The 57,671-nt window shown below is 58.2% G+C and carries 50 protein-coding genes and 1 tRNA gene (1 of these 51 running past the window's edge); 20 read left to right on the top strand and 31 right to left on the bottom strand.

All coding sequences use genetic code 11. From position 1 onward, the window contains the following. A protein-coding gene (locus tag Q666_RS42535; RefSeq protein ID WP_023003938.1) for an efflux RND transporter permease subunit crosses the window boundary here: on the top strand, positions 1–2,593 show its 3' portion. 971 nt of this gene lie to the left of the window's left edge; 2,593 of the gene's 3,564 nt are visible here — the last part of the coding sequence; its start codon lies beyond the left edge, outside the window; it ends in the stop codon at positions 2,591–2,593. A gap of 153 nt (positions 2,594–2,746) precedes the next feature. Continuing rightward, positions 2,747–3,700 (top strand): helix-turn-helix domain-containing GNAT family N-acetyltransferase, encoded by a 954-nt coding sequence (locus tag Q666_RS42530; RefSeq protein ID WP_023003937.1) that lies wholly within the window; start codon positions 2,747–2,749, stop codon positions 3,698–3,700. A 97-nt stretch (positions 3,701–3,797) separates the two neighbouring features. Here Q666_RS42530 and Q666_RS42525 read toward each other — a convergent pair whose 3' ends face one another. From Q666_RS42525 to Q666_RS42510, 4 genes are all read right to left on the bottom strand, one after another. Continuing rightward, on the bottom strand, positions 3,798–4,547 hold the full coding sequence (locus tag Q666_RS42525; protein WP_081713220.1) for an SDR family oxidoreductase: 750 nt from the start codon (positions 4,545–4,547) through the stop codon (positions 3,798–3,800). A gap of 81 nt (positions 4,548–4,628) precedes the next feature. Next, positions 4,629–5,414, bottom strand: coding sequence for a phosphatidylcholine/phosphatidylserine synthase (locus Q666_RS42520; protein WP_081713219.1), 786 nt, complete (start codon positions 5,412–5,414; stop codon positions 4,629–4,631). Positions 5,415–5,508: 94 nt separating this feature from the next. After that, positions 5,509–6,279: a phosphatidylserine decarboxylase gene (locus tag Q666_RS42515; RefSeq protein WP_267479105.1), complete on the bottom strand. Its 771-nt coding sequence runs from the start codon at positions 6,277–6,279 to the stop codon at positions 5,509–5,511. A gap of 80 nt (positions 6,280–6,359) precedes the next feature. Next, a complete protein-coding gene (locus tag Q666_RS42510) occupies positions 6,360–7,292 on the bottom strand; it encodes a LysR family transcriptional regulator (protein ID WP_023003933.1) in 933 nt (310 codons plus the stop codon). Positions 7,293–7,388: 96 nt separating this feature from the next. Here Q666_RS42510 and Q666_RS42505 point away from each other — a divergent pair, with 96 nt between their 5' ends. Continuing rightward, positions 7,389–7,580 carry a hypothetical protein gene (locus tag Q666_RS42505; RefSeq protein ID WP_152533305.1) on the top strand — a complete coding sequence of 64 codons (192 nt, stop codon included), beginning with the start codon at positions 7,389–7,391 and terminating at the stop codon, positions 7,578–7,580. A 172-nt stretch (positions 7,581–7,752) separates the two neighbouring features. Here the strand turns inward: Q666_RS42505 and Q666_RS42500 are convergent, their stop codons facing one another. From Q666_RS42500 to Q666_RS42490, 3 genes are all read right to left on the bottom strand, one after another. Continuing rightward, on the bottom strand, positions 7,753–9,639 hold the full coding sequence (locus tag Q666_RS42500) for an ABC transporter ATP-binding protein/permease (RefSeq protein WP_035907987.1): 1,887 nt from the start codon (positions 9,637–9,639) through the stop codon (positions 7,753–7,755). A gap of 111 nt (positions 9,640–9,750) precedes the next feature. Continuing rightward, positions 9,751–10,149 carry a metalloregulator ArsR/SmtB family transcription factor gene (locus Q666_RS42495; RefSeq protein ID WP_031270715.1) on the bottom strand — a complete coding sequence of 133 codons (399 nt, stop codon included), beginning with the start codon at positions 10,147–10,149 and terminating at the stop codon, positions 9,751–9,753. Between the two features lie 244 nt (positions 10,150–10,393). Beyond that, positions 10,394–11,989, bottom strand: coding sequence for a LysM peptidoglycan-binding domain-containing protein (locus Q666_RS42490; protein WP_023003929.1), 1,596 nt, complete (start codon positions 11,987–11,989; stop codon positions 10,394–10,396). A gap of 261 nt (positions 11,990–12,250) precedes the next feature. On the opposite strand from Q666_RS42490, the gene Q666_RS42485 reads away from it, so the two are divergent. Together Q666_RS42485 and Q666_RS42480 are read left to right on the top strand one after the other, a co-directional pair. Next, positions 12,251–12,868, top strand: a complete 618-nt coding sequence (locus tag Q666_RS42485; protein ID WP_031270713.1) for a TIGR00730 family Rossman fold protein — start codon at positions 12,251–12,253, stop codon at positions 12,866–12,868. A 125-nt stretch (positions 12,869–12,993) separates the two neighbouring features. Beyond that, on the top strand, positions 12,994–14,247 hold the full coding sequence (locus tag Q666_RS42480) for a diguanylate cyclase (RefSeq protein ID WP_023003925.1): 1,254 nt from the start codon (positions 12,994–12,996) through the stop codon (positions 14,245–14,247). Positions 14,248–14,287: 40 nt separating this feature from the next. Here the strand turns inward: Q666_RS42480 and rarD are convergent, their stop codons facing one another. From rarD to cysS, 5 genes are all read right to left on the bottom strand, one after another. Further along, positions 14,288–15,193 (bottom strand): EamA family transporter RarD, encoded by a 906-nt coding sequence (gene rarD / locus Q666_RS42475; RefSeq protein WP_023003924.1) that lies wholly within the window; start codon positions 15,191–15,193, stop codon positions 14,288–14,290. Between the two features lie 40 nt (positions 15,194–15,233). Beyond that, positions 15,234–16,829 carry a citramalate synthase gene (gene cimA, locus Q666_RS42470; RefSeq protein ID WP_023003923.1) on the bottom strand — a complete coding sequence of 532 codons (1,596 nt, stop codon included), beginning with the start codon at positions 16,827–16,829 and terminating at the stop codon, positions 15,234–15,236. Between the two features lie 32 nt (positions 16,830–16,861). Then, on the bottom strand, positions 16,862–17,359 hold the full coding sequence (locus Q666_RS42465) for a GFA family protein (protein WP_031270712.1): 498 nt from the start codon (positions 17,357–17,359) through the stop codon (positions 16,862–16,864). Further along, entirely contained in the window at positions 17,356–17,850 is a 495-nt protein-coding gene (locus tag Q666_RS0133000; protein ID WP_031270710.1) for a GFA family protein, read from the bottom strand. The genes Q666_RS42465 and Q666_RS0133000 overlap by 4 nt, the downstream gene beginning before the upstream one ends. 162 nt (positions 17,851–18,012) lie before the next feature. Then, positions 18,013–19,428 carry a cysteine--tRNA ligase gene (gene cysS, locus Q666_RS42460; RefSeq protein WP_023003919.1) on the bottom strand — a complete coding sequence of 472 codons (1,416 nt, stop codon included), beginning with the start codon at positions 19,426–19,428 and terminating at the stop codon, positions 18,013–18,015. 439 nt (positions 19,429–19,867) lie between these two features. On the opposite strand from cysS, the gene Q666_RS42455 reads away from it, so the two are divergent. The 3 genes from Q666_RS42455 to Q666_RS42445 all read left to right on the top strand — a co-directional run bounded on the left by Q666_RS42455 (position 19,868) and on the right by Q666_RS42445 (position 22,316). Continuing rightward, positions 19,868–21,475: a L,D-transpeptidase family protein gene (locus Q666_RS42455; protein WP_023003918.1), complete on the top strand. Its 1,608-nt coding sequence runs from the start codon at positions 19,868–19,870 to the stop codon at positions 21,473–21,475. 139 nt (positions 21,476–21,614) lie between these two features. Next, positions 21,615–21,803, top strand: coding sequence for a hypothetical protein (locus tag Q666_RS42450; protein WP_023003917.1), 189 nt, complete (start codon positions 21,615–21,617; stop codon positions 21,801–21,803). 171 nt (positions 21,804–21,974) lie between these two features. Then, positions 21,975–22,316, top strand: a complete 342-nt coding sequence (locus tag Q666_RS42445; protein ID WP_023003916.1) for a metalloregulator ArsR/SmtB family transcription factor — start codon at positions 21,975–21,977, stop codon at positions 22,314–22,316. Between the two features lie 9 nt (positions 22,317–22,325). Here Q666_RS42445 and Q666_RS42440 read toward each other — a convergent pair whose 3' ends face one another. Beyond that, on the bottom strand, positions 22,326–23,270 hold the full coding sequence (locus tag Q666_RS42440; protein WP_023003915.1) for a LysR substrate-binding domain-containing protein: 945 nt from the start codon (positions 23,268–23,270) through the stop codon (positions 22,326–22,328). Between the two features lie 152 nt (positions 23,271–23,422). Between Q666_RS42440 and Q666_RS42435 the strand changes: the two genes are divergently transcribed. Together Q666_RS42435 and Q666_RS42430 are read left to right on the top strand one after the other, a co-directional pair. After that, on the top strand, positions 23,423–23,707 hold the full coding sequence (locus Q666_RS42435; protein WP_023003914.1) for a DUF4242 domain-containing protein: 285 nt from the start codon (positions 23,423–23,425) through the stop codon (positions 23,705–23,707). A 2-nt stretch (positions 23,708–23,709) separates the two neighbouring features. Then, positions 23,710–24,354 carry a glutathione S-transferase family protein gene (locus Q666_RS42430; protein WP_031270706.1) on the top strand — a complete coding sequence of 215 codons (645 nt, stop codon included), beginning with the start codon at positions 23,710–23,712 and terminating at the stop codon, positions 24,352–24,354. A gap of 25 nt (positions 24,355–24,379) precedes the next feature. Here Q666_RS42430 and Q666_RS42425 read toward each other — a convergent pair whose 3' ends face one another. Continuing rightward, complete coding sequence (locus Q666_RS42425; RefSeq protein WP_023003912.1) at positions 24,380–24,895, bottom strand: CreA family protein; 516 nt, start codon at positions 24,893–24,895, stop codon at positions 24,380–24,382. A gap of 136 nt (positions 24,896–25,031) precedes the next feature. Then, on the bottom strand, positions 25,032–26,282 hold the full coding sequence (locus Q666_RS42420) for an MBL fold metallo-hydrolase (RefSeq protein ID WP_208994016.1): 1,251 nt from the start codon (positions 26,280–26,282) through the stop codon (positions 25,032–25,034). A 370-nt stretch (positions 26,283–26,652) separates the two neighbouring features. On the opposite strand from Q666_RS42420, the gene Q666_RS42415 reads away from it, so the two are divergent. Next, positions 26,653–27,153, top strand: coding sequence for a MarR family winged helix-turn-helix transcriptional regulator (locus tag Q666_RS42415; RefSeq protein ID WP_023003909.1), 501 nt, complete (start codon positions 26,653–26,655; stop codon positions 27,151–27,153). 136 nt (positions 27,154–27,289) lie between these two features. Beyond that, entirely contained in the window at positions 27,290–28,630 is a 1,341-nt protein-coding gene (locus tag Q666_RS42410) for a DUF2865 domain-containing protein (RefSeq protein WP_031270704.1), read from the top strand. On the opposite strand, the gene gltX is transcribed toward Q666_RS42410, so the two are convergent. The 5 genes from gltX to Q666_RS42385 form a co-directional block, all read right to left on the bottom strand. Next, positions 28,593–29,954, bottom strand: a complete 1,362-nt coding sequence (gltX, locus tag Q666_RS42405) for a glutamate--tRNA ligase (protein WP_023003907.1) — start codon at positions 29,952–29,954, stop codon at positions 28,593–28,595. The genes Q666_RS42410 and gltX overlap by 38 nt on opposite strands. 52 nt (positions 29,955–30,006) lie before the next feature. Further along, positions 30,007–31,224, bottom strand: a complete 1,218-nt coding sequence (locus Q666_RS42400; protein ID WP_023003906.1) for an MFS transporter — start codon at positions 31,222–31,224, stop codon at positions 30,007–30,009. Positions 31,225–31,402: 178 nt separating this feature from the next. Next, positions 31,403–33,070 (bottom strand): NAD+ synthase, encoded by a 1,668-nt coding sequence (locus tag Q666_RS42395; RefSeq protein ID WP_023003905.1) that lies wholly within the window; start codon positions 33,068–33,070, stop codon positions 31,403–31,405. Between the two features lie 144 nt (positions 33,071–33,214). Further along, the gene (locus tag Q666_RS42390; protein WP_023003904.1) at positions 33,215–33,748 is read right to left on the bottom strand and encodes a response regulator; all 534 of its coding nucleotides are present in this window, start codon (positions 33,746–33,748) and stop codon (positions 33,215–33,217) included. A gap of 165 nt (positions 33,749–33,913) precedes the next feature. After that, entirely contained in the window at positions 33,914–35,296 is a 1,383-nt protein-coding gene (locus tag Q666_RS42385; RefSeq protein WP_023003903.1) for a class II 3-deoxy-7-phosphoheptulonate synthase, read from the bottom strand. A gap of 278 nt (positions 35,297–35,574) precedes the next feature. On the opposite strand from Q666_RS42385, the gene Q666_RS42380 reads away from it, so the two are divergent. Beyond that, positions 35,575–36,306: a VIT1/CCC1 transporter family protein gene (locus Q666_RS42380; protein WP_031270701.1), complete on the top strand. Its 732-nt coding sequence runs from the start codon at positions 35,575–35,577 to the stop codon at positions 36,304–36,306. A gap of 14 nt (positions 36,307–36,320) precedes the next feature. Here the strand turns inward: Q666_RS42380 and Q666_RS42375 are convergent, their stop codons facing one another. Next, positions 36,321–36,917 carry a hypothetical protein gene (locus tag Q666_RS42375; protein WP_023003901.1) on the bottom strand — a complete coding sequence of 199 codons (597 nt, stop codon included), beginning with the start codon at positions 36,915–36,917 and terminating at the stop codon, positions 36,321–36,323. Positions 36,918–36,970: 53 nt separating this feature from the next. Here Q666_RS42375 and Q666_RS42370 point away from each other — a divergent pair, with 53 nt between their 5' ends. The 3 genes from Q666_RS42370 to Q666_RS42360 all read left to right on the top strand — a co-directional run bounded on the left by Q666_RS42370 (position 36,971) and on the right by Q666_RS42360 (position 41,542). Then, complete coding sequence (locus Q666_RS42370) at positions 36,971–38,164, top strand: aminotransferase class V-fold PLP-dependent enzyme (protein ID WP_023003900.1); 1,194 nt, start codon at positions 36,971–36,973, stop codon at positions 38,162–38,164. Positions 38,165–38,256: 92 nt separating this feature from the next. Beyond that, complete coding sequence (locus Q666_RS42365) at positions 38,257–39,798, top strand: diguanylate cyclase (RefSeq protein WP_023003899.1); 1,542 nt, start codon at positions 38,257–38,259, stop codon at positions 39,796–39,798. A 196-nt stretch (positions 39,799–39,994) separates the two neighbouring features. After that, positions 39,995–41,542 (top strand): diguanylate cyclase, encoded by a 1,548-nt coding sequence (locus Q666_RS42360; protein WP_208994015.1) that lies wholly within the window; start codon positions 39,995–39,997, stop codon positions 41,540–41,542. 58 nt (positions 41,543–41,600) lie between these two features. Here the strand turns inward: Q666_RS42360 and gor are convergent, their stop codons facing one another. From gor to rpiA, 3 genes are all read right to left on the bottom strand, one after another. Then, complete coding sequence (gene gor, locus Q666_RS42355) at positions 41,601–42,977, bottom strand: glutathione-disulfide reductase (RefSeq protein WP_031270698.1); 1,377 nt, start codon at positions 42,975–42,977, stop codon at positions 41,601–41,603. Between the two features lie 257 nt (positions 42,978–43,234). Then, entirely contained in the window at positions 43,235–43,750 is a 516-nt protein-coding gene (locus Q666_RS42350; RefSeq protein ID WP_031270696.1) for a DUF2059 domain-containing protein, read from the bottom strand. 55 nt (positions 43,751–43,805) lie between these two features. Continuing rightward, entirely contained in the window at positions 43,806–44,498 is a 693-nt protein-coding gene (gene rpiA / locus Q666_RS42345) for a ribose-5-phosphate isomerase RpiA (RefSeq protein WP_023003895.1), read from the bottom strand. A 353-nt stretch (positions 44,499–44,851) separates the two neighbouring features. Between rpiA and Q666_RS42340 the strand changes: the two genes are divergently transcribed. Next, positions 44,852–46,495: a methyl-accepting chemotaxis protein gene (locus Q666_RS42340; protein WP_208994014.1), complete on the top strand. Its 1,644-nt coding sequence runs from the start codon at positions 44,852–44,854 to the stop codon at positions 46,493–46,495. A 184-nt stretch (positions 46,496–46,679) separates the two neighbouring features. Continuing rightward, complete coding sequence (locus Q666_RS42335) at positions 46,680–47,342, top strand: HAD hydrolase-like protein (protein WP_031270693.1); 663 nt, start codon at positions 46,680–46,682, stop codon at positions 47,340–47,342. An 18-nt stretch (positions 47,343–47,360) separates the two neighbouring features. Here the strand turns inward: Q666_RS42335 and Q666_RS42330 are convergent, their stop codons facing one another. Further along, a complete protein-coding gene (locus Q666_RS42330; protein WP_023003892.1) occupies positions 47,361–49,316 on the bottom strand; it encodes a DUF4139 domain-containing protein in 1,956 nt (651 codons plus the stop codon). Positions 49,317–49,702: 386 nt separating this feature from the next. On the opposite strand from Q666_RS42330, the gene Q666_RS42325 reads away from it, so the two are divergent. Further along, positions 49,703–49,777, top strand: a tRNA-Val gene (locus Q666_RS42325). A 145-nt stretch (positions 49,778–49,922) separates the two neighbouring features. On the opposite strand, the gene Q666_RS65880 is transcribed toward Q666_RS42325, so the two are convergent. Beyond that, positions 49,923–50,492 (bottom strand): hypothetical protein, encoded by a 570-nt coding sequence (locus Q666_RS65880; RefSeq protein ID WP_152533304.1) that lies wholly within the window; start codon positions 50,490–50,492, stop codon positions 49,923–49,925. 89 nt (positions 50,493–50,581) lie between these two features. Here Q666_RS65880 and Q666_RS42315 point away from each other — a divergent pair, with 89 nt between their 5' ends. Then, the gene (locus Q666_RS42315; RefSeq protein WP_023003890.1) at positions 50,582–52,438 is read left to right on the top strand and encodes a tetratricopeptide repeat protein; all 1,857 of its coding nucleotides are present in this window, start codon (positions 50,582–50,584) and stop codon (positions 52,436–52,438) included. 72 nt (positions 52,439–52,510) lie between these two features. Here the strand turns inward: Q666_RS42315 and Q666_RS42310 are convergent, their stop codons facing one another. The 5 genes from Q666_RS42310 to Q666_RS42295 form a co-directional block, all read right to left on the bottom strand. Then, the gene (locus tag Q666_RS42310) at positions 52,511–53,413 is read right to left on the bottom strand and encodes a class I SAM-dependent methyltransferase (RefSeq protein WP_023003889.1); all 903 of its coding nucleotides are present in this window, start codon (positions 53,411–53,413) and stop codon (positions 52,511–52,513) included. 116 nt (positions 53,414–53,529) lie between these two features. Next, entirely contained in the window at positions 53,530–54,711 is a 1,182-nt protein-coding gene (locus Q666_RS42305) for an acylneuraminate cytidylyltransferase (RefSeq protein WP_023003888.1), read from the bottom strand. Between the two features lie 31 nt (positions 54,712–54,742). Next, positions 54,743–55,492 carry a class I SAM-dependent methyltransferase gene (locus tag Q666_RS64750; RefSeq protein WP_023003887.1) on the bottom strand — a complete coding sequence of 250 codons (750 nt, stop codon included), beginning with the start codon at positions 55,490–55,492 and terminating at the stop codon, positions 54,743–54,745. A gap of 64 nt (positions 55,493–55,556) precedes the next feature. Beyond that, entirely contained in the window at positions 55,557–56,420 is an 864-nt protein-coding gene (locus tag Q666_RS42300; protein WP_023003886.1) for an N-acetylneuraminate synthase family protein, read from the bottom strand. A 244-nt stretch (positions 56,421–56,664) separates the two neighbouring features. Further along, positions 56,665–57,477 carry a ferredoxin--NADP reductase gene (locus Q666_RS42295; RefSeq protein WP_023003885.1) on the bottom strand — a complete coding sequence of 271 codons (813 nt, stop codon included), beginning with the start codon at positions 57,475–57,477 and terminating at the stop codon, positions 56,665–56,667. Positions 57,478–57,671: the final 194 nt, after the last annotated feature.

Raw genomic sequence — 57,671 nt, 5'->3', positions numbered from 1 at the left:
CATCTTCGAAGTGCTCGGCTCGCTGCAATCGTCGATCCTGACGGCGATCTTCCTGGTGATGATCCTGGTCCTGGCGGCGCTTGGCATGCGCTCCGCACTGCTCGTGGGTCTGGCGATCCCGACCTCCTTCATGGTCGGCTTCCTGATCCTTGGCGGCGTCGGCTACACGGTCAACAACATGGTCATGTTCGGCCTCGTTCTGACCGTTGGCCTGCTGGTCGACGGTGCCATCGTGATGACCGAATATGCCGACCGCAAGATCCAGGAAGGCATGGAAGACCGCGAGGCCTATATCCGCGCTGCGAAGCTGATGTTCTGGCCGATCGTCTCCTCGACGGCCACCACGCTGGTAGCGTTCCTGCCCATGCTGCTGTGGCCGGGTGTTGCCGGCGAGTTCATGAGCTACCTGCCGATCATGGTGATCATCGTCCTGACCGCCTCGCTGTTCACCGCCATGGTGTTCCTGCCGGTGACAGGGGGCATCCTGGCCCAGGTCTCGCATTTCCTGAACAGGTATGCCGCTGGACTTCTGGCACTGACATTTGGCGTTCTGGCCGCCGTCATAGTCGGATTCGGCCCGTTCGTACCGATGGCTCTCGAAGGCGTCGTGCCAGCGGTGGCTGCAACCGGCGTCGCCATCCTGTGCGGCCTGGTGGCCCTCGTCCTTGTCGGCTTTGTTTCCTACAAGCTGCTGCGTCCGTTTGTGCGCTGGTCTCAGGCACGAGCTGCCAAGAGAGCCGAAAAGGAACGTGCGGAAGCTGCCGCCCTTTCCGGCTCCGAAGCTTTCGATGTCAAGAAAGTAAGCGGGTTCACCGGCATCTATGTTCGCATCCTGAAGATGTTTGCAGGCAACCCGATCGGCAACATCGCCGCCATCGTGCTGCTGATCGGCAGTTGCTTTGCGATCGTCGGCGCGTTCATGGCGAACCCGACCGGTGTTCAGTTTTTCATCGATGAAGAACCGGAACAGGCGGTGGTTCTTGTTTCCGGCCGTGGCAACATGTCTGCCTCGGAAGCGCGCGATCTCGTTGTGCAGGTTGAAGACAGGATCATGTCCATTCCGGGCGTCGACAATGTCATCACCAACGCGTTCACACCCGGCGGTTCGTCCGGCGGCCCCTCCGTCGGCGACGTCCAGGACAAGCCTGCCGACGTGATGGGCGAGATCAATATCGAGCTTGCAGACTTCTGCTGCCGCCGGGTGGCGAAGGAGATCTTCGCCGACATCCGTAACGCGACCAGTGACATCCCCGGCATCAAGGTGGAGACCCGCAAGATCGAAGGCGGACCGCCAACGGGCAAGGACGTTCAGCTGGAGATCAAGTCCACCGACTACAACGACATGGTTGCTGCTGTCGCCCGCATTCGCGAGCACATCAACGGCATGGACACACTGATGAACCAGGAGGACGACCGTCCCCTGCCCGGCATCGAATGGCAGATCTCCATCGATCGGGAACAGGCCGGCCGCTACCAGGCAAGCATCGCTTCCGTTGGCAACATGGTCCAGCTGGTCACCAACGGTGTTCTGATCGGTACCTATCGTCCCGGAGACAGCGAGGACGAGGTGGACATTCGCGTGCGCCTGCCGGAGAACGAGCGGACCATCGACCGGTTCGACCAGCTGCGGCTGCAGACCTCGCTTGGACTGGTGCCGCTGGCAAACTTCGTCAGCCGCGAACCGGCCCAGAAGGTGTCGGAAATCGTGCGTCGTGACGGGCTCTATTCCATGTTCGTGAAGGCGGCGGTCAATCCGGAAAGCGGTTCCACGCCGACAGAACAGGTTGCAGCTCTTCAGAAGTGGCTGGATACGCAGGAATGGCCTGCCAACGTGTTTCTGAAATTCCGCGGCGCGGATGAGGACCAGCAGGAGTCTGGCGAGTTCCTGATGAAGGCGATGGTAGCATCGCTGTTCCTGATGTTCCTGATCCTGCTGACCCAGTTCAACTCGTTCTACCAGACGATCCTGACGCTCTCGACGGTGGTTCTGTCAGTGTTCGGGGTGCTGCTCGGAATGCTCGTCACCAATCAGCCGTTCTCGATCATCATGACCGGGACCGGGGTGGTGGCGCTTGCCGGGATTGTGGTCAACAATGCCATCGTTCTGATCGATACCTACAACAGGTTCCTTCATGACGGCCTTCCCCCGCTGGACGCGATCCTGAAAACATCCGCTCAGCGTATCCGGCCGATCCTGCTGACCACCATCACGACCATCGCCGGCCTGGTGCCCATGGCCACCATGATCAACTTCGATTTCTTCAATCAGGTGATCACCTATGGCGGCATCACGGCGGTCTGGTGGGTGCAGCTGGCAACGGCGGTCATATCTGGCCTTGCTTTCTCCACCTTGCTGACGCTGCTGATGATCCCGGTCATGATTGCGCTGCCGAGTGTATGGTCAAGCACCTTCTGGAAGGTGGTGTCCACCGTACGGCGCAAGCCAGGCACTGCCACCGAAGAGGTAACTCCGGAACCTGTGGCTCTTGGCGATCAGCCCGAACAGCGCCCGGCTGCAAAGGTGGTATCCATGCCGAAGCCGTCGCAACCGAAAATCCCCCCGCAGGAGGAACTGCCGCACGCGGCAGAGTGATCCTAAGCACCTCCAAGCAGAAAGGCCGCCGGTTTCCGGCGACCTTTTTGTTTGCAACATGCAGCGTGTCTTCACCCGAATTCCAACCACTGCCCCTTGAATTGCGGCCCATCAATCAATATAGTTGCAATATACAACTACATAGGCTTTTGCATGTCCCAGCATTCCCCCTCCCTCGTCAACGATATCCGTGCAGCGTCCCGCCAACTGGTTCGGGAATTCGGCTTTCTGGACAAGACCATCGCCGGTACGGATCTGTCCGGTTCAGGTGTCCATGCAATGATGGAAATCGGTTTGAACCCCGGCATTACGGCCAAGGAAATCTCGACGAGACTGAAGCTCGAGAAATCGACCATCAGCCGTTTGCTGAAGTCACTCGAGGCCCGCGGGGAAATCACGCAAACCCGGTCTGACAGCGATGGCCGATCATTCGGACTGACTTTGACCGAAACCGGTAAGGCCACCTTTGCGAAGATCGACAACTTTGGCGACGCCCTGGCTCGAAGGGCGCTCAACCGGATCAACGGGGACAAGGCACAAGAGATTTGCGATGCCATGTCAGCCTATGCGGAAGCGCTCGCCATGCCGCAGGAAACACCGGCAGATTATCAGCCACAATTCACGGTCGCTGAAGGTTATCAAACCGGAATGATCGGCGACATTGCCGGAATGCATGCCCGCACTCACGGCCACATCGTCGGTATGGGGCCAACCTTTGAAAGTGTGGTCTCAAGCGCCATGGCCGAATTCATGCCGCGCATCGGCAAACCGATGAACAACAGCTGGAGCGTGCTCGAAAACGGAGCCGTTATCGGATCGATCACAATCGATGGCGAAGACCTTGGCAACAACATCGCACATTTGCGCTGGTTCATTCTGTCCGAACGCCTGCGAGGCAAAGGACTGGGAAAAGTGCTGCTCCAGAAAGCCCTGGAACACTCGGATGCGCTTGGGTTCGATGAAATCCACCTCTGGACGCTCAAGGGGCTTGAAGCCGCACGCGTGCTCTACGAAAGAAACGGGTTCACCCTTGCGGAGGAATATGTCGGCGACCAGTGGGGCAAGGCCGTCACGGAACAGAAATTCATAAGAATTCGCCCGAAATAAATTCGTAGCCCCGCAGGCCCCCTATCACCGGGCCATATCAGCCTTTCAGCCCAAAAGGAACGGTTCGGGTCTTCGCCAGAACCGTTCCTGTGTTGACTCATCCCTTGGAGATGGAGTTCCCGCCATCACAGAGCATGGCGGAACCGGTGACGAAAGAACTGGCGTCGGACAGCAGAAACGCAGCCGCTTTGGCGATCTCTTGGGGTTCGGCCATTCGCTTCAACGCGTGGAGGCCGGCGATATACTCACGGAATGCCGGGTCATCGCCCCCCATCTCGGTCTTCGTGCCACCAGGTAGAAGCGCATTGACCCGGATGTTTTCCGGTCCGTGTTCCACGGCCAGAACCTGTGTCAGGCCGACAAGCCCCGCCTTCGCAGCCGCATAGGCGGCCATGCCTGGAAAACCGATGGTATGGCCAACGAACGACGAGGTGAACACAATCGACCCGCCTCCCCGTTCGCGCATGGCCGGGATCTGGTATTTGGCCGCGAGAAAGGCGCTGTTGAGATTGGTGGCGACAACATGGTTCCAGGTTTCCATGCTCATGTCGGGCACCGGCCCCATCTCTCCTAGCGTACCTGCATTATTGAAGGCACCGTCGAGGCCTCCGAAGGCGTCGAGCGTCGCTTTCACGGAAGCTTCGGAAAATGTGGTATCGCAGACGTCGCCAACGAACAGTGCGATCCGGTTGGATGCATGGGGCAATGACGCCCGCAGCTCTTTCAGTCGGTCTTCCCGTCGGGCAGCCAGCATCAGGTTCGCACCGGTGTCAGCCAGAAGACGCGCGGCAGCCGCTCCGATGCCGCTGCTGGCACCGGTGATCAGAATTGTCTTTCCATCAAGCATGAGAAGGCTCCTCATTTGTCGAGGAGGCCTAATTGAACCAGAAAATCGCCTGCTGAAACCCGATTTGCGATCAGGTGTGCGTCAGCCGCCGTGGTCCTTGTCCCTGTCCGCGATATTGTCGAGATCGGTATCGCATTCGTCACCGTCGTCATCGAGGCCCAGCGAGGCGTCTGCGAGCACCAGCTTCCTGTGCGCACGCCAGGACAACGGAATGGTCAGCAGGTAAAGGACCGCTCCTCCCGCCAACATCCGGAAAGGATAGGAAACAGTCAGCGCCACCACCAGAACCGCAACCAGGAACAACGGCAATACGAAGTCGCGGCGCACCCTCGTGCCCAGCGTCTTGCCGGAAAAGGTCGGCAAACGGCTGATCAGCAGGAAGGCAACTCCGATCGTATAGGCTGCAACAAAAGCTGAATCTGCGAACCAGTGCGGAAACAGGCCGAGAAAATCGAGATAAAGCGGCAGGAGCACGGTCAGCGCTCCGGCAGGCGCAGGCACGCCCGTGAAGAAACGTGACGCCCAGGCAGGCTTGTTCGGATCGTCCAGGGCCACATTGAAACGCGCCAGACGAAGTGCGGCGGAAATCGCGAAGATAAGGCCTGCGATCCACCCCATGTTGCCTGCATCCTTGAGGATCCAGAGATAGAGCATCAAGGCCGGCGTGACGCCGAAATTGACAAAATCCGAGAGGGAATCCAGTTCCGCACCGAAACGCGACGTTCCCTTCATCATGCGGGCGACACGGCCATCGAGCCCGTCCAAGACGGCTGCCACGAGAACGGCACCGACCGCGAATTCCCAGCGGCCCTCGAAGGCCATGCGCACAGCCGTCAGACCGGAGCACAGCGCTAGCAACGTCACCATGTTCGGAATGATCAGGCGCAAGGGTACGCGCCTGAAACGCGGTGTTCTGCGGGTGTCGGCCGGTCCTTGATCGGGCGTCTCGTTCACGGTGGCCTCAGCTTACACGGGTCAGGGACTGAGCCGGGCTTTGCGGTGCCGACAGATCGGCCAGCACGGTCTCGCCGGCAATCATGGTCTGGCCGAGGGCGACCTTTGGCTGGGTTCCGACCGGAAAATAGACATCGAGACGCGACCCGAAACGGATCAGACCAAAGCGCTCGCCGGCAGAGAGATTTTCACCTTCACGAACGAAGCAGACAATGCGGCGGGCAACAAGACCGGCGATCTGCACGACACCGATCCGGCCATTGCCGGTATCGATGACCAGTCCGTTGCGCTCGTTGTCTTCACTGGCCTTGTCCAGTTCCGCGTTCAGAAACTTGCCGGCACGGTAGGCGACGCGCTCAATGCGCCCGCCGACAGGTGCCCGGTTCACATGGCAGTTGAACACGTTCATGAAGATGGAGACCCGCATCAGCGGTTCAGAGCCGAGTTCCAGCTCAGCAGGCGGGCGTGCCAGGCCAACTAGGCTGACGACACCATCTGCCGGAGAAATCACCAGCCCTTCGCCGACAGGCGTCACACGCTTGGGATCGCGGAAGAAATAACAGACCCACCCCGTGAGGAAGAGGCCGATCCAGAACAGCGGATCGATGAACCAGCCGATAACGAGCGTCGCCACCAGAGCAATCGCGATGAAGGGCCAGCCTTCACGATGGATCGGCACCATGGCCTTGGAGACGGAATCGACTATCGACATCTTCTTTTCTTCGCTTTCCATTGCTGCCCGGCGGCAGGCGTATTCCCGGCCCGGGACTGAACGCACCCGTTGCGCTTTAGCTTCTGCCCCGCTTCTAGTGGCTTTTCAAGGCAAAGAGAACCTGCTTTTCATGAAAATCACACGGTTTACGACCCGCTTGAGCCTGTGGAAGCCGTCCGATAGTCGCTCTCCCAGTAGGGCGGTCGACCGTACTTTGAAATCAGGAAATCGACAAAGGCTGTCACCTTGGGCGGAACGAACTGACTTGGCGGATAAACGGCCCAGATCGCCCCGGTGCGGGCAATCGTATAGTCTTCCATGACGGCGACCAGACGCCCGTCGCGAAGGTCTTCCCAGACATGCGCCAGTGACTTCAGGCTGAGGCCAAGGCCGTGAAGCGCGGCGTCGTAAGTCAGGTCGCCGCTATCGCCCTTGATGACCGGCTTCTGGATTTCGAAGGCGACCTCCCCTTCCGGCCCGTTGAAATACCAGAACGGCATGGAGGCCATGGCGATGCAGTCGTGGTTGGCAAGGTCTTCCGGTGTATGGGGTACGCCCTTGCGAGCAAGGTAGGCCGGTGATGCACACAGGGCCCTTGGATTGCCGCCCAGCTTGCGGGCCAGCAGAGAGGAATCGGTCAGTGGCGCTCCCCTCACCGCCATGTCATAGCCTTCCTCGATCACGTCCACGATCCTGTCGGAAAAGTCCATTTCCAGCCTGATATCCGGGTAGAGTTCGCGGAACTCCACCAGATACGGCAGAATGTGCTTTCTTCCGAAGAATGTGTTGCAGGAAAACCGAAGCGAGCCGCGCGGCGCTTCTGTGGAGGCTTCCAGGATCGAGCGGGCCTGTTCGATCTCACCAACTGCAGTGCGCGCGTGTTGCAGCAAAACACGGCCGGCTTCCGTCAACATCGTGCGTCTGGTGGTGCGGGCAAAAAGCTGGGATCCGAAGGACTTCTCAAGTCCGGTCAACCGCGTGCTGGCAGCTGAAGGCGACAAGCCGATTTCCCGGCCGGCTGCAGCCATGCTGCCCAGTTCCGCAATGCGGACAAAAAACTGCAGGTCTTCCAGTCTCATTATACCATTCTTTCGAAGAATTAATTCTACACTAGCCTCATTCTTCGAAGGAACGCAATATGAGACAAATGCTCATCCCAAGCGATGGAGAGCACCATGACACATACAGGAGACGACTACGAAGTCCGCGCCCGCGCTGCCCGCCACCAGGAACTGCGCCGCCTTGCCAAGGCACTCTCAAGACTGTTGTTCAAAAGGGGTGCAGCTGCCCAAAACAACAATCTGCCGACAACAGGCCATGTGGCCTGCGACAATGACCAGGCACCGCACACAATTCGTGCGGCCTGACCTCCGGCAAGTTTCTGACTTCTTGTCATGCAGGAAGATCGGTGGTGGAGATCCGGGATCAGTGAGCCCAGATCTCTCATGCAAGGGTCAGCATCCTTCCGGGAACAGGAGCATCCCCGCTTCGGGCCACAGCCTGGCCATGCCGTATGACCAGGCATAGCTGTTGCCAGACCTATTTCGCCGGTACGTAATCAGCCCTTTGACCACGTGTGACGATACCAAGATCGTCGTTTTCCCGCGCTGCCCGCAACCGTTCTTCGGCTTCGTCCGCCTCGCGCTGACGAGCCCACATGGATGCATAAAGACCGTTTTCCTTGGCCAGCAGCTCCTGATGGGTGCCGCGCTCGGCAATCTCGCCACCTTCCAGAACGATGATCTGGTCCGCATTGACCACGGTCGACAGGCGGTGAGCAATCACCAGCGTCGTCCGATCCTGCGAAACCTCATCCAGCGCCGACTGGATCTCGCGTTCGGTATGTGTATCAAGCGCCGATGTCGCCTCATCGAGGATGAGGATCGGCGGAGATTTCAGGATGGTGCGGGCAATCGCAACACGCTGCTTTTCACCGCCCGACAGTTTCAATCCGCGCTCGCCGACTTCCGCGTCATAGCCCTGAGGTAGCCTTTCGATGAAGTCATGGATCTGCGCCATGCGCGCGGCCTCCCGCACTTCCTCGTCGCTGGCGTCCGGGCGGCCATAGCGGATGTTGTAGGCAATGGTATCGTTGAAGAGCACCGTATCCTGCGGAACCATGCCGATGGCCTGACGCACGCTTTCCTGCGTCACGTTTCGGACATCCTGGCCATCGATCTCGACTGAACCGTCGGTGACGTCGTAAAACCGGAACAGGAGACGGGAGATCGTCGATTTGCCCGCACCGGAGGGACCGACGATGGCGACGGTCTTGCCTGCTGGAACCTCAAAGTCGATCCCCTTGAGGATCGGCCGGTCGGGATCGTAGTGAAAGCGAACGTTCTTGAACGCAATCTTTCCCTCAACAGCCTTCAACGGGCTGGCGTCGGGCTTGTCCTCGATTTCGGCGGGAACCATCAGCAGGTCGAACATGGATTCGATATCCGCAAGACCCTGACGGATTTCACGGTAGAGGAAGCCAATGAAGTTGAGCGGAATGGAAATCTGCATCAGCAGCGCGTTGATCAGGACAAAGTCGCCGATGTTCTGCTCGCCCGCCAGTACGGCCTGCGCAGACAGCCCCATGCAGGCGGCCATGCCAATGCCCAGGATGACCGCCTGACCGAAGTTGAGCCACGAAAGGGACGTCCAGGTTTTCGTCGCGGCGCTCTCATATTTCGCCATGGAGACATCGAAGCGCGCAGCTTCCATGTTTTCGTTGCCGAAATACTTGACCGTTTCGAAGTTGAGCAGACTGTCGATGGCCTTGGAGTTGGCATCCGTGTCGCTGTCGTTCATCTCGCGGCGAATGCCGATCCGCCAGTTCGAGGTCTTGATGGTGAACCAGACGTAGGCGACGATCATCACCGCGACGATCACAACATAAAGGAAACCGAACTGGTACCAGATCACGGCTGCCATGATGGCAAATTCCAGAACCGTCGGAATGCCGTTCAAGATGGTGAAGCGGACAATCGCTTCTATGCCCTTCACCCCGCGCTCAATCACACGGCTGAGCCCACCCGTCCGCCGGGCAAGGTGGAAACGCAGGGAAAGCTGGTGCAGGTGGCGGAATGTCAGGATTGCGAGCTGGCGTACGGCATGCTGGCCGACCCGGGCAAACAGCGCATCACGCAGCTGGTTGAAAGCCACTGCCAATACGCGGGCTGCATTATAGGCAAGCACCAGCATGACCGGAGCTACCAGGAAAGCAGGCAGGTTGGAGCCTTCACCCGTCAGAGCATCCGTCGCCCAGGCGAAAAAATACGGCGACAAGACCGTCACGATCTTGGCAATGATCAGTGCGAAAATGGCCAGAAGCACGCGCTGCTTGAGATCCGGCCGATTAGACGGCCAGATGTAGGGCCACAGGTTGGCCAGCGTCGTGAAGGTGCTGCCTTCGTCTGCGTTGACAGGCTTGCGGATGTGCGCTTGAGCGGAATGGCTGCCGGCAGCCGCAGCCGAAGGCTTTTGCGGCGGGGTCGCTGTCTGATCGGTCACACAAAATCTCCAGGCCGCGGAAGGCGGCCACTTGGGTTAGTCTGAAGCGGAAACCACTTGCGCACCGGCTGACTGTCCTGCCTGGTCCGGCTGCGCCGCGTTCAGGCGCTCCCAGAAGTCCTTGGTCCGGCACTCCGCCAGACTGAGCACTTGCCAATTGAGCGCGTAGTGGCAATTCCTGCCCCGCGTGTCACAGCACAAGAGCCCGGCGTCCTTCAAAACCTGCAAATGCTGAGACACGGTCGACTGAGCCAACGGCAGGTGACTGACGATCTCACCGCAGCAGGCGCCCTGACGGCTTGCGAGCTGCTTGATGATTGCCAACCGGGCCGGATGTCCAAGTGCACGGAAGATAGCCGCGAGCTCCTCGCAACTTGCCAGACCTTCCTTGGAGGTCATGCAATTTCCACCGGCCGGCAGATCCGTCCCGCTCATGGGGCGGTTTCCTCATTCACGATTGTTTGTTTCATCGTTGATATGCGATGAATCATCAAAAAAACAAGGGGCTGATGTAAAAAGGCAGAGGATCATTCCGATCCCCTGCCTTCATTTTTGACATTCGACCAAGGCGTAACTGACAGAGATAAGCAGCGACAACAGCCGAGAATTTTATAAACGCCCATGGCCGTTTTCAGACGTGCCGAAAACGCCCGACGTGCCGACAGAGGCCGGCGTCACCTCAGCCGTTGTTTTCGTCTGGTTTCGGCCAGCTCAGATCGCCTTCTGGTGTCAGGAACACTTGCCCCGGGTAAATCAGGTCAGGATTGCGGATCTGTTGCTGGTTGGCCTTGTAGATCGTCGTATAGCGAACGCCCTCTCCATAAAGACGCCGGGAGATCCGCCACAGGTTATCCCCCTTGCGGATGATCACGACGGGAAGAGACTTTTTCACTTCCGCGCCCTGGCCATCGGCTCCAGCACCCTCACCGCTTGCGACCACCTTGGTCAGCACAATCTGCTTGTCCTGTTCCTTTTCAAAGGTAACGGCTGCACGGGCGTCGACCGAGCTGCCATCCTCACCGATCAAATCGGCGCGAACCTCGACATTTCCTTCAGAAATATTCTTTCCGCCTTCAATCAGCCACTTCCCGCCCGAACCGACCTTAGCCTCGCCCTGAAACTCGTCGCCGACGTAGACACGAACCGATGACCCAGGTTCGCCGGTACCGGCAACAAAGACCTTGTCCTTTTCGGATTCCACGGCTTCCACGGTCACCGTCGGCGCATCCGGTGCTGCTGCAGGAACATCAGCCGGTTCATTCTGGCCGGCTTGCGCAACGTCTGCGCCACTGTCCTGTGTCGCTACAGCTGCCGGCGCTGCCCCTGATGACGTGGAAGCAACTTCGGTTTCTGCTGAAGCCGCCTGTCCCGATGCCTCAGCCGTTGAAACGGCGGCCCCGTTGCCGGCCGTTTCCGGCTCCGTGGTGCCTGTTCCAGATGAAGTGGTGTCGGCAGACGCAACAGCGGTCTGCTCAGAGGTACCGGCGGGCTGGTCGCTCGTCTCCCGGGAGGCCGTCTGCTGGCTTGCAGAAGTCCCTGCGGCAGGTTCCGCAGAAGCAGTTTCAGTTGCGGACGTCGACCCGGAGGCCTCCGCGGCGGTGCCTTCTGCAGAATCCGTTGTCGCAGCTGTTTGCGAACCTTCGCCAGTCGAAGTGATGGAAGCCACCTGCTGCTCGGCCTCAGGCTTTTGCAAGACGTCCGACGGACCGTCAGGCGTGTTCAGAACCACAAGAGGCTGTTCCTTGCCGCCTTCCGGCAGAGAAACGGCAAGCCGTTCTTCGGACGTGGCAATCGCTTTGCCGGTATCGTCATGAACTTCCAGACCAACGTCATAGTCGCCCGGCTTCAACGGCTCATCCAGAATGATGGTCCATTCACCGACCTCATTGGCAATGCTCTTGCCTACAACCTTGCCGTTGGCAGTCAAGGCAACGATAGCGCCTGCGACAGACCGGCCCGCAACGACCGTTTCACCGGTCGGCTCAACGCCGACAACGTCAAAACTTGGGCCTGCGCTTGCCGTTTCCGCGGCAGGAGCCTCATCTGACGCATCAGCCTTATCTGTTTCCGCCGATTGCGTCTTTGTGCCTTTATCAGAGCCTGCAGCCTGTTCGGTCGTGGCAGTGTCGCCGGAGACCGATGGCGTTGCGGCAACTTCGGGACCGCTCTGGAAAGGCAGACGCCCCGTATCGCGATAGATGTAGCCCGTCACGAGAGCGGCCAGGCCAACAGGCACGGCTACGATCAAAGTCCAGATGAGTGTCTTGTTATTCATTGTGTGTCCTGCCGGGAAAGCAGCCAGGCGATGCGGCGCTTTCCAAATCCGTTCCCCTGTTTGCGCCCTTTCGGGTGCTGCCTGTCTCAGCCGAACTCCTGACCTTGATGGCCATGTTTCCTTTGCCGTCGGCTCTTCTTCAGATCGTCGTTCATGCATAGCCGTCTTTTCCAGGCGCGGCAAGAAAACCCGGTTCAGAACCAAGGCCTTTCAAACAGAATGCTTGACCTTGTGGCAATCTGAATGCCACATCTTTGCGTCATGAATACGGTTTCTCAAAATCAGCTTACAAGCGTCTGTGTTTACTGCGGGTCCAGCTTCGGTTCGGACCCTGCACACGAGGCATCCGCCACCCGTCTGGGCCAGCTAATTGCCGAGGCTGGCCTTCGACTTGTCTATGGCGGCGGCTCTGTCGGTCTGATGGGAACCGTGGCCAATGCCGCCCTCGAAGCCGGCGGCAAGGTGACGGGAATCATTCCGCGTTTCCTGGAAAAACGCGAGGTGATGCTGGACACCCTCGAAGACCTGATCGTCACGCAGGACATGCACGAGCGCAAACACCTGATGTTTGAGAAAGCCGACGCCTTCATCGCGTTGCCCGGCGGTATCGGCACCCTGGAAGAAGCCGTCGAAATGATGACCTGGGCTCAACTCGGACAACACCGCAAGCCGGTGGCACTGGCCAACCTCAACGGCTTCTGGTCGCCTTTGCTGGAACTTCTGGATCATATGCGGGCACAGGGATACATCCGTCCGGACACTGAAGTTCCTTATCTTGTTGCCCGATCCGTGGACGATATCCTGCCCATGCTGCGCCGCGCGATCAACGGTGAGCCCCTGCCGGCACAAGAAGCATGCGCCTCGGTAACAGATCTCTAAAACTCTACTGTGTATAGAGGTTGGGAATACGTTCCCATGACTGTGAATATTGGAACCAATTCGATTTGCAGTCTGAGGACTTGAATAGTACCGTCGCACGAAACGCAGGAAGAACGGGCCACTAAATGCAAACTACCCTTCTTGTTGAAGATGCGGCGTTTTTCGAGAAGGCAATCGTCAAGAAACTGCATGAGGTCGGCCGTCACCAGATCATGGTGGCACGTAGCTACGAAGAGGCAGAGAACTGCCTCAATCTGCCTATCGGTGAACCTGACCTTGCTCTTGTCGACCTGACCCTTCCAGACGCCCCCGACGGCGAAATCGTCGATCTTTGCGAGAAGTGGAATATTCCCACGATCGTCTTCACCAGCCGCTTCGACCCGAAAACCCGAAGCAAGTTCCTGGAAAAAGGCGTTATTGACTACGTCCTGAAGGATTCTCCCGGCAGCCTGAACTATGTTGCGGACCTGATCCGGAAACTGGCCCAGAACCCCAAGATCGGCATTCTCATTCTGGACGATTCCGCGGTGGAGCGGGACGTGATCTCCAAGATCGTCGGCAAGCACCTTTACAAGATCTATCAGGCCAGCTCTACGGACGAAGCCCTCCAGACCCTGAAGGATTACAAGGACATCAAACTTGTCCTGGCGGACTATTTCATGCCCGACAAGGACGGCTTTGCCTTTCTGAAAGCCGTCCGCAGAGTACATGACCCGGAGAAAGTCGGTGTCATCGGCATGTCGTCCTATGCCAATCCGGACAACCGGGTGCGGTTCCTGAAATACGGTGCAGCGGATTTCGTCGACAAGAACTGTCCTCCGGAAGAGCTGCTGCTGCGCGTGTCGCAGAACCTCGATTACATCTACCGGATCGAGGAACTCAACAACATGGCGATGCGGGACTCCCTCACGGGTCTCTACAACCGCCGCTACCTTCTGGAACAGGCCACCAAGGCAATCGCGACCTGGCCGGTATCCGAAGGACGTGCGCATTGGCTCGCGCTCCTCGACCTGGACTCCTTCAAGGCAATCAACGATTCACTCGGCCACGATTTCGGCGATGCGGTTCTGATCAGTTTTGCCCGCCACATGATGAAGCTCGCAAAGGAAGACGATATCGTCTCGCGGCTCGGCGGCGACGAATTCTGCATCGTGTTCCGGGACAAGGAAGAAGCTGACGTTGTCGATGGACTGCAGAACCTTCTGGACAACGTTCTGGCCTCGCCCGTGCGTCACGACGGCGAGGAACATCTGATGAAGACAAGCGTCGGCGTCGCCCCGCTCGAAAGCGGCAGGTTTGGCGATGCCCTGAAGACCGCCGACCACAGGCTTTATGCCGCCAAACGCAGCGGCCGCGGCCAGCTGGTTTCTTCGGACTGACCGCATCTTCCACAGTGCTCTGGCTGCGACTAACCCAATTTCAGCTCCGGTAGCGCCGCCAGCTGTCGTAGGTAAACACCACCAGCGCAGCCCAGATCATGCCAAACGTCATCAGCTTGGTCGGGTCCAGCGGTTCGCCCCAGATATAAATCGCCATCAGGAAGTGCATGGACGGCGCCATGTATTGCATAAGCCCCAGCATGAAGAGCGGCAGGCGCCGGGCGGCAGAAGAAAAACAGATCAGCGGCAAGGCCGTGACAATGCCCGTCCCCACGAGGGCGAGCAGGACCGGCGGATCGTTCAAGACCATTGCGTCGACACCCCAGCTGAGGCCCAACAGCATGTAGCCGGCGGCGAGCGGAAACAGCACAAGCGTTTCCACGAACAGTCCCGGAGTTGCCTTCACGGGCGTCACTTTTCGCACGTAGCCGTAGCCTGCGAAGGAAAACGCCAGCACCAGAGACACCCACGGCAACCCACCTGCCAGGATCGCCTGCAGAACCACCGCAATGGCGGCAACACCGACAGAAATCCCCTGCCAGGTCGTCAGTTTTTCCCTCAAAACGAACAGGCCAACCAGAATGCTGACCAGCGGATTGATGAAATAGCCGAGCGAAATATCGAGCACGTGATTGTTGGAAATTGCCCAGACGAAGGTCAGCCAGTTGACGGCAATGAAAGTGGCAGACGCCGTCAGCCCCATGAGCACCTTCGGCTGGCGGAAGACCTCGCGCACTTCCTGCCAGCGGCCGCGCGAATAGAGAAACAGACCGACAAACAGCACCGACCAGAGGATCCGGTGAGACACCACAAGATCTGCTGGCACGGTATCGGTCAGTTTGTAATAGGCCGGGAGGAAGCCCCACATGCCGTATGCCGCCAGGCCAAACAGAAGGCCCTGACGGAATTCGGCATTCGCTTCGGTGCTGGTCACCGTCTGCGACATGGCATTGCCTTTCTGGCGCCCGAAAGGCGCGTGACCAGGATCAGGCCACGTTGGCTTTCATCAGCGCGAATGTAATGGAGTCGACCAGGGCCTGGAAAGAGGCGTCGACGATGTTGGAGGATACCCCGATCGTGAACCAGCGCCGGTGCGTGACTGTGTCCTGGCTTTCGATCAGAACGCGCGTGACAGCGCCCGTGCCACCATTGAGGATGCGCACCTTATAGTCAATCAGTTCCAGGCCGTCGATGGCAGACTGGTATTTGCCCAGATCCTTTCGCAGTGCCATGTCCAGCGCGTTGACCGGGCCGTTGCCTTCAGCAACCGACATTCGGGTTTCGCCGTCGATATCGACCTTCACCACGGCTTCCGAAACCGTAACCAGATCGCCGATTGCGTTAAACCGGCGTTCCACCATCACGCGGAAGGATTCGACAGCGAAGTAACGCGGCACCTCGCCCAATTCCCGGCGCGCGAGCAGCTCGAACGACGCGTCGGCAGCCTCGTAGGCATAGCCTTCGGCTTCCCGTTCCTTGACCTTCGCCAACAGTAAGTCAAGACGCGGGTCTGACTTGTCGACTTCGATGTCCACCCGGGCCAACTCTCCCAGAAGGTTGCTCTTGCCGGCCTGGTCGGACACCAGCACCCGCCGCTGGTTGCCGACACTTTCCGGTGCGACGTGTTCATAGGTCTGCGGATCCTTCAGGATCGCCGAGGCATGAATACCGGCCTTTGTGGCGAAGGCGGTTTCACCCACATAGGGGGCCTGCCTGTCCGGCGACCGGTTGAGGATTTCATCGAACGCATGGGAGATTGAAGTGATCTCTTTCAACTGAGCGTCGCTGACACCGATTTCGAACCGATCGGAGAATGCCGGTTTCAGCTTGAGTGTCGGGATCAGGGTGATGAGGTTGGCGTTGCCGCAGCGCTCACCCAGACCGTTCAAGGTTCCCTGGATCTGCCTTACGCCGGCATCTACTGCCGCCAGTGAGTTGGCGACCGCGTGACCGGTGTCATCGTGGGTGTGGATGCCGAGATGCGTTCCGGGAACAACCTCCTGCACCTTGGTGACGATGTCGAAGATCTCGTCGGGCAGCGTGCCGCCGTTGGTGTCACACAGAACGATCCACCGCGCGCCTGCATGGTATGCCGTGCGGGCACAATTGAGCGCGTATTCCGGATTGGCCTTGAAGCCATCGAAGAAATGCTCGCAGTCGATCATCGCTTCCTTGCCGGCAGCAACGGCTGCGGTAACGGTCTCGTAGATCGAATCGAGGTTTTCCTCGTTGCTGCAACCAAGCGCGACCCGAACATGGTAGTCCCATGCCTTGGCCACGAAGCAGCAGGCATCGGAACTTGCGGACAGCACGTCCTGAAGCCCCGGATCGTTCGCGGCCGAGCGGCCTGCGCGCTTGGTCATGCCAAACGCGGTGAACGTTGCCTTGCGCGTCCGCTTTTCACTGAAGAACTCACTGTCGGTCGGGTTGGCACCCGGATAGCCACCTTCGATGTAATCGACGCCAAGCCGCTCCAGAAGTTCGGCAACCACAACCTTCTCGTTGACAGAGAAGTCGACCCCGCTGGTCTGGGCGCCGTCACGCAATGTCGTGTCGAAAAGAAAAAGCCGTTCCTTGGTCATATCCGTATCCTGAGCAGCGTCGGGGCTGTCTTTTATTCGTTGTCATTTGCCCCGGTGCGAACCGGTGGCCAGGTTTCCGTGTCGTGATCGGGGTGCTGGAACGAAACGAGCGACGCCAGAAAAGGCGCTGCCTCCATATCGTCTTCCGTCACCCTTTCGGGAATTTGAGCCATGCTGTCGGCATAAGGCAGCTTTGCCTCGACGCCGAACTGGATGCTGGGCGGGATTTGCGATGGATCGTCAAAGGTCCCGATGGCCAATGCAATGCCATCCGGCGCTTCATAGGTCAGCGGCGTACCGCAATCGGCGCAAAAGCCCCGGGTTGCGTGATTGGAACTCTGGAAGTGCTTCAACGATCCACGTGTCCAGACAAGCCTGGATGTTTCGGGAACACTGACCAGTGGCGCGTAAAAGCCACCAAAGGCCTTCTGGCACATGCGGCAATGACAAATGGAAGCCTCGCCCAATGGCCCTTCCACCTTGAACCGCAAGGCACCGCACTGACAGCCTCCGGTATGGATCTCCGTCATCCGCCCCTCACTTCCCAATGATCCGTGTCATGATCGGGATGCTGATTGTTGGTTGCCGTGACATCATTGATCCCACCTGGCAGGTCGTCCCGATTTGACTGCGTTTCGTTCAGTTCGAAAAGATGCCCATAGAACGACACTCGCCCCTCGACACCGGACTGTTCAACCGGCGTGACTGCGGCAACATCGTCCAGGCTGCCATGGGTAAAGGAAATGTGGTCGTCGCCAATCGTATCAAAGGCCAGCGGCGTGCCGCAGGTTCCACAGAAACCCCGGCGGACAGGCTTGGAAGAGTGGAACCAGGAGGGTTCGCCGCGGGTCCATTCAAAATCGGACTTCGCAGCACCGATCAACGGCAGAAAGAAATTCCCCGACGCCTTCTGGCACATGCGGCAATGACACAGATGCGGATGACCGACCTTTCCCGTCACCTGGTAACGCACCGCGCCGCACTGGCAACCGCCGCTCAGCTTTTGAACATTATCGCCCATCAGAAACTCTCCCTGCCGTGTGATCGGAGAAAGCTGCTTCAGCACCGCCGCGCCGAACCGCGGAAAAAAGGCTGGTAACTTGCGCCTTACTCTCCTCTTGCGAGGAAGATGTCCGCGCTAGCAGACAGAGGAGGGTATCCCGTCTTTCCGCCCGGCTCGGTCTCACCGCTTGACCTCCCAGGTAGTAACGCGGGCACCGGTTTCTGAGTCTTTTGAATCCTTTAGAAGAATTCCCTGAGACGTCAGTTCATCGCGGATCGCGTCAGCTTCCGCCCAGTTCTTGGCATTGAGGGCCTCCAGGCGTTTTTCGATGGCTGCCTGAATGCCGGCCTCATCAACGCCAGACAAATCCGCCTTGACCGGATGAACGCCGAGGAGCGCGGCAGATGCCGAGTAAACATCCAGCTTGGCAGGGTCCTTGGAAGCCTCGACGGCGAGCGCATGGAGCGCCTGAATGGCGCCTGCGGTGTTCAGGTCGTCCAAAAGGGCATCAAGCACCTCGGCGGCAGGGGCTGCATCCGTTTCGACCGGATCCGGCCAACGGGCGAGAAGGTTTTCAGCTTCTTCAAGCTTGCGTTTGGAGAAATCGATCGGCTCTCGATAGTTGGTCATCAACATGGCAAGGCGCAGCACTTCGCCCGGCCACATGCGGCCGCCGAAACTGTCCGTTTCCAGAAGCTCCTGAATGGTGAAGAAGTTGCCCTCGGACTTGGACATCTTCCGGCCTTCCACCTGCAGGAAGCCGTTGTGCATCCAGTAGTTGGCCATGACCTTGGTGCCATGAGCGCAGCGGGACTGGGCGATTTCGTTTTCGTGGTGCGGGAAGATAAGGTCCAGCCCTCCGCCGTGAATGTCGAACACTTCACCCAGATGGTGCGCACTCATGACAGAGCACTCGATGTGCCAGCCCGGACGCCCCCTGCCCCACGGGCTGTCCCAGCCGGGCTCTTCTTCAGAAGACAGTTTCCAGAGCACGAAATCTCCGGGGTTCTTCTTGTGAGCATCAACCGCAATGCGAGCCCCGGCCAGCTGCTCGTCCAGCTTCCTCTTTGACAGGCCGCCGTAGTCGGGCATGGACTGGGTGTCGAACAGAACTTCACCGCCCGCCTGATAGGCGTGTCCCTTTTCGATCAGCGCCGCGATCATCTCGACCATGCCGCTGATATGCTGGGTTGCGCGCGGCTCGATGCTCGGCTCCAGCACCCCCAGAGACCTGATGTCCTTATGGAACTGGTCCGCAGTCTTCTGCGTCACCCGGGCAATGGCTTCATTGAGCGGCAGATCGGGAAAGTCACGAAGTGCGCGTGCGTTGATCTTGTCGTCAACGTCAGTGATGTTGCGCGCATAGATGACGTGGTCGGCACCATAAAGATGGCGCAGAAGCCGGAAGAGCACATCGAAGACGATGACCGGTCGCGCGTTACCGATGTGGGCAAAGTCATAGACGGTCGGTCCGCAGACGTAGAGACGCACATTCCCGTCATCGATCGCCCGGAAGTCCTCCTTCTGGCGCGTCAATGTGTTGGTGAGCTTCAAGCCCTTGAAAGTGCCGGATTTCTCTGTCTCAGCGGCGCTCATGTCAAACGGTCTCCTGGCCGGCTGGCCGGGCGGTCCGTCTCAAAGGAATTTTTGCCAAGAGGGAACGGCCACAGCCAGCGGTGTCGCTAGCTGCAAATAATGGTGATCGAAATGATGTTCCGTGTGGCCGTCATCATGGAGCGCTTTATGGACCGGAAAACAGAACCCGGTCAAGGCTGCAATTGCCGCTGAAACGCCAATTTCCGTGCCTTGTGGCCGCAACGCGTCACTCCCACGAGCGATAACGGATCGCGCGCTTTTCCTGTAGCGGCAACAAACGGGATCGGCTTTGCAATGGCAAGGAAGCTTAACGCAGTTCAATTATGCGCAAGATGCACTAGACTTTCCCCGTTGGGAATCAGAGGGGGTATTTCCGATGGGAATATTTTGCACGTGCCGTAACAGACATCTTGGTCTTCTTTTCACGCTGGCAGCGTTTTTGTCCGGACCACTTTCGGCACCATATGTCCAGGCACAAACCGCGGCACCGGCGACCAGCGAGACCCAGGTCGTTCCGCTCCCTGTTTTCGAGGAACCGCAGACGCCGATCGCCAGGGCCATTCAGGCGCAAGTTTCTACGAACCTGCCCGAAGGTCTTGCACTCTATTATGGCGAACGCGCTTTCGCACCGGTCTGGTTCAACGAGAATGGCCTCACGGAAGACGCTCATCTGACCATTGCCGCCATGGCGGCGTCGAACGATCATGCGCTCAACCCCAACAATTACGATCCCCTCGGCTTCATAAAGCGTTCGGAAACTTCCCAGAGCGAGCAGGAATGGGCCCAGTTCGATCTGGACCTGTCCGTGCAGTTCCTGCGCTATGCGACCCACCTCTCCTCCGGCCGCGTTCAACCCAACAAGGTCAACAAGGCGCTGAACGTGTTTCCGGATCGGCCTGATCCGAAAGTGCTTTTTGAAAATGCCGAACAGGCTGTGGACTTCGGGGCCTTTCTGGAAAGCCTCGCACCCCAGACCGACAATTATGCCCGCCTGAAGCGGCGCCTTGCCCAATACCGGGAGAAGGCTGCTGCCGGCGGCTTTACCCAGGTTCCGGATGGTGACGTTCTGAAACCAGGCATGAGCGATCCGCGCCTGGAGGTTTTGCGAACCCGGCTCATGGAAGAAGACATTATCGTTGCCGGAGATCACACCGGTGATGTCTATGACGGCGCCCTGGTGGAAGCCGTCAAGCTGTTCCAGGAGTACCACGGCCTTGAAACCGACGGTGTCATCGGCAAGGCGACAATTGCCCAGCTCAACATTCCGATCCAGGAAAAGCTCATCCAGATGGAGCTCAACATGGAGCGGCGTCGCTGGATGCCGGATGATCCGGGACAGTTCTACGTCTTCGTCAATCTGGCAGACCAGAACCTGAAGGTGGTGCGGGACGGAAAGACCATTCACACGGCGCGGGTCGTTGTAGGCAAGCCCTACCACGCAACGCCGGTGTTTTCCGACCGGCTGGAATATGTGGAAATCAACCCGTACTGGAACGTGCCCTATTCCATCGCGACAAAGGAGTATCTGCCGAAACTCAAGCAGAACCCCACGGCGCTCAGCAACAAGAGCATCCGGATCTTCCAGGAAGGCAACGAGGTCGCGCCGACACAGGTTGCCTGGAACAGCTATTCCGGTGGCAATTTCCCGTTCCGGCTGCGCCAGGACCCGGGTGAGGACAATGCGCTTGGTCGCATCAAGTTCATGTTCCCCAACCAGTTCAACATCTACATTCACGACACCCCGTCGAAATCCCTGTTCACCAGAGCGGAGCGCGCCTTCAGCCACGGCTGCATTCGTGTATCGGATCCTTTTGCCCTGGCGGATGTTCTTCTGGTCGATTCCGACGCCACTCCGGGTAAATGGGAAGCCATTCGCGACAGCGGCGAGCGTACGGTCGTCAAAACCAAGGTCGAAATCGACGTGCACCTCACCTACCTGACCGCGTGGATGAACAAGGACGGATCAACACATTTCAGAAAAGACATCTACGACCGCGACAAGGTGCTGCTGGAAGCGCTTCGCAGAGCGATGACAGAGAACCTCTAGAGGCATAACATACTGTTCTAATTGAACTTTACTTCCGTTTAGATATCTGAACGGTAGCTGAATGCGGCACTCAGCATGGGTTCAAGCCGGCCCCACTAATCTCCAGTCAATCGAAACGGATTGCCATCTGGAGTTACCCATGCTGAACCGCCTCTTCGTCATCTTCTTCCTGGCCCTCATCCTGGGTGGCCCGTTTGCAGCCATCATCGCAATCACCGACGGCACCAAGGCGTTTGGCCAGGAAGCCCAGCAAAAGGGCATGTGCCTGACTACCGGCACCGGCTGCGGCAACGGGAATATCATTGTCACGGTGGCCAGTCGGATATAAAAGCGCGCTCGCAGGCATTGCGGGAGCCGGTGAACGTTCACCTGAAAGCGCGTGTACCTTCAAAGTTGTTTCCACTTGAAAAGAGTGGGAATCTTGTCTGAGATTGGTCGCACACAGGACATTCCAGCCTCTTTGCTTGCAGTTTACTCCGATGTTTGGCAAGGTTGTCCCATGGACTACAAAGCACTTGAAGATAAAGCAGAATCCGCGGCGGAATTCTTGAAGATGATGGCATCCGCGCCGCGATTGCTGTTGATGTGTCTTGTCCTCGACAACGAACGCAGCGTTGGCGAACTGGCAGAAAAAACCGGCATGCGCATGCCGACCGTCTCGCAGCAGCTCGCCCTTCTGCGCGCGCAGGGTCTCGTCACGACCCGCCGCGAAGGCACGACCATCTATTACCGGCTCGCCAGCGAACCGGTACGGGACATCATGTCCGTGCTTTACAAGAACTTCTGCGCGGATGCCGAACTGCCCGGCCCAATGCAGCTGGAAGCACTGGACGCGGACTGACCTGCAAGGTCAGGCTTCTTTCAGCTCCAGCAAATCTCTGACATTTTCCCGGAACGCGGCAGCCCGCTCGATAGCCCAGTCGCAGAACCGCCTTTGCTGCGGTCGCATTACACGGCCACTTATCGACAAGAGCCGGTAACGATAGCCTGTCTGAACATGTTTTGCGGGACCAAAGGGCATTATCAAGTGCCCGCCAACCAAGGCGTCAAACGCTTCCGTGACGCCGCAAAGCACAAGGCCCTGGCCGGACAGGGCTGCTTGCATTCCCGAACTGATCCTCGAGAAGCGTACCCCTGAGACCTTTTTGCCCGTAGTGACGCTGAAGGTTAGCAACCAGTCCTGCCAGCTTGCCCATTTGGGATCAGGTGTCCTGTTGTCCAGATGCACAAGAGGCACATCAGCCAGGCTTTTCAGCTCTTGCGAAACACCATAATGGTCCGCGAACTGCGGCGTGCAAACCGGAACAACATAGTCGCCGAAGAGATCGATCGCATCCAGTCCCGACTCAGGTGGCGGACTGTAGCGAATTGCGAAATCGAAGCCGTCGGCAGCAAGATCGATCCGCTTGTTTGATGCATTGAGCCTGAGATCAACCGCAGGATTGAGACGATAGAAATCCGAAATACGCGGCGTAAACCAATTTTCGGCGAAGGATTCAGGAAGCGTTACAGAAACCTGGTTGGCTGTGCGCACCCGCCTCAGTTCCATCAAGACGTCATCGAGAATGGACAAGCCGCCTGTCAGTCTATCCTTGACGCGTAGTGCTTCATCCGTCGGCTTGGCCCCCGTTGAACTGCGCAAAAACAAGGTTCTGCCCAGATAGGCCTCAAGTCCCCTGATCTGCTGGCCGACCGCTGCTGTTGTGACGCCAAGTTCTTCCGCCGCAGCCCGGAACGTTCCTGTCCTCAGCACGGCCTCGAAAGCTCGTAATGCGTTCAGATGCGATACTTTCATACGCCTATTACTAAAGATTTTCTTTTCACGTAGCGAGACAAAATGAGCTGACCTTCCGGAAAATCGGAGCGATCCTGTCATCTGTAAACCGACTGACCTTGTCACGAGGGAAGAAAAAGTTTCGCCCCATCTTCCACGGAAGGACTACCAGGATGAAGAAGTACGTCATCGAACGGGATATTCCGGGTGCTGGCAACATGAGTACCCAGGATCTCGCAGCAGCCTCACGGAAATCCAATGAAGCGCTGGCAGAATTGGCACCGTTCATACAGTGGCAACATTCCTACGTTGCCGGGGACAAGACCTTCTGCATTTATTTGGCAAAGGACGAAACCACGATCCTTGAACACGCCCGTCGCAGCGGTTTTCCAGCCAACAACATCACCGAAGTGGCATGCGAAATCGATCCGACAACTGAAAACTGTAAAGGGGCGTGAACATGCTCGCTCCCTACACCCTCTTCTGGGAACGTTTATCCGGCGCCATCGCACCACAAGTCATGCTTGAAGAGCTGGATGTCAGTCATTGTCTTGTTCATGTTGACATGACAGCAGGCGATCATCGGCAGGAAGCGTACCGGTCACTAAACCCCGTGATGCGCATTCCTGCGCTCCGGTTGCCGGATGGCAAGGTCATTGGCGAAAGCTCCGCAATAATGCTTGTCCTCGGCGAAGCGCATGCTGGCTCCGACCTTGTCCCCGCACCGGACGATCCCGACAGGCCGGAATTTCTGTTCTGGCTGACATCCATGGCCGCGAACGGTTACCCGATTTTTTCCCGTGCCTGGCACCCCGAACAATTCACCACCAACGCCGAGGCCAATGAGAGTGTCCGGCAGCGTGCGGAAAGCCATCTAGCGGAGTTTTTCGCTGTCATGGACGGTGCTATTGCCGGCCGCCCCTATTTCCTGCCACGTGGCTTCACCGCACTGGACATCTATCTGGCGATGCTAAGCGAATGGTCTGCAGACCGTCAGGCCTTGTTTGAGGCCAATCCACACGTCGGTGAGCTTTGCAGGGCTGTTCGGGAAAGACCGGCCTACAGAAAGGTGCTGGAAATGCACACTGCTCCCTTGGCCGCCTGACGCCCGAACAACAAAAACCAGTTCCTCAGTCCTGGACGAAATCACCGCATTTCGGGGGCTGCTGATCTCCCCAGGGCATCAACGGCACGGTTGAGGTCGAGTTTTTAGGGCTGCCTTCAATCAGCTTGTCGGAATAGACCAGATAGACAAGAACGTTTCGCTTGGCATCGCAGCCACGGACGATCCGCATTTTCTTGAACATGAACGAGCGGCGCTGGCGGAACATTTCCTCGCCCTGTTCGAAGTTCTCCTTGATGGTGACCGGGCCAACCTGACGGCACGCCAACGATACGTCAGAGACTTCTTCCGCAACGCCGAGCCAACCGGAAACGCCGCCTTTCTCCGGAACGGTGAAGTGGCAGGAGACACCGTCGACAATCGGGTCGTCTATGGCGTAGGTCGCCAACTTGTGGTCGGGCGTCAGGAACTTCCAGACGGTTGATTTCTTGAAGATCAGATCAGGCTCATCCGCCGCAAGAGCAGCGCCCACGCCTTGCAGCAGCAAAGATGCGCCAAGAGCGGCGGCGACCAGAAAACGCATTAGAAATCCTCCAGATTTTCAACCGCCCAACATGTGGGGATCACGAAAGCGCGATCAAGCGTCAGACGAAAAACAAAGCGCGCGCCCATCAGGCGCGCGCCTCATAACTTCATCTTACCGGGTTTTCGACGCGATGTTAGCGGGCGTCTTCAAGAACCTTGTCTGCGGCCGCCTTTTCTTCAGGAGCCGGTGTATCCGACGGCTTTTCGTCCTCGACGATGTCCTCGGCCGATAGATCCAAGTCTTCGCTGTCTTCCGGCTGCTCCTCTTCTGAACCGAGTGCAAGCGAGGCAGCAAAATCGCTGTCCGAGACCAGATCGGATGCTTGTGCTTCTCCGTCATTTGCCGGAGCCTCTTCCGAGACTTCCGCTGAGGGCGAATCGGCGACTGCCATTTCCGCCGCAACCTGCTCCGGTGCCCCCTCACTCAGGCCGGCTGTTCCGTCCAGGGCATCGTAAAGATCGGCGATCCGTTCCCGTGTCCATATCTGGGGCTGGTCGAGGCCAAGAGCTTCGTCATAGGCCCGGGCAACGCTTATGGGCAGATGAAATTCAAAGTCGGCCTTCGAGCCGAAACGGGCAGCAAGCGCGTCACGAACAGCCTGGAAAGTATCCTTCAGACCAAGGCTCTGCTCGACGCATGCAGCTGCCGCGTCCCGCAAGGTCACGACAAAATCACGGGTGGTTTCAACGGCCGTTGCCACGGCTTGCGCACCGATGGCGGATTTCCCGCGTCCCGGCATCAGCGCAGTCGGACGAAACGCCGTGATGCGGTCGAGCGCGCGCGGCCAGTCGGCCAGATGGGCATCTCCGCAATAAGGAACAGCGGCTTTCTGAACCAGATCTCCCGCGAAGATCACGCCACTTTGCGGAACCCATACGACCAGATCGCCCATCGTATGGGCGCGGCCCAGATGCATCAGCCGGACGTCCAGCCCGCCAAGGTCGATGGTCATTGAAGATGCAATGGTCATGGACGGCATGCTTACACCGGTGTTGCCGGGTAGTCCGGCGAACAGTGCCGCATCCCGCTCCCGGGCCACGCGGATTTCCTCGACGCCGCGCGTTTCCATCATCCGTCTGGTCAGATCGGAAGCAATGACCTCGCCTGGCTCGAATGCCAGGGCACCAAGTGTGTTGTCTGAATGGAAGTGCGTCAGAACAACCTGTTTGATCGGCTTGTCCGTGAGCTCGCGAACCTTCTGCAGAACCTTTTCCGCAAGGGCCGGTGTTGCCTGGGCATCGACAATCAGAACGCCTTTTTCGCCGATGACCACGCCGGTGTTGGAACAGCCATCCGCGCTATAGGCATAACAGCCGCGTCCAAGCTCTTCGAACCGTTCGTTTTCACCCGGAACGGCTTCGGACCTGTTTGTCATCTCTACCATAACGGTCTCGCTTTCCTGCCAGATGTCTGACTGCCTGTTTCGGCCTGCGCGAACTTTGCCGCGCTTTTTCCTGTTGACTGAAGCGTCTCAGTTTCGGTGTCTGATTCGCAATTTTTCACGCGCCAATTCCTTAACTATTCTCTCTTTATCAACAGATAGGTCAGCTCTTTCGCCGTATTTTGACTGCACCTGACAAAGCTCTTCGCCATACTTGCTTTCAATCCTGCTACTTTTTCGTAGCTGCCCGGGGTGTCTTTCCGGGGTTATTCAACCGGATATACTTGCTAGTCACAGAAAATGGCCGGATAACGGCATTGTTCATCTGCCTGCCCAATCAGGCTTAACGAATCTCCAAGGCGTCGACTTATCCATGTCCGATCAGCAAGGGTCCAAATCCACTGTTTCCCCAGGCAAGGTACCTTCCAAACCTGTCCTGAAGCTGAGCGCATTCCTGCCTTACAGGCTCAACCATCTGGCCGAGACCGTCAGCAGGTCCTTTTCCAGAATTTATGCCGACACCTACGGTATCGGGATTCCCGAATGGCGAGTGCTTGCCACTCTTGGCGAATACAAGGCCATGACCGCACGAGATATCAGCCAGGCAACCTCCATGCACAAGACCAAGGTCAGCCGGGCTGTCGCCGCCCTGGAAAAGCGCGACCTTATTGTGCGCGACAAGAACAGGGACGATCAGCGGGAACAGACCCTGTGCCTCTCTGATCAGGGCAATGCCATGTACGAAGAAATTGTCCCTCAAGCCCTCGCCTACAGCAAGAGCCTGGAAGACGCGCTGACAGAGGAACAGAAATCGGTCCTGGACGAGATTTTCGACCGTCTGCACGAGGCCACCCGATCCGGCGAAAGCGACTGAAATCCTGCGTGGTCCTACCGCTCCGCCATTAACCTAACGTGAGAGCTTTCATTGCTATTGATAGGTCCAGCAGCGATAGTGCCGGGGTCGGTTTAAGGCCGATACGGCGTGGCAAAAACGCTGTAGGGGATGGGTGATGAGACGTAGCTGGTCTGCCAGGTCCAAGGTAATGGCACGCGCTGTCGCGTTTGGTGCCGGGCTTGTGCTGAGCGCACATACCGCGAGCGCGGCCACCTGCTCCAGCCTGAAGGCTGAACTGCAGCGGCTGGAATCGCGTTCGACGGCACAGTCTCCCGCAGCCCAGAAATGGACCACCGCCAAATCCCAGCAGCAAAAGGCCATCAATGCCGCGGAACGGGATGCAAACTACTTCGGCTGCGCATCAAACGCATCCCCCAAATGCAGTGGTCTAAATGACAAGATCAAGCGCATGAAGGCCAACCTTTCTGCAATTGAACGTCAGCTTGCGAAGTCCGGTGGCGGATCGTCGAAGAATGCAAAACGTGCAAGGCAGATCCGGGCCTCGCTGGCAAAACAGAAATGCGATGCCTCGACCCGCGAAGCACGACAACAAAATGCCAGCGGCGAGGACAAGCCGCAGTCTCTTCTGGCACGCATCTTCAACCCGCAGCCGCGCGTCGAACTTGCCTCCGTAACGACGGGCGACCGGGAAATCGCTTCGGTGCGCCGGCAAGCCCGCAGCGAAACCAAACGATATTCCCTGCCTTCCGGTGGCGCATTCCGGACCGTATGTGTCAGAACCTGCGACGGCTATTTCTTCCCGGTAAGTTTTTCGACGGGGAAGAGCCAGTTTGCCAACGACGAAGCAAGATGTTCGGAAATCTGTCCGGCTGCGGAAACCGAGCTATACGTCTATCGCAACCCGGGTGGCGACCAGGCCCAGATGATGTCTCTGGCCGGCAACCTCTACTCCGAACAGCCCTTCGCCTATCGCTACAAGAGCGAATTCGTTGAAGGCTGCAGTTGCCGTGCAACCCGGCAATCGAAGGCGCAGTCGACCTGGACGGATCTCAGTACCGGCTCGGGAAACAGGGTATTCTTCACCGACATCAGCGCCGGCCTTCCCAGGCGGACACTTCAGCCAAGCCGCGGTGGAACCTACGAACACGAAGAAGACCTTCCCTCTCCGCTGACCAGAACCCCGCTGACCAGAACGCAGCTTCCGCGCTTTGAAGATCCCGACACGCTCATGAACATGGAAAAGGGCTTCGACGTGTCGGCGCGGCTTGATCTCGCCGCGACACGACTTGAGCGCGACGAGGACAAGGTTGCTTCAAGTTCCGGTTTCAAGGACGGTTTCCCGGTCCTGTCGATCCATTCCCCCAAGGAAACGGATGACGAGGAACTGGCGGCTTTTTCGCCTGTGTTCAAGGCAGAAGACGACGGTTTTAGCGCAGCGCCGGACCGAAAGGCCCCTGTCAGGGTAGTCGGTCCAGAATATTTTGTCGCCCAATAAGCGGCAGCAAGGCCTTCATGTCCGGACCGTGATCCATCCCGGTCAGCACCCTGCGCAATGGCATGAACAGGCCACGACCCTTACGGCCGGTTTCAGCCTTCAGAGCAGACGTCCACTCTCCCCAGGTCTCCAGCGTGATGTCGCCTTCGGGCAGCAAGGCCTTTGCACCTGAAACGAATTCCTGGTCTTCGTCCTCGATGCGGCTTTCCACGGGACCTGTAACGACCTGCCAATAGGCACGCGCGTCGTCAACTGTTTCGCAGTTGCCACGCACGGTATCCCAAAAATCAGCGCCCCGACTGATGCCCATTGCTGCAAGACGGCTCTCCACCGCCTCGAAGGGCAGATCATGTACGAGACGCGCGTTGAGGGATTTCAGCTCTTCCGGATCGAACTTTGCGGAGGATCGCGAAACACTGGTCAGGTCGAATTTCTCGATCAGGGCATCCATGGACGCAACCGGCTCGACCGCCTGACTGGTTCCGGTCAAAACGGCCAGGGAAGCGACCGCCATTGGCTCAAGCCCGGCCTCGCGCAGCGAACCTATGGACAATGCCCCCTTGCGCTTCGAAAGGCCTTCGCCATCGATCGTCGTCAGGAGATTGTGATGACCGAATACCGGCGGCTTTGCCCCCATCGCCTCGAAGATGGCAATCTGGACGCCTGTGTTGGAGACGTGATCTTCGCCGCGGATGATGTGGGTCACATCCATGTCGATGTCATCGACAATTGAAGTGAAGGTGTAGAGATACGAACCGTCCGCACGGATCAGAACCGGATCGGACATGGAGGCCAGATCGATCGTCTGGTCGCCGCGGCACAGATCCGACCAGGCGACATCCGTACGTCTGGTTTCAAACGGGTTGCCGTCGTGGTTCGGCAGGACAAAGCGCCAATGCGGCTTGCGGCCTTCGGCTTCGAAAGCCGCCCGCTCTTCGGCGGTCTGCTTCAGGCCTGCACGGTCGTAGACCGGAGGTCTGCCGAGCGCTCGCTGGCGCGACCGGCGGCGTTCCAGTTCATCCGGCGTTTCGTAACACGGGTAAAGCAGGCCCGCATCTTTCAGCTTCTGCGCCGCGGCATCGTAGTTGGCGATCCGGTCTGATTGCCGCTCCTTCAGGTCCGGTTCTATCCCGAGCCAGTGAAGGTCGGTCTCGATGGAATCGGCATATTCCTGCTTCGAGCGGACGAGGTCCGTGTCGTCGAAACGCAGGATGAACCTGCCGCCCATCTTCTTGGCAAAAAGCCAGTTGTAGAGCGCAGGACGGATGTTGCCGATGTGGATATGGCCGGTCGGCGACGGCGCGAAGCGAACAGTGACGGTCATGGCGATGAGTTAGCCGGGGTTGAACCGGACGGCAACCCCAAACTACCGGACCTTATGAAGAATGTTCGGAAGACCGGTAGGTGCGCGACACGAACCCGAGCACACCGCAGAAAACGAGGCAGTAGCCCCCCATTACCATGACCTGCAGGTCGAACGAGACACCTTTGTCGATCAGCCAGCCGACGAGACCCGGACCGGCCGCGGAAGCAAACACCATCACCGAAAACGCGACAGACCGAATGGCCCCCATGTGCCGCGTGCCGTAAACCTCCGGCCAAAGCGCGCCCACCAGCGTGCTGTTGAAACCGTTCGAGATGCCGACAAGCAGCATGAAAACGAAAGCAGCTGCTGGCGCGTGGAAATTGGCGAGCACGAAACAGGCCAGTGTCAGGGGAACAAGGGTGAATGGCAGCAACTGACGCGCGGAAAACCGGTCGATCAACGGGCCTATCACCAGGGATGCACAGACCACGCCGGATGCCATCAGCAGGAAGGCGCTTGCAAACAATTCCAGCGTCCACCCTCTCAGTTCCACCAGATAGACCTGGTGGAAGAAGATTGCCGTTCCGATAAAGGCCGGCGCGTTGACACCGCAGTTGACCAGCCAGAAGCGGACATCGCGCAGCGCTTCCCCTCGTGTCCACTGGCGGCCTTCCGGTTTGGCCGAGGCCGTTTCGAGCGCGGAAGGGATGCGGTCCTTTGCCAGGAGCGTCAACAAGACCGGCAGGGCGACAACAGCCAGCACGATGGCCGATACCGTCCAGGCACCGCGCCACCCGAAGGCATTGGCCAGAACAACGAAGCACAGCGGAAACAGCGCTTCTGCCGTCGGAAAACCGAGAACGGCGATCGACACCGCCCGGCCCCGCTGCGCAGTGAACCATCGCCCGGCAGCGGTCACCGACGTGTGTGTCATCATGCCCTGCCCGCACAGCCGCAGGCCATAAAAGGCAAGTCCGACCATCCATACGGAAAACGTGTTGGCCATCGCCAGGCAGAACAGGGCGAGACCTGTCATCACCACCGCTGCGATCTTCTGTACCGGGAAGTGATCAAGGCTGCGACCGACATAAGGCAGGGTCAGGGCACTGCCGAGGGTCGCCACCATGTAAAGCAGGCCAATGTCACCGTGACTGAGACCGAACTCCGCCCTGAGGTCTCCCGCCGAGAGCGAGATGAAAAACGTCTGCCCGAAGCCGGAAAAGACCGCGAGAAGGTAACTGGCGGCAAGCCAGCGGGCGTTTTCACGCAGGAAGGAGAAATAGGTCATCGAGGCAAAAGCCCACTTTCAACAAACAACTGACGATTCACAAAACAACCCACCCCGCGGAAGCGCGAAGCGCTGTCTCGAAGGATGAGGCGGTAGCTTTCTGCCACGCCCGTTCAAATTCAAACGATCAGATTCCGCGAAACATCAGCCAGGCAAGCACTGATGAATGCCCTGCCCTTCAAGAGCGGTCGCGGAACCTGTTGGTGATGGGATATCGCCGGTCCTTGCCGAAGTTGCGCTCGGTGATCTTCACCCCCGGAGGCGCCTGCCGGCGTTTGTATTCGGCAATATAAAGAAGATGTTCGATCCGGTGGATCAGTGCCCGGTCGTGACCGCGTTTTTCAATGTCGCCCACCGACATCTCGTCTTCCACCAGACATTCCAGGATATCGTCGAGAACATCGTAAGGCGGCAGGGAATCCTGGTCTGTCTGGTTTTCACGCAGTTCGGCAGTCGGCACCTTGGTGATGATATTGGACGGAATAACCTCTCCACCCGGACCAAGCAGCCCTTCCGGCAGGTTGGCATTGCGCCATGCGGCCAGGTGATAGACCTGCGTCTTGTAGAGATCCTTGATCGGATTGTAGCCACCGTTCATGTCGCCATAAAGCGTGGCGTAGCCGACCGACATTTCCGACTTGTTGCCGGTGGTCATGACCATGCGCCCGAACTTGTTGGACACCGCCATCAGGATGACACCACGCGCGCGCGATTGAAGGTTTTCTTCGGTCGTGTCTTCGTTCGTGCCGGCAAACAGATCGCTCAGCGCCGATCTGAAGCCTTCAACCGGTTCGGAAATGGGCACAGTGTCATAGCGGATACCCAGCGCGTTGGCGCAGGCGGCCGCATCGGTGATGCTTTCCTCCGAGGTATAGCGATAGGGCAACATGATCGCATGGACCTTGTCGGCACCGAGCGCATCAACCGCCATTGCCGCGCAGATGGCCGAGTCGATACCACCGGAAAGACCCAGTACGACCCCCGGAAAGCCATTCTTGGTGACGTAGTCTCCAAGGCCCATGACGCAGGCACGCCAATTCGCCTCATCGAGTTCCGGAAGCCTTGCAAAAGTGCCGTTCTCGCAAACCCAGGTCTCGCCCTCGCGCTTCCAGTCACTGATACCGAGAGCTGCTTCAAACTGGGGCATCTGGAATGCCAGCGAGCGATCGGCAAGAAGCGCGAAAGAACCGCCGTCGAAAACAAGCTCGTCCTGCCCGCCAAGCTGGTTGCAGTAGATAAGCGGCAATCCGGTCTGGACCACACGCGAAACAACCACCTGCAGACGGTGCTCCGCCCGGTGTTCCCAGTAGGGAGAGCCATTGGGAACCAGCAACAGCTCCGCGCCGGTTTCCTCCAGACACTCGCAAACCTCGTCGTTCCAGATGTCCTCGCAGATCGGCAAGCCGATGCGCACACCGCGGAAATCGACAGGTCCGGGCAACGGGCCTGCGGCAAAAACCCGCTTCTCGTCAAAGACGCTATAGTTTGGCAGGTCGTACTTGTAGCGAACGGCCTTGATCTCACCCTGGTCCAGCAGCAGGGCGGCGTTATAAACTTTGCCTTCCTCGCTCCGCCATGGAGACCCCAGCACGACGCCCGGACCGCCATCTGCGGTTTCACCGGCAAGGGTTTCGGCCGCCTCCATGCAGCGCCTGACGAAAGCCGGTTTCAGAACAAGGTCTTCCGGCAAATACCCGGCGAGCATCAGTTCGGAGGTCAAGACAAGGTCTGCCCCTTGAGAGGCGGCTTCCTGACGGGCCTTGCGAACGAGCTCTGCGTTACCGGCCACATCGCCAACAGTCGGGTTTAGCTGCGCGACAGCCAGTCTGAAACGGTCTGAAATCATCGGAAAATTACCAGGAAGTGACATTGCTTTCTGGTGTAGCTGCTAGATCGGCGAACGTCCAATCTGAATTTGCATACGTCCAGAAGTAGATTTGCCGGCACCTGTCAACAGCCCGGTCGTGACGGGCCATGCCTGAAGGCATCGTCAGAGCAAGGCGAGCCCGGCTTGATCGGCTGAAGGTTCCGATGCTGCCGTGGACGAGATGTCCGTGACATTCAGTTTGCGCAGCGGCTGCTGATGCCCGGGGCCGAGAAGACCTTTCGAGCGCCCATGCATCTCCTGCCGTTCAAGGATTTCGCCGATGTGACGATACAAGATGGCAGGAGCGATCGGTTTGGCGACGAACCCGTGAATACCGATCTCGATGCCTTCCAGGATTGTCGCGCGCTTGGCATGGGCAGTCACGATCAGAACCGGCGTGGTGCTGACCACAAGGTCCCTGTCGGCACGAAGGATGCGGAGAAACTCGTTGCCGCCAAAAGGGCTCATCACCCAGTCGCAAAGCACAATGTCCGGCTTGCGGTCAACGACCATTTCCAGGGCTTCCGCACCATCGCTGGCTTCATAGGCCGAACGGATGCCGAAGCCCGCCAGCACGGAGCGGAGGATCGAGCGCATATGGGGATTGTCTTCCGCAATCAGGCAGGAAACCTTCGTCAGATCCCACTTATCGCGCACAACTCAAACTCCCCACTACACCCGTTTCCCTAAAAAGAAGGTATGCGCGTCGAGCGTTAAGCGAGGCTTACCTCAGGGCACGTTCATCCGGAAAATTCCGGAAAAAACGCAAAAGGGCGGCAAATGCCGCCCTTTCAGATAACGTAACGGAAGAGGCAATCCTCTTTATGCGCTTGCCGCAAGCGGCTCGACCTGCCGGCCGTCGCGTTCCTTCTTCAGGTTTTCCGCGATCAGGAATGCAAGTTCCAACGCCTGATCCGCATTGAGGCGCGGGTCGCAATGGGTGTGGTACCGGTCGCCGAGCTGGTCCTCGGTCAGGGCGCGTGCCCCACCCGTGCACTCGGTCACGTTCCGGCCGGTCATTTCGATGTGAACACCACCGGCATGCGTGCCTTCCGCCCGATGAACCGCAAAGAAGGCTTCCACTTCTTTCAGGATCCGGTCGAACGGACGGGTCTTGTAACCGCCAGCGGAAATGGTGTTGCCATGCATCGGATCGCAGGACCAGACCACCGTCTTGCCTTCCCGCTCGACAGCGCGAACGAGCTGCGGCAGGTGGTCGAACACCTTGTCGGCGCCGAAGCGGGCGATCAGCGTCAAGCGGCCCGGTTCGTTTTCCGGGTTCAGGATGTCGATCAGCTCCAGCAGACCATCCGGTGACATGGATGGGCCACACTTGAGGCCGATCGGGTTCTTGATACCGCGGAAGAATTCCACATGGGCGTGGTCCGGCTGACGCGTCCGGTCGCCGATCCAGATCATATGGCCGGAAGTCGCATACCAGTCACCCGAGGTGGAATCGACGCGCGTCAGGGCTTCTTCGTAGCCAAGCAGTAGAGCTTCATGGCTGGTGAAGAAATCAGTCGACCGAAGCTGCGGAACGCTATCGGCGTTGATGCCGCAGGCCTTCATGAAGTTCAGCGACTCCGAAATGCGGTCGGCCAGTTCCTTGTAGCGATGGCCCTGAGGGCTATCGGAAATGAAGCCGAGCATCCAGCGATGAACCTGGTCGAGGTTTGCGAAACCGCCCTGCGCGAAAGCGCGCAAAAGGTTCAGCGTGGCTGCCGACTGACGGTAAGCCATGGCCATGCGGCCCGGATCCGGGATACGGCTTTCCGGGGTGAAATTGATGTCGTTGATGATGTCGCCGCGGTAGCTCGGCAGCTCGACGTCACCCTTCTTCTCGAAATTGGAAGAACGCGGCTTGGCGAACTGACCGGCGATCCGGCCGACTTTCACAACCGGCTGGCTGGCGGCATAAGTCAGCACGACAGCCATTTGCAGGAAGACGCGGAAGAAATCACGGATGTGGTCGGGATGATGCTCGGCAAAGCTTTCGGCACAGTCACCGCCCTGGAGCAGAAAACCGTTGCCCTGCGCGACATTTGCCAGCTGGCTCTTCAGCGCACGTGCCTCACCTGCAAAAACCAGCGGCGGATAAGTCGACAGGCGCTGTTCAACATCCGCCAAAGCCTCTTGATCCGGGTATTCCGGAACCTGCAAGATCGGCTTCGATCTCCAGCTGTCCGGGCTCCACTTCTCCGCCATACTTCCTACTCCTCACTGGACCCGCAGGTTCGTTTCACACCCTAGATCACGCGGTCCGCGACATTTTCGTTCGTTTGGGCCTGCCAATTGAAGGCAAACGTGCGGCCTTATACACTTCATGGGCCGTCAAGGCCACAGGGCAATCCCCCAAAATATACCCTGTTTCAAGGATCATTTTCGCCACTTCTGCCTGGACACGAAATCCTTGCCTTTGAGGCGGATCATTGCGGGTGGTGATCCAGGGAGGCATCGTGTGTGAAATCATACAGGATGACCTCATGCCAACACCTCGTCTGGAGCATAGCCACAGACCCGATGACATCGCGAACCGGCTCGCTTCAGGACCGGATGCAAGCTACCTGAGAGACTGGGTCTATGGCGGCATAGACGGCGCCGTCACCACCTTTGCCATTGTTGCAGGGTCTGTCGGCGCGGATCTCTCTCCAACGATTATCCTCATCCTGGGAGCTGCCAACCTGTTTGCCGACGGGTTTTCCATGGCGGCAGCCAACTACACCGGTTCCAAATCCGAAATCGAGGATTACGCGCGCCTCAAGGCGGTCGAGGAAAAGCACATCGCCGTGGCGCCAGATGGCGAACGGGAGGAAATCCGGCAGATTTTCCGCGCCAAGGGTTATGACGGACCAGACCTGGAAACCCTGGTCGAGCTGGTTTCCTCCAACAAATCCATCTGGATCGAAACCATGATGCAGGCCGAATACGGTCTGTCGAACACGGCGCGATCGCCAATGAGGGCAGCGCTTTACACCTTCGCCGCCTTCGTTCTGTTCGGCTCGATCCCACTGCTGCCGTTCGTCATTCCGGTGCCAGCCAGTGCAGAAACCGCGACAATCCTCACGATACTCGCCTTTTTTACCATCGGCTCCCTGAGGGCGCGCTGGTCGCAGCGGCATTGGTTTTCCTGCGGGCTGGAAACAAGCGCAATCGGCACCCTGGCCGCGGGCATCGCCTTTGCGGTCGGATACGGCCTGCAAACGCTGCTCGGCTGACGGTACGATAATGCCTAAGTGGCCGGGGAAAGAAAGTTGATCCCGAGGTCTTTCAACTTGCTGTCGATCAGCTTCGCCACTTCCGGATCGAGCACAATCTTGCGCGGATAGAGAGGATTTGCACGGTCCGGCAGTACTGGCACATGCCAGCCTTCAGTCGTTTCCAGAAAATGATCGATCCCTGCTTCGCCCCAGAAACGGTAGAACCCGGCGAGAACGCAATCCAGGTAACTTTGCAGGATCGGATGTTTGTCCGTGCCCCAGCGACAATGTTCGGGCGCAGCCCTAAAAAGAAACAGTTCGTCAGGCCCCGGCCGCATGGACGCGTCGCAACGAAATGCGCCGCCGACAGCTTCGACCTTCAAGTATCGTTTCTCGCGCAGTTCCAGCTCGGCAAGGCGGGTCTTGGGTTCACGCGCCATCACCCCCATGATGCGTGATCCTTCCTTTTCCCGTACAGTCAGGGCGCAGCGCCCCTGGCCGTCCGGGCTCTCGCCGCACACTTTCCATTCCCGCACCCAACCGTGAAGGGTTCCGGGCGTCACTTCAACGCCGGCGGGAATAGTGTCAATATTGACTAGGGAACCATAACCAAAATATGTGATCGTCATCTGGTGCTTGTCTAGTGCTTGTATGTTTTTCTTAGATTGTTTCCGAGGTTGTCATGATCGTTCCGTCTCTTACCCAGCAGGATATCGACCTCATGAGGGACGATACTCCGGGTGTACGTCAGCTCATTCACTTTAACAATGCGGGAACGGGGCTGGCCCCCACTCCTGTTCTTGAAGCAGTTAAGCAGCATCTTGATCTTGAAGCGACCCTCGGCGGATATGAAGCCGCAGCAGCCGCCAAGACCGCAATGGACACCTTTTATACGTCTCTGGCAGCTTTGATCGGCAGCAAACCGCAGGAAATCGCCTACATCGAAAATGCCACCCGAGCCTGGGACATGGCTTTTTACGGCATCGACTTCCGCGAAGGAGACCGGGTCGTCACCGGCCGTGCCGAATACGTCTCCAACTACGTTGCCCTGCTGCAGATGAAACGCCGCAAGGGGATCGAGATTGATATTGTCGAGGACGATGAATTCGGGCAAATCGACCTGAAGGCCCTGAAAGCCGCGATTGGTCCGAAAACGCGGCTCATCGCCCTTACGCACGTCCCGACCTTTTCCGGACTGATCAATCCTGCCGAAGAGGTTGGAGAGATCGCGCAGCAAACCGGTGTCCTTTATCTTCTCGACGCGTGTCAGTCCGCAGGGCAGATCCCGCTGAATGTCGACGAAATCGGTTGCCATATCCTGTCCGGCACCGGGCGCAAATATCTGCGCGGTCCGCGCGGCACCGGATTTCTCTACGTCAGCGACGCCGTGCTTGACCAGGTAGAACCGCCGTTTGTCGATCTTCAGGCAACGGAGTGGATCGACGAGGATCGTTATGAACTTGTTCCCCACGCACGCCGTTTCGAAACCTGGGAACGCTATGTCGCGGGGCAGATCGGCCTGGGTGTTGCCGTCAGCTATGCCATCGGCTTCGGCATGGAGCGGATCGGCAACAGGATCTGCGGGCTTGGCGCTCAGCTCCGGTCTGAGCTATCTGCACTTCCCGAGGTAACCCTTCACGACAAGGGCCAGCGCAAAGGCGGCATCGTCACGTTCTCGCTGGCCGGTGAAAACCCGGCACAGACCAAGCTACGGCTCGGGCAAGCCGGTATCAACGTTTCGGTCAGCCAGGCCAGCTCAGCCCGGATCGACTTGCCGCTCCGGGGTCTTGATGCCGTGGTGCGGGCGTCGGTTCATGCGTTCAATTGCGAAGAGGAAATTGAACGCTTTGTTAAGTGTCTCGGTAGTTTTCGCTAGGTGAGCACCCTAGAAAAGCGCCTCCCCCACCCGGTGTTAAAGTTCTTCGGCTAAACAGCTGTCGCATCCGGGTAAGAGGGGATGGCGGTTTCTTGTTCCGTTTGAAGAAAAAGACATCTGAAGCAACACATCCAGGGCTGGAGGCTCCCGAAGCCGGCCGGCGGATCAAGGTGTGGATCTACAGCCTTGCAGCGCTCGTGATTTTCCTGTCGACCGCTTCCCTCACCTTCATTGCCCACATGGCCTGGGGCGAAGCCGACAGGCGCGCCCTTGAAGCCGAGCAGATGCGCCTGACCAACACCTTGAAGGACATCCACCGCCAGGTCGCGCGAGACCAGGTGACGATGGCTCAGTGGGACGATACCTTCAACGCCCTTCAGGCCCCTCTGGACCGCGAGTTCATCGAAGACGAACTGATCGGCGACCTTTGGGAAGATTTCAACCTCGACCGGACTTTCGTCGTGATGCCGGACGGGACCTTGATCGCGCAGGCAATCAGGGACGATGTCCTGATTGAAAGTCGGCAATTGCCGGCCGAAAATCTTGTTCGAAAGCTTGCCGAACAAACGGCTGCGGCTTTCAGGAAGCGGCAGGACGGTTCCAACTCCGTTTTTGCCGAATGGTACATGCCTCAGTCCGCCTTGCTGGAAACGTCTCAATCGACCTTTGCCCAGATCGACGGATCCCGAGCATTCCTCAGCGCCATCCCGGTTCTACCCGATGAAGGTCATGTCCGGTTGGTGGGCGACTATCCGGCAATCCTGGTCAATGCCGTCTACATAGATCAGGACTGGCTGACCGGACTGAACGAACAACTCGGCTACAGGGATTTCCGGTTTTTCCCCGGTGAACCTGAACGAAAACACCCAACGAATTACCTTGTACAGGCGGCAGACGGGTCCACGTTCGGCTATTTCAAATGGGACCATTCCAAACCGGGTCGCGAAATCTGGATCATGGCCCTGCCGCTGATCATCCTGTTGGCGTCCATCATCGCAATCGTCGCCTTCGCGCTTGCAACGAAGATCAGCCGTCTGTCGGCATCGCTTGAAGAGAGCGAACGAAAGAACCGCCACTTTGCGCGACACGACGCTCTGACAGGGCTGCCGAACCGGCATCATTTTTCCGACTGCCTCACTTTCTCGCTGGATGGCCTGCCGGATCGTGGATTTGCGATATTTGCCTGTGATCTCGACCGCTTCAAACCGGTGAACGACACATACGGGCATGAAGCCGGCGACCGGGTCATCTGTACTGTTGCCGACCGGATGCGGCTTCTGGTCGGCAAGGATGGTGTCGTCAGCCGGATTGGAGGAGACGAATTCATTGTCCTCTTCACCAAGCATACAGACAGGGACAGGCTTGCAGCACTGGCCGAGGAAATCCGCCGGTCGATTGCCGAGCCGATAGACATTGGTGGAGGTCAACAGGTCGACATCGGCGTCAGCATCGGCATTGCCAGCGCGCCAGAGTCCGGCACGAGCGAGAAAGATCTGATCCGCATGGCCGACATGGCGCTTTACCGGGCGAAGGATAAGGGCCGCAATGCTTATGAATTTGCGGGCCCGCACAGTCTCGAGGCTGCCAAGGCCCGCAAGCAGATGGATCTGCAAGCAATTCCGGCGTCACGCTAGCGGGCACTGCCGAAAGCGGCAAATTACATTGTCATAAATACTATAAAAGGCAGAGTCCTTTGAGGATACACCTCACGAAAACTCCTAAGTTTTTTAATACTCCCACGTCCTGTTAAGGTATTCGTTGATACATTCACTTTACTCTTTAGTGGCAAGAATTCAGAATAACAAACAAAGACCCAATCGGGATCTCAACTTGACCGAGTTTAGGCGTAGATATAGCGACCAGGCCGCGAAAATTCCCCGGCAGCATATTTCCCGGCTGGCGTTTCTGCTTGCCGGATTGCTGATTGCTGTTACGTCCGTTTCGTTGCTGTTCGTCGGTTTCGTTGCCTCTCAAGCTTCCCGGCAGCAGGCCATCGCCAACGAGGAACGTCTGTTCCAGAGCACGCTGGCAGATCACCTTCGCACCATCGTTCGCGAGCAGATCGGCATCGCGTCGTCCGACCAGTCGGTGCTCAAGCTGGTGCGCAATTTCGATCCCGACTACGTTAGAAGCAGCTTCGACACCCTGTGGTCAACCTATCGCCACAGCAAGGTAATGCTGATCTCCGGAAACGGAGACGTTCTGGCTGAATCCTTCGCCGACTATACTCACATCATCCGGCGTCCCGTCTCCGAAACGCCTGAGCTTGAAATTGTTCATGAAAAACTGAAGGCGCTGTACCTGCAAAACCGCGTGCGGGTGCCTGGCGGTTTCGGTCACAGGTCCCTGCAAGGAGCAGATCCCGGGGAATATGCCGTCATGGGTTTTGTCCATATCGACGGCAAACCGGCCATATTCGGCGCGATGCCGATCATTCCGGACGACTATGAAGAGACTTTGCCCGACGGGCCTCCCACCGTGCTGCTGTCAGCCCATTACGTTGACGCCTACTTGCTCGGCCAGCTCAACGCACAGCTGAATTTCGCCAATTTCGGTTTTGAGGAAGATGCAGGCGTGCCCGGCAAAGGGCCGCGCCATCTTGTCAAGGATCAGAATGACGACCCGCTCGGAACCTTTCGCTGGGACAGCCAGACCGTCGGCGAATCCATCTGGCCAACCATCGTCCCTGTCATCGTGGTTCTGAGTGTTGCCCTTGGCGCCCTCGCCTTCGGCATTGCCTGGCGGATCGGCCAGCTGACCACATCCCTTCAGGCGAGCGAACACCAGAACAGGTACCTGGCTCTGCACGATACGTTAACGGGGCTCGCTAACCGCCTGCAGTTCAACCGTGTCCTGGAATCCTCGGTCAAAACCCTGCCGGACAAGCCCTTTGCCGTCATTCACTGCGATCTGGACAAGTTCAAGGCGGTGAACGACACCTTCGGACATGCCGCGGGCGATATCGTCATCAAGACCATGGCGGAGCGCCTGAGCAAAGCCGTCGGCAAACCCGGTCTGGTTTGCCGTATCGGCGGCGACGAATTCATGGTGATCTATCGTGGCAGTGTTGTGCGGGAAACCTTGAACACACTTTGCCGGGCCCTTGTTGCTGCCGGCGAATTGCCCGTACCGATCTCAAGTGGCGATATTGCGCAGATCGGTCTTAGTGTCGGCATTGCGATCGCCCCGGAGGACGGAACGACTTCCGAACAACTCGTCACCCGTTCGGACGCCGCGCTATACCAGTCGAAGAAACTCGGCCGGGGCCGGTATTCCTTCTATTCCGATTCACTCGATCTGGAAGTCGGACCAGACGGCGTGTTGACTGACCCTGAAGACGAGCTGCTGCGGCGGGCAGCGTCAGGGCCTGCAGAATGAAACCGCTGCGGGACAAGTTGCCCCGCAGCGGCTCCTGACTTTCTGAATTGCCGCCGAACTACCCGCGCAGACGCTCGGTCGGTTCACGCATCGTGACGAGTTCTTCAGCAGCTGTCGGATGAACGGCGATCGTCCTGTCGAAGTCGGCCTTGGTCGCGCCCATCTGCAAGGTGATGCCGAGGATCTGAGCCAGTTCGCCGGCGTCCGGTCCCATGATGTGGACACCGAGCACTTTCTGCGTATCTGCATCGACGATCATTTTCATGAGCATCTTTTCATCGCGGCCCGACAAGGTGTGCTTCATCGGACGGAAGCTGGACTTGTAGATATCCAGATTGGGCGTCCGCTGCAGTGCTTCTTCCTGTGTAAGACCGACCGTGCCCATTTCCGGCTGCGAGAACACGGCAGTGGCAATCAGGCTGTGGTCGACCGTCCAGGGCTTGTTGCCGAAGACCGTGTCTGCAAAGGCATGGCCTTCCCGGATTGCAACCGGCGTCAGGTTGGCCCGGTTGGTGACGTCGCCAACGGCATAGATGGATGCCACATTGGTGCGGGAGTCCGCACCAACCTTGATCGCACCCGCCGCAGCCATCTCGACACCGGCCTTCTCAAGACCGAGGTCACGGGTATGCGGGTTGCGGCCGATGGCGAACATGATCTGACCAGCTTCCAGCGCAAGCCCACCCTTGGTGTGGCCTGTCAGAGTGCCGTCTGCCGCCTTCTCGATCCTGGAGAACGTGTCGTTGAGCACCACCTTGATGCCCTTCTTCTCCATTTCCTGGCGAACTGCGGTCCGAAGCTCACCGTCGAAGCCGCGCAGAATTTCCTCTCCGCGATAGATCAGCGTCGTATCGACCCCCAGCCCGTTGAAGATACCGGCAAACTCGACCGCGATGTAACCACCACCGGCAACCACGATCTTGCTCGGCAGTTCGGCAAGGTGAAAGGCTTCGTTCGAGGTGATGACATGCTCGCCACCCGGCAGACCTTCGTCCACGTTCGGAGACGCGCCGACGGCCACGAGAATGTATTTCGCGCTCAAGGTCTGTCCGGTGGACAGCAGGCGGACGGTGTGGGCATCTTCGATCACCGCGCGGCTGTCGTGGACTTCCACGTCGGTCCGCTCGAGATTGCGCCGGTAGATCCCTTCGAGGCGCGTGATCTCCTGATCCTTTGCCGCAACAAGCTTGTCCCACGAGAAGGCGCGTTCGCCGACCGTCCAGCCAAAGCCTTCCGCATCTTCGAACTCTTCGGAAAACTTCGAGGCGTAGACAAACAGCTTCTTGGGCACACAGCCGCGAATGACGCAGGTACCGCCGTAACGGTACTCCTCGGCGATACCGACCCGGGCGCCGTGTGTCGCGGCAATTCTGGCAGCGCGTACGCCGCCGGAGCCGCCGCCAATAACAAAGAGATCGTAATCGTAGTCGGTCATCAGTGCCTCATCGTGATCAAAAGTCCGCCGGCTGCCGTCCGGCAGAGCCTTGCCAGCCCCGCAGATAGGCAACCGAAGCTGCGGTACAAGCCCGGATGCCCGGTCGGGCCAGGTCATCAGGGACAGCCAAAACGGGCCATTTCCAAAAGAATTGGGCCGCTTGCGCGGCCCGAAAGCCGGACATGATCCCGGCCTCACTTATTCGTGTGAAAGGCGTGTTCCCTGCCATCGGCATGGCCGACGCGGGAGCCCTGCCCTTACTGAGCTGCGTTCAGCTTGGCCAGTTCTTCCTGAACCATGGTCACCATTTCGGTGGAAACCTTGTCCTGCCATTCACGGGCAGCACCAACGGAATACTGCGTGATGGTCGGGATCTTTTCGGTCAGCTTCTGGCCGAGTTCGGTGCTGTAGAATTCAGCAAGCTGGTTCAGCTCTTCTTCGGTGAAGGCGTCTGCCCAGGCCTTGTAAACCAGATTGTTGAGCTCGGTCCGCTTCGGCGCCAGCGTCAGCGCGACATTCTGAACGACTTCGGCGATTTCTTCCGCACGGGTCGGGTCGGACTGAATGAAAGCCGTCCGGGTCTGTTCAGCAAGGATCGGAAGAATATCGTCAAACGGTTCCAGAACCTTGGTCACAACGGCAACCTGCTTGGCTGCGGCAAGGTGGCTTTCAGAAACGGCATCCTGTGCGGCTGCGCCCGAGGCGACAAAACCAGCGGCCATCATGGCTGCGCCCAATACAGCTGCCCGCGGGAAAGATTTGATAAGCTTCATTTTTCTACTCCTAGGCGGCTTTCATCTTTAGTCTGGAAAGCCAAATCCACACCACTTAGATGGGCAAGACGGTCTTTACCCCATCTGTGCCGGCCACGTAAGCTTTTGTTGCAAGTTCAATGAAGAGGCCGTGTTCGACAACCCCCGGAATGGCAACCAGCCGGTCGCCCAGGGTCTGGACCTCGGGTATGCTTTCAAGCTGCGCATCCAGGATGAAGTGACCTCCATCCGTGACGAAAGGCTGAGCCGATCCGCCGCGCAAAGCCATGTTCAACGGCAGACCAAGATCCCCAAACACTTTCAGGATCGCGCGCCGCGTTGCTTCCAGACCGAAGGGAACGACTTCGATCGGCAGGGGAAAGCGGCCAAGCGTCGCAACTTCCTTGCTGCCGTCTGCAATGACGATCATGTTGGCCGACGCTGATGCCACGATCTTCTCGCGCAGCAAGGCTCCTCCACCACCCTTGATGAGCGACAGGTGCGGGTCCAGTTCATCGGCGCCATCGACGGTCAGATCAAGTTCCGGCAATTCATCAAGCGTGGTCAGGCGAATGCCGAGGCTCGACGCCAGTTCCCGCGTGCGCTCCGAAGTCGGCACACCGATAACGTCCAGGCCATCCTGTACCCGACGGGCAAGTGCATGGACGAAGAATTCCGCGGTCGAACCGGTCCCAATTCCAAGACGCATTCCGGATGTGACATCGTCGGCAGCGCGCTCCGCCGCCAGTTTCTTGTACTGGTCGCTCATTTACCGTTCCTAGGGCCAACCTGTCGGCGGAGAAGACCAAGCAATCATCTCCATCCGGCCGCCGGGTGCTTAACATGGCCGGCCTCTGCCGGTCCAGTGACATTCCCCCTCTTCAACGGGGAAACACCGCCATAGCGCCCATATCCGCGGTTTATTAACCATCATTTCAGACCAACAATAGATAATGCTTTCAATTGTCTAGGGTTTGGAAAGCACAGAATCAAATGAACATTCTTCGACTTAGACCAAGGCAGAAAGACGAATACAATAATTTAAACAACAAGATACCTGCCCCTGAGGAAACTGACAATACTTCCGGAAACCAGCCGGAAGCGCAGCTGGCAGCCAGCCAGATGAGCTTCGTACTGGACAGCCTGGAAGACGATCTGCAAGTCGCGGCCAAGACCATCAACGCCGCGGCGGAGAAGGTGCAGGACCGGCTCGTCAGTCAGATGGACAAGCTGGAGACCATCCGCAGCGACAGTCAGTCGCTTGCGGACCAATCGGCCGTTGCCAATGAGAACGCTTCGGGACTGGCCACGTCCATTCAGGATCTCACCACCTCCAGCAGCGAAATCGGACAGCAGGTCGGTGTGTCCAACCAGTTGGCACAAGAGGCGCGCGACGTCGCGGCCCAGGTCAACCAGGGTGTTCTGGAGCTCAAGAACGCGATCGATGACATTGCCAATGTCGTCAGCCTGATTTCGGACATTGCCAAGCAAACCAACCTGCTGGCCCTGAACGCCACTATCGAGGCCGCCCGTGCAGGCGAAGCCGGTCGTGGCTTTTCCGTTGTCGCGAGCGAGGTGAAGGCGTTGTCGGTGGAAACCCAGTCGGCAACGGAACAGATCGTCGCCAACATCGACCGCCTCAACCAGTCCGCGGAACTCAGCCTCGGCTCGGTCAACCAGATCATCGATGTTATCGGCAGGATACGGCCCAGCTTTGCCGCGGTCGAAGATGCGGTTCAGACACAGGTTGAGACCACGAACCGGATCGGTGACCAGGCGCAGCAGACGGCGGATTTCGTTCAGGAAGTGCTGCGCACCGCGCAGACGATCACGGAGTCTGCTGCGGCAGCAGAAGAAGGTGGCATGCTGGCGCGCGAAACCGGTGCGGAAATGAGCACGGCTTCCAAAGCGCTGCAGTCCCGCTTCACCATGATGATCCGGCAGACCGAAATCGGCGATCGTCGTCAGCACGACCGATTGCCGATCAAGATTTCGGGATCGGTGACAGCAGGCGGAACATCCGCACAGATCGAGACCCACGACATTTCTGAAGGCGGCACGCTGTTCCGGCCCGAAGGTGGCTCCAGCCTGAAACAGGGCATGAATGCCCGTCTTGATCTCACCGGGATCGGCCAGGTGGAAGTCCGCATCGTCGCCGTTTCCGAACATGGTTGCCACGGTTGCTTCGTCAACAAGGATGCCGGGTTCCAGGCTGCCCTGGAGCGCAAGATCGCATCCATCCATGAAAGCCACGCTGCCGAAGTGGAACGCGTCCAGACAGGGGCTTCGCGTATATCCAACGCGATGGAAGATCTCATCGCGCAGCGTCAGCTGACCATGGACGACTTGTTCGATACCAATTACCAGCACATAGCCGGCACCAACCCGCCGCAAGTGTCGACGCGCGCGTTGGCTCATCTGGAAAAGATCCTGCCAACGATCCAGGAAGAAATCCTCGGCAAATGCAAGGGTATGGCCTTTTGTGCCTCGGTCGATCGCAACGGCTATCTGCCGGTACACAATCTGATCTACTCGAAGCCGCAAAAACCGGATGATGTTGCCTGGAACACGGCCAACTGCCGCAACAAGCGCATCTTCGATGACCGGGCCGGCCTCAGCGCGGCGCGCAACACGCGCCCCTTCCTGATCCAGTCCTATGCCCGGGACATGGGCGGCGGCAATATCGTCTGGATGAAGGAGATCGACGCGCCGATCATCGTTCAGGGCCGTCACTGGGGTGGCTTCCGGACCGCGTACAAACTCTAGAACCAACCGGCGGAGCCGATCCCCCCTTGCGGCGGAGCGGCTATGCAGCTAGGCATTGAAGGTGGCCTGCGTTCGGGTGAATGCAGGCCGTTCCCACATTCCGGGGCCGGTTTACCCGCCCGCAATCATGCCTTTCAGCATGAATGCGTTCTTGCGGTCCCGCTCCTGCATTTCAGAGGGTCTCATGTCCGTTCTGGTTTTCGATCTGGATGGCACGCTGGTGTCGTCCATGGAAGATCTCGTCGCCACCTTGAACGTCGTCATGACCTCCGCAGGACATTCGGCCATTCCCCAGGACAACGTCGCCAACATGGTCGGCCTTGGTGCAAAGGTGCTGATCCAGCGCGGCCTGGAATTCAACGGCATTTCCTGGACCGATGAAACCGTGGCGCCGCTCTATGTGCATTTTCTGGAGCATTATGCCGCCAATATCGCGGTTCACACCAAACCGTTCGACGGCGTTGTCGCGGCGCTGGAAAACTTTCGAAAAGACGGATGGAAACTGGCGGTCTGCACCAACAAGGCCGAGCGGCTGACGCATCCGCTGTTGGCTACACTCGATCTCGCCAGGCATTTCGACGCCGTTGTCGGCGGCGATACGTTTTCCGTGGCAAAGCCGCATGCCGAACCCGTGCATGGTGCCATCCACCGGGCGGGTGGAGAAATCGGCGGTTCCATCATGATCGGTGACAGCGGCACCGACATCGATGCCGCCCGTAACGCCGGCATTCCGGTCATCGCTGTCGATTTCGGCTATACGGTCGTGCCGGTCCGGGACCTTTCCCCGGACCGGGTCATTTCGCACTTCGACGAGCTGGCTGGTGCCGTCGCCTCGCTCAAGTCCTGAGGCTGGTTCTGTCAGACATCAGAACGTCCTGATGGCATCGCCCAGGGTTTCACGGATTTCTTCCCGGCGCACGGATAGTGCGGCGATTTCCGTATCGACATCCTCGATCCGGGTTTCGCTTTCCTCCAGCTTGCGGGCGGCACGCTTGTAGAGATCGGCACCCGGCTCCAGAGCCGCCAGGTTGGCCCGGTGGCGTTCCTGGTCCCGGCTCTCCTCATCCTTTTCCAGCCGCAAGCGCTGGATCTGGCGCTCGATCTGCGCGATCTCGTTCTGCAGCTCCGACAGTTCCTTCAGCTTTGCAGCGGTTTCCTTGTCCGGCGAGCGCCTGGAGAGATAAAGCAGCTGGTTCGCATCGGTGGAGATCAGTGAATAGGTCTCCGACAAGGTCCGCTCCTGCAGGGCGGAAACCGTTTCCGTTGTTCCCGCAGGCACTTCCACCTTCAAACGGTGGTGCGTTGCGGTGCTGTCCAATTCCTGCTCGGAGGAAAACTGCCACCCGGGACGTTTGGCATGCTCGATGACGATCGTGCGGTCACCGTCCGGAGCTCCCTTGATCGCGTATTGCGTCGAGGATCGCTCGCGCACCATCGCGTTCAGAACCCCGTCATTGACCTTGATCGAGACGATCTGGCTGTCGGCAGATGTTGACTGTGCAATCCTGACCTTCTTGTCGGTCGCAAAGCTTGCCATGCGGCTTTCGCCCGAGGGCATGCCGCTGATCTGCGCATCACCGACATATCCTTCCTTTTCGTCATAAACCGTCAGGATGCCCTGCGGCAGGCTGGTTTCGGTCTCGTTCTTGATCAGGATTGCAGCAATGGGGTGCTGCAGGCCGCTTTCCGGCTGGAATACGGAAACCGTTTCGGCGGACACGATCTTGTCGACGATCGGCGCCGACAGGGTTTCCCCGCTTTCAAGGTCGACAGGCCATGGAATTGTGAAGGACGCGGTGACCGCGCCTTCGCTCACCTCGCCGACATTGGCAGCGGCCATGTTGAGAACCATTTCCGGTGCAACCGCCGAGCCAATGAAGCTGGAACGCGCCGCGCCCGGCATGCGAGCCTCGCTCTCGGCAACATCAAACTGCGGTTCCGCCCCCATGTCGACAGGAGGCACGTAGCCGCTGGACACATCCACCGGCACTTCCTGCCGTTGCTTCCAGTAAAGATCGTGGAGCCGCTGTTTCAGCGTTACCGGTGCGCCGGAAGACAGCGTAATCCTGACATCGTCCCAGTCTTCGCCGCTAGCGTTTTCAAGTACGGCCCAGGCCTGCAGCCGGGCCTTGTCATCGGCCATCGTCACCACGCGGTAAGCCGTCTTCCAGATGGGAGCCGGCACGACGTAGGAAACCGCGACCTCACGTTCGCCCTCGCCTGCCACCTTCAAGGCAACGGTTCGCGCGCCGTCCGACTTGCCGTTGCCAACGGCCGACAAGGCCTTGGCAACTTTCTGCTGAATGTCTTCATCGAGAAACGTGACTTCGGTATCTGCGGACAGGCCGACACCGGTGATGCGACCATCACTGAGAACCGAAATGACAAAGGACTGCCCCCTGTCGCCGTCATCCTGCACCGACACGCCGAGAACGAGACCCTCGACCGTGGACCCGGCCTTTTCCAGACGCACGCGGGTTCCCTGCAGTTTTGCCAGAAGGCGTGCGGGCGACTGCAGGTCCTCAACGGTGAACGGCAGGTTCTTAAAGGTTTCCGCCAGCGGGTTCGGGCCGGGAAGAGTAATGCCCTCGACAACGCCTGCCTCGTCGAACACGACGATGCTCTTCAGCACATCGTTCACCTGTTCGAGCGGGACCGTCATGTTGATAAGGCCACTGCTGTCAATATCCGCCTTGCGAACCACTTCGGCGAGACCACCCGAAGACAGCGTGATGCTGGTAATGGGCCCATTGTCGGCGCCAAACGCCCCGGCAGGCAGGAAAAGACCCACGAGTGCGAGAGAAGAAACGCGTGCAATCATTTAAAAACACTCCAAAAAACAGTCAGCGGAACCGATCGTCTGCTTCAAATACGGCCTTTTCGCGAAGACTGATAACGGCTCCTGACAGAATCTGTCACGCGATACGACAGCCTGCCGGATCCGACCGCTCGATGAATACCTCACCAGACGGAAGACCGCACCGACAGGAAACCGCCCCACATGACGGCACCCCGATTTTCCAGACATTGCCGGTCAGATGACAAATATTTTCGCCCGGGACAGCGGGTCACCTCTTTCCGTGGCATCAGCACAAAAAGCAAATGCCTAGAACCGACGAGTCCCAGCAACAGACGCCGACTCCAGAAAAAGGGTGTTGCGCAAGCCGTTGATTTGCCCTAGATACGCGCCACCAGCCGCCAAGGCATGGGCGATTAGCTCAGCGGGAGAGCACTCCCTTCACACGGGAGGGGTCACTGGTTCAATCCCAGTATCGCCCACCATTTTCCTTTTTCTTACATCCAGATCCGGTTGCCGCAATTTTCACTACTTTACCGTGATCCGATTCACCACAATTGCAACTCTTGCCAGAAATCTGGGCAAATTTTCCTGAAAACCAGCCCTGCAAAAGGTGAGCGTGTATATTGGTCAGATCCGTTCCGTTGAGCGGATCCTGATGATCGGGCGTACCGGAAGTGATCCGGTTTCGTGTTGCCCGCCAGCAAAGCCCTGGCTCCGGCACTGGGCATGGATGACATGTTTCGCTCCGCGACCAAAAAAGCTGCGGCACTTTTCCTGTTGTTTGCGGTCCTTGCGCCCGCAACAGTCGCTCGCGCGCAGTCCTCGCAGAACATCCAACTGCCGTCTGCCCCCCTGCTCACCGACGAGCAACAGCGACTCAATCAATCGCTTCTGCAGCAGCAGATGTTGATTCTGGAGCTCGAGCGACAACGACTGGCACAGGAAAGGCGTGAACTGGAAGAAGCGCAGCGCGTTCAGCAATTGCGCGAAGAAAGAGTTCGCCTTTTGCAACTTGAAAGACAACGCCGGCTGGGCTTGCCGCAAAACAGGTCCTACTATCAGCGCCAGCAATACCAGCGCGAAGACTACCGGCCGCAGCGGGGTCAGCCGCAACAATACCAACGCCAGCAATTCCAGTCGCAGCAGTTCCGCCGGCAATAAGCTCTTTCGAGCAAGAAATTCAGGTTCAATCCCCAAGGTAATCCGGACAGTTTGGCTTGTCGGCCTGCCTTTGAGACCCCTTCCTGCTATTGTTCTTCAAGTGATTCCCGAAGAGCAGATAGAAGATGGCCACGCAAACCGCTCCAAATCCTTTACGCGAAAAGCTCGTCAAGGGGCTGTCCTATCACCAGTCCGGTGAGATCGAAAAGGCGCAGCGGTGCTACAAGCTGGTATTGAAAAAGGCACCGACCAATCCGGATGCGCTCAATCTGCTAGGCGTGACCTACAGGCAATTGGGATCTCCCAAAAAGGCCGTTGAATACATCCAGAAGGCAATTGCCCAGAATCCGAACCAGGCGTCGTTCTATGCCAACCTCGCCCGAGCGATGATGGACATCGGAACGGATTCGGAAAGCATGCTCGCCGTTTCGGAAAAAGCCCTGTCGCTCAACCCGAAGGAGCGCGAGGCGCTCAACATCAAGGCAATTGCGCTGACCGGACTGCAACGGGTTGAAGAAGCGGAAGCGATCTTCAAGAGCCTGCTTGTCTCCAATCCGAACCACGGCGAAGTTTATACGAACTATGGCCTGCTTCTGCGCAAGAACAACCGTTTCGAGGAAGCACTTACCTTCTTCAAACGCGCGGAAATACTCGCACCGGACAACGTCGAAAACTGCATCGAACAGGCCCGTTGCCGCCTTGAACTGAAACAGTTCGACGCCTCGCTCGAGGCGATCGACAAGGCCCTGGAGCGCTTCACGGACAACCCGCTCCTGCTCCACGAAAAGGCCCGTGTCCTGTTCTCGATCTCCAGAGCACACGAGGGCCTGAAATACGCCGAAGAGGCCGTCAGAGGCACACCGGGCAACTATCACTGCAAGGTCACGCTCGGGGTTCACTACCTGATGCTCGGCCGCGGACAGGACAGTATCGACATTCTGCAAAAGGCAAAGGAGGAAGCGCCTGGCGGCGTGATTTCCGGCCTCGACTGGAACCTGTCGCTCGCCTATCTGTCGATGGGCAACCTCGAAACGGGTTGGGACATTCACGCCGCCCGCTTTGAAGACAAGAAAGCAACTTCCCAGCGACGGGAGTTTCCAAAGCCGGAATGGGAAGGCGAGGATATCTCGGACAAGACGGTGTTGCTGTGGGGCGATCAGGGGCTGGGTGACGCGCTCAAGTGCGGCACGATGTTTCTCGATATCCAGGCGCGAGCGAAAAAGCTCATTCTCGAAGTGTCGGCTAAGTCCGTTCCCTTCTTCCAGAATTCGTTTCCGGAGATCCTTGTCAGGCCCGGCACACCAAAGGACGACCAGTCCCCGGAGGATGCGGATTACGACATAACGGCCAACATGGTCGATCTAGCGCGCTATTTCCGGCGGGATTTCGAGAGCTTCAAGAAGGCCCCCTACCCGGTCTACAAATTCAACCAGGAAAAGGCCCGCGAATATCTCGGCAGGCTGCCGGACGCCGACAAGAAACCGATTATCGGCGTCTCCTGGCGATCACGGAACCTGGAGAAATACCGTGCGCGCTATTACCTGTCCGCGCCTGATTTTGCGCCGATCCTTGATGCCGAAGACGCGATCTACGTCAATCTTCAGTACATGGCCCTGCAAAAGGAGCTCGACTTCCTGGTGGCACGCTCGGAAGGAAAGTTCACCTATTTCCCGGACGTCGATCTCTTCAACGACCTGATGGCGGCCGCCGACCTGACCGCCATTTGCGATGTTGTGGTTTCGGCAAACACCAGTGTTGCAGACATGGCGGGCATTCTTGGCGTTCCCTGCGTGCGCTTCGGCCCGGTGGAACCCGCCCTGTTGCTCGGCCAGGCCAATCCGCCCTGGTATCCAAGCATGAAGTACATCTACATCGACGAGACGCATCCGACGGTGGAGATGGTACCGCAGGTCATTCAGGTCATGCGTGAAGAACTGGCAGCCGGTTATCCTGGCAAACGGAACGAACGGCTGGGCCTGTAGAAAGCTTTGCGGGCGCTGCCAGTGAGCCTGCGGCAAAGCAGTGCGATCATCCGTTGAACCGGCCGCCCCGCCTTAGCGAGCCTTTCTGGCAATCGCAACAAGCGTATCGGTCGCGTCGATCTTGCGGAGCGCGGCCTCGTAAGCCGACCTGAGTTCTGGTGTTTCCAATGCGGACAGGCTTGACTTGTGGCCACCGGGCTTGCCGTTGGCAAGCCATCCGAGATGGTTGGAAAGCGGATACCGCTGCACCCCTTCAATCACGACATCCGCAAAGCCGGCAGCGACAAGCAGGCGCCTCAGGCTTTCGCGGGTGTGGAGAATAAGGTGCTGGCTCCAGAGGGTGAAATTCTTGAAAGCTTCGTTCTGAAGATTGGACAACAGGAAATCGGAAGCATGCGGAACCTCGACAATCAGTGTTCCGGTGTCCGTCAGTAGTGCTCGCAAGTCTCTCAAGGTTGAAAGCGGATCGGGAAGATGCTCCAGCACATGAAAGGCAAAGACTGCATCCTGCGTTGCCGGAGCGATCTGGTTTGGATTGTCCACGCAGCGATAGCCATCGGCAACCAGCGCCTCGATGTAGCCCCTGTGCAGCTCGATCCCCGTGACATCGGCACCACGACTGGCAGCCTCTCTCAGGAAAAGCCCCTTCCAGCATCCAAACTCGGTGACCGTCTTGCCCGTATAAAACTGCTTGTAGGCATCCAGACGCCGGTACTGATCCTGCTGGTATTCGTAGTCCCAGTCGATGCGCTTGTAGAAATCATCCTTGCGGTGTTCAGCGCCTTCGTAGGTCTCGTCGCCGACATAGTAATCATTGATGTAGACAACACCTGAAACCGTGTCGCGATAGACGGTCAACCCCTCCTTGTCGCGGGTCCGGGGTGCAAAAACACTCTGGGTTTCAAGGGATGCAAGGCCGAGCTGCTGCAGTGTATCGAACACCGAAACGTTCTTTTGCAGTGGGTCTACGGCCATATTTCACCTTCTCAGTCGCAAGGTGCACGGGGAGCGAAGACGTTTGCAGATTGCACGTATCGCGATCCCCGAACCCAAATTCTTCCATGTCACCACCTGGAATGATGACGGTCCTGTCAGTTGGCAATCATGCCCCGTGCAATCAGCAGCTCGGAGACTTCATTCAGCACACCGGCACCACCGGCACTTTCCAGAACCACCGTTGCCGTTGCCTTCACTTCAGCCGGCGCATTGCGCGGCGCGATACTCAGACCGCAAGCCTTCATGCAGTCGAGATCCGCAATGTCTGCGCCGATATAGGCAATCTCCGACCACTCCAGCCCCTTTTTGGTGCGCCAGTCCGAAAGGGTTTCCATCTTGTCGAACAGATGATGCTTGTAATCCATGGCAAGCTTGCGGGCGCGCTGGACAGCGAGACTGTCCTCTTCCCGATCCAGCATCAGCAGCATCATGCCGCGGCCAAGCAGTCGGTCGAGACCGATTTCATCATACCGGTTGCAGACGATTGACTCCGTGCCGTCTCGATTGACGAAAACCGTATTATCCGTGTGCACACCGGCAAAGGCGGTCACCACCGCCCGCAAGGGCTGGGTATCAGTCTCGGTCAGAAAGCCGGTGAAGGGTTCTGACCGGATGAAAGCCTCGGCCATGTCCCAGTCCTGCGAAGTATCGATCTCGATCCAGGTCGAATCCACCGGAACCAGGATGGTCTTTCCGCAGTAACGGTTGCCCGCTTCCAGGAATTCGGGAACACGCATGGCGTAGACGGCACCGTTTTCCCTGTATCTTGCAGAGATATCCTGCCGGCGAACGCGTTGTTTGCTCGGATCATGGTTGAGACCGACGCCTTCGCCGCTGGGGCCGACTTCCCAGTAGAAGCCATGGTCATCGACCACCGAGATCGCGCTGGTCGCATTCTTGGCCAGCAGCGCTTCCACAACATGATCGACATGATGTGCCTGCGTGAAAGGGGCCGTACACTGCAGGAAAACCAGAATGTCCGGCGGTTCGCTGACAAGGCTTGGCTCGTTCTGCAGAAGATGGATCAACGCGGATTCCGAGCTCGCGGTCGGTCCGGAAAGTTCGCTCGGGCGCAAAACGGATTTTGCCCCGTATTTCTCACCGACTGTCAGAATTTCCGCTGAATCGCTCGAGACGAATACTTCGGACACGAAACGCGACCCGCGTGCAGCACGCACGGTCCGGCCGACAAGCGGAATGCCGTTCAAGGGCCGGATGTTTTTGCCCGGAAGACCGACGGAACCGCCTCTGGCAGGAATGGCCGCTACTATTTTCATTTTCTGCTCAACCACCTCGGAGAAGCTGGGGTCACTCTGGTTTGCGCGCGAACACGGTTACGAAAGATCCCCAGAACGCCGGCGACACATCCGCGTCGGCCCGTACCATGCTGTCGAACGTTTCGCGCGTGGCAAAACGCGTTCCGAAATAGGGATATTCGACCATTTCGATGCGGAATCCCGTGTCACGCAGCAGCCTGACAAGAGAATCGTCAGAGAACAGGCTCACATGAGTTGGGTCATGCAGCAACCGGAAACGATCACCGTAGACCCGGGCGGCCGCTGAAGCGAAATTCGGCGTGCCACAAATGAAGTCACCACCCGGTTTCAGGATCTCGAAGATGGTTTCAACAAAGGGGATCGGGTCGTCGACATGCTCGATGACATGGTTGGCGGTCACCACATCGAACGTGCTTGAAGGAAACGTCCCCTTCTCCAGAACACCGTGCCGAAGCTCGGCCGAACACCATTGGCGAGCGACCTCTACCGCCTTCTCGGAAGGATCCAGGCCGAAACACTCGTTCTTGCCCGTGAGTTGCTCAAGCAGTTCGCCAAGGCCGAAGCCGATATCAAGCACTCGTCCCGGCGACCGTGCGTTGACGTAGTCCGCGATATAGCGAACATCTTCCTTGCGCTGATCACGCTCGGCTTCAATGTCCCTGACCTTGCCGTCCGGATCCGTCTTGGCTTCCCAATAGTCCTGCGGGAGCGGCCGGGCTGGATAAGCCACATAATAGCTCTCCCCCCGGTAAAGATTCAGGCAGCGGTCAATGATGGACATAAATGGCTCTTGAACAAAAAAAGGGCCGACCGGTTCAGGTCAGCCCACCAAAACCTCAATTGTCTCACGCCGCCTGCAGCGTGACTTTCCGGCGAAGCTTTTCCGCAATCGGCTTCTCGTCTTCATAGAAGCGCAGAACCCCGTCACCCCGGACCACTTCCACCCGGCGCACCTGCGAAACCAGCTCAGCGACTTCCGGCATTTCAAGCGACGCCTTCTGGTCGGACCCCCAGTCCGAGCGATCCAGCGTGACATGCCGTTCAATGGAACACGCCCCAAGAGCGGCGGCACAGACGCTTGGCAGGATACCTTCTTCGTGACCGGAAAAACCGATCTTCAGATGGGGGAAAGCGTCCTTCAGGGTCGAAATGCCGAGCAGATTGATCTCGTCATCGCGCGTCGGATAGGTGGAGGTGCAGTGGTACAGGCAGGCGATCTCGCCGCCGGAGCGCTCGATCACGTCAACGAAGCTCTTCACCATTGCCATGTCGCTCATGCCGGTGGAAACCAGCAAGGGCCGGCCACTGCGAGCGCAATACTCCAGGAAATCCCGATCGGTCACCATCGCGGAAGCGACCTTGATATAGGGCGTGTCGTAGTCCAGTAGGAAATCGACGGAGCCTTCGTCCCAAGGCGAGGCAAACCAGTCGATGCCCAGTTCCTTTGACAGCTTGTCGATGCGGTCGTAGTCGGCCTTGCCGAATTCCAGGCCACGCTTCAGATCGCCGTTCGTTGCGCCGAAGACGTTTTCACGGGGACGCGCCAGCTCTTCAGCGGAATAGACGACGTCGATCGTACGCTTTTGAAACTTGACTGCGTCGCACCCGGCCTCCTTCGACTTGCGGATCATTTCGAGGGCCTGGTCGATATCGCCATTATGGTTGATACCGATTTCGGCAATCACATAGGTTCGACTGTCGGAGATCATGGCTCAGTACCTTGATGTTTGGCCTGCAGCGTTCAAGTGGCCCTGCTGACTTGCCATTTTTAAGACAGATTCTTGCCACTGCAGGCAATGTCTGTCCACCCGCGAACCCCATATTAGGGTGTATCGACCCTGCTTTCTTTGGAAAACCCAAAATAGATCATTAATAAAGCCGCGGGGGCACGTGTTAAACACGCGCCCCCGGCCAAAGATCTAAGCATTAATAACAGATTAAGCCGTTGCCGACTCAGCCGACAAACGCACGCTCGACAACGAACTCTGCCGGCTTGTTGTTTGCACCTTCGGTGAGGCCTGCTTCTTCCAGAAGCGCCTTGGTGTCCTTCAACATGTCCATGGAACCGCAGATCATGCCGCGGTCAACGGCGGGATCGAGCGGCGGTACGCCGAGGTCTTCAAACAGTTTGCCGGACTTGATCAGATCGGTGATACGGCCCTGACGCGGAAAGTCTTCACGAGTCACGGAGGTGTAGTGGACCAGCTTGTCCTTTGCGAACTCACCGATCAGCGGATCGTTGATGGTTTCCTGAACAAGGTCCTCGCCGTATTTCAGCTCGGAAACTTCACGGCAGGTATGGGTCAGGATCACCTGGTCGAATTTTTCGTAGGTGTCCGGGTCACGGATCAGGCTCGCAAACGGTGCGATGCCGGTTCCGGTGGAGAACATGTAGACGCGCTTGCCGGGGATGAGCGCATCGTTCACCAGCGTGCCGGTCGGCTTCTTCTTCATCAGCACGGCATCACCCGGCTGGATCTTCTGAAGATGAGACGTCAGCGGGCCGTCTGGAACCTTGATGGAGAAGAACTCGAGCTCTTCGTCCCATGCCGGGCTGGCGATGGAATAAGCGCGATAGAGCGGCTTGCCGTCGATCATCAGACCGATCATCACGAATTCCCCGGACCGGAAGCGGAAGCTCGCCGGGCGTGTCATGCGAAAGCGGAACAGGCGGTCCGTGTAATGCTGGACGGATTTCACTTCCTCGACGAAAGCGCCAGCCGGGGCGGCAGCTTCGAGGTCGGCGGGTTTGGCAAGTACGTTCATGTCAATCTTGGTCCGTATGTCAGCGCTCGTATTAGATTGTGCCTCATGTAGCATTAGTCCAGCCTTGACTTGAAGCAACTGCGATCCACTAAACGCACTTAGTTCAAAAAAATCATTCTAAAAATGTTCAAGATTCCGGCCTGCAGGCATTCGCAGGCCTTTCCTGACAGGCCATCCGGCGATGCCGGACGGCC

The organism is Labrenzia sp. C1B70, from assembly GCF_000475395.1.
GTDB classification, from domain to species: Bacteria; Pseudomonadota; Alphaproteobacteria; order Rhizobiales; family Stappiaceae; genus Roseibium; species Roseibium algicola.
This window is presented reverse-complemented; position numbering and strand designations above follow the sequence as displayed.

Excerpts from the sequence above, each read along its gene's own strand:
- Q666_RS42395 (WP_023003905.1), bottom strand. The coding sequence starts at position 33,070 with ATGATTTCAGACCGTTTCAGACTGGCTGTCGCGCAGCTAAACCCGACT.
- Q666_RS42370 (WP_023003900.1), top strand. The coding sequence starts at position 36,971 with ATGATCGTTCCGTCTCTTACCCAGCAGGATATCGACCTCATGAGGGAC.
- Q666_RS42300 (WP_023003886.1), bottom strand. The coding sequence starts at position 56,420 with ATGATCTCCGACAGTCGAACCTATGTGATTGCCGAAATCGGTATCAAC.
- Q666_RS42440 (WP_023003915.1), bottom strand. The coding sequence starts at position 23,270 with ATGAAAGTATCGCATCTGAACGCATTACGAGCTTTCGAGGCCGTGCTG.
- Q666_RS42335 (WP_031270693.1), top strand. The coding sequence starts at position 46,680 with ATGTCCGTTCTGGTTTTCGATCTGGATGGCACGCTGGTGTCGTCCATG.
- gltX (WP_023003907.1), bottom strand. The coding sequence starts at position 29,954 with ATGACCGTCACTGTTCGCTTCGCGCCGTCGCCGACCGGCCATATCCAC.
- Q666_RS42505 (WP_152533305.1), top strand. The coding sequence starts at position 7,389 with ATGACACATACAGGAGACGACTACGAAGTCCGCGCCCGCGCTGCCCGC.
- Q666_RS42315 (WP_023003890.1), top strand. The coding sequence starts at position 50,582 with ATGGCCACGCAAACCGCTCCAAATCCTTTACGCGAAAAGCTCGTCAAG.
- Q666_RS42530 (WP_023003937.1), top strand. The coding sequence starts at position 2,747 with ATGTCCCAGCATTCCCCCTCCCTCGTCAACGATATCCGTGCAGCGTCC.
- Q666_RS64750 (WP_023003887.1), bottom strand. The coding sequence starts at position 55,492 with ATGTCCATCATTGACCGCTGCCTGAATCTTTACCGGGGGGAGAGCTAT.
- Q666_RS42490 (WP_023003929.1), bottom strand. The coding sequence starts at position 11,989 with ATGAATAACAAGACACTCATCTGGACTTTGATCGTAGCCGTGCCTGTT.
- Q666_RS42445 (WP_023003916.1), top strand. The coding sequence starts at position 21,975 with ATGGACTACAAAGCACTTGAAGATAAAGCAGAATCCGCGGCGGAATTC.
- gor (WP_031270698.1), bottom strand. The coding sequence starts at position 42,977 with ATGACCGACTACGATTACGATCTCTTTGTTATTGGCGGCGGCTCCGGC.
- Q666_RS42295 (WP_023003885.1), bottom strand. The coding sequence starts at position 57,477 with ATGAACGTACTTGCCAAACCCGCCGACCTCGAAGCTGCCGCCCCGGCT.
- Q666_RS42415 (WP_023003909.1), top strand. The coding sequence starts at position 26,653 with ATGTCCGATCAGCAAGGGTCCAAATCCACTGTTTCCCCAGGCAAGGTA.
- rpiA (WP_023003895.1), bottom strand. The coding sequence starts at position 44,498 with ATGAGCGACCAGTACAAGAAACTGGCGGCGGAGCGCGCTGCCGACGAT.
- Q666_RS42525 (WP_081713220.1), bottom strand. The coding sequence starts at position 4,547 with ATGCTTGATGGAAAGACAATTCTGATCACCGGTGCCAGCAGCGGCATC.
- Q666_RS42480 (WP_023003925.1), top strand. The coding sequence starts at position 12,994 with ATGCAAACTACCCTTCTTGTTGAAGATGCGGCGTTTTTCGAGAAGGCA.
- Q666_RS0133000 (WP_031270710.1), bottom strand. The coding sequence starts at position 17,850 with ATGGGCGATAATGTTCAAAAGCTGAGCGGCGGTTGCCAGTGCGGCGCG.
- Q666_RS42430 (WP_031270706.1), top strand. The coding sequence starts at position 23,710 with ATGCTCGCTCCCTACACCCTCTTCTGGGAACGTTTATCCGGCGCCATC.
- rarD (WP_023003924.1), bottom strand. The coding sequence starts at position 15,193 with ATGTCGCAGACGGTGACCAGCACCGAAGCGAATGCCGAATTCCGTCAG.
- Q666_RS42340 (WP_208994014.1), top strand. The coding sequence starts at position 44,852 with ATGAGCTTCGTACTGGACAGCCTGGAAGACGATCTGCAAGTCGCGGCC.
- Q666_RS42435 (WP_023003914.1), top strand. The coding sequence starts at position 23,423 with ATGAAGAAGTACGTCATCGAACGGGATATTCCGGGTGCTGGCAACATG.
- Q666_RS42400 (WP_023003906.1), bottom strand. The coding sequence starts at position 31,224 with ATGACCTATTTCTCCTTCCTGCGTGAAAACGCCCGCTGGCTTGCCGCC.
- Q666_RS42310 (WP_023003889.1), bottom strand. The coding sequence starts at position 53,413 with ATGGCCGTAGACCCACTGCAAAAGAACGTTTCGGTGTTCGATACACTG.
- Q666_RS42520 (WP_081713219.1), bottom strand. The coding sequence starts at position 5,414 with ATGGTGACGTTGCTAGCGCTGTGCTCCGGTCTGACGGCTGTGCGCATG.
- Q666_RS42375 (WP_023003901.1), bottom strand. The coding sequence starts at position 36,917 with ATGACGATCACATATTTTGGTTATGGTTCCCTAGTCAATATTGACACT.
- cysS (WP_023003919.1), bottom strand. The coding sequence starts at position 19,428 with ATGAGCGCCGCTGAGACAGAGAAATCCGGCACTTTCAAGGGCTTGAAG.
- Q666_RS42510 (WP_023003933.1), bottom strand. The coding sequence starts at position 7,292 with ATGAGACTGGAAGACCTGCAGTTTTTTGTCCGCATTGCGGAACTGGGC.
- Q666_RS42380 (WP_031270701.1), top strand. The coding sequence starts at position 35,575 with ATGCCAACACCTCGTCTGGAGCATAGCCACAGACCCGATGACATCGCG.
- Q666_RS42425 (WP_023003912.1), bottom strand. The coding sequence starts at position 24,895 with ATGCGTTTTCTGGTCGCCGCCGCTCTTGGCGCATCTTTGCTGCTGCAA.
- Q666_RS42495 (WP_031270715.1), bottom strand. The coding sequence starts at position 10,149 with ATGAGCGGGACGGATCTGCCGGCCGGTGGAAATTGCATGACCTCCAAG.
- Q666_RS42330 (WP_023003892.1), bottom strand. The coding sequence starts at position 49,316 with ATGATTGCACGCGTTTCTTCTCTCGCACTCGTGGGTCTTTTCCTGCCT.
- Q666_RS42420 (WP_208994016.1), bottom strand. The coding sequence starts at position 26,282 with ATGGTAGAGATGACAAACAGGTCCGAAGCCGTTCCGGGTGAAAACGAA.
- Q666_RS42465 (WP_031270712.1), bottom strand. The coding sequence starts at position 17,359 with ATGACGGAGATCCATACCGGAGGCTGTCAGTGCGGTGCCTTGCGGTTC.
- cimA (WP_023003923.1), bottom strand. The coding sequence starts at position 16,829 with ATGACCAAGGAACGGCTTTTTCTTTTCGACACGACATTGCGTGACGGC.
- Q666_RS42350 (WP_031270696.1), bottom strand. The coding sequence starts at position 43,750 with ATGAAGCTTATCAAATCTTTCCCGCGGGCAGCTGTATTGGGCGCAGCC.
- Q666_RS42305 (WP_023003888.1), bottom strand. The coding sequence starts at position 54,711 with ATGAAAATAGTAGCGGCCATTCCTGCCAGAGGCGGTTCCGTCGGTCTT.
- Q666_RS42410 (WP_031270704.1), top strand. The coding sequence starts at position 27,290 with ATGAGACGTAGCTGGTCTGCCAGGTCCAAGGTAATGGCACGCGCTGTC.
- Q666_RS42485 (WP_031270713.1), top strand. The coding sequence starts at position 12,251 with ATGAATACGGTTTCTCAAAATCAGCTTACAAGCGTCTGTGTTTACTGC.
- Q666_RS42450 (WP_023003917.1), top strand. The coding sequence starts at position 21,615 with ATGCTGAACCGCCTCTTCGTCATCTTCTTCCTGGCCCTCATCCTGGGT.
- Q666_RS42385 (WP_023003903.1), bottom strand. The coding sequence starts at position 35,296 with ATGGCGGAGAAGTGGAGCCCGGACAGCTGGAGATCGAAGCCGATCTTG.